The organism is Micromonospora sp. A200, from assembly GCF_029893845.1.
GTDB lineage: Bacteria > Actinomycetota > Actinomycetes > Mycobacteriales > Micromonosporaceae > Micromonospora > Micromonospora purpureochromogenes.
The window spans coordinates 55,754-112,621 of sequence record NZ_JARXXY010000010.1 but is presented as its reverse complement, the minus strand read 5'-3'; the positions used below and the strand labels follow the sequence as shown (position 1 = coordinate 112,621).

Genomic DNA, 56,868 nt, shown 5'->3' with positions numbered 1-56,868 from the left:
TGCGGGTCGGCTTCGAGCCGGAGCCGGGCTGCGTGGTCGAGCGCACCGGGCAGGCGGTCACCGCGCTGGCCGGCGTGGACACCGACCGGCTCGGCGTCTGCCTGGACCTGGCGCACCTCGCCTGCGCCTGGGAGGAGCCCGCCGAGGCGCTGGCCGGGCTGCGCGCCGCCGGGCTCCCGGTGGTGAAGGTGCAGGTCTCCGCCGCCCTGGAGGCCGCCCACCCGCCGACCGCCGCCGACGCGCTGGCGCGCTGGGTGGAGCCCCGCTTCCTGCACCAGACCCGGGCCGCCGGCACCGCCCACGCCGCCGACCCGGCTGACCCGGCGTACGCCGCCGACGACCTGGACGGCGCGCTGGCCGGGCGGCCGCCGGGACCGTGGCGGGTGCACTACCACGTGCCGCTGCACGCCCCGCCCGAACCACCGCTGACCTCGACCGTGCCGGTGCTGCGTACCGCGCTGGCCGAGCTCTTCGCCGGTCCCGCCGCCGGCTGCGACCACCTCGACGTCGAGACGTACACGTGGGGGGTGCTGCCGGCGGCGCGCCGGCCGCGCACCGACGCGGAGCTGGCCGCCGGCATCGCCGCCGAGCTGGCCTTCGCCCGCGACGAGCTGGTCGCGCTCGGCCTGACACCGGCGGGGGAGTCCCGTCCCGACGACCGGAGGGGTACGACGATGAGCGAACGAGTGGCTGACCGACATTCCGAGGTGCCGGCATGAGCCGTCGACTGGTGGTGCTGGACGTGGTCGGGTTGACCCCGCGGCTGCTGGCGCACATGCCCCGGCTGCGCGCGGTCGCCGACGAGGGGTTCGCCGCCGGCCTGGGCACGGTGCTGCCCGCGGTGACCTGCTCGGCGCAGGCGACCCTGCTCACCGGGGAGCTCCCGGCCGGGCACGGGATCGTGGGCAACGGCTGGTACTTCCGCGACCTCGGCGAGGTGCTGCTGTGGCGGCAGCACCACGCGCTGGTCGGCGGGGAGAAGCTCTGGCAGGCCGCCCGCCGGGCCGAACCGGGCTACACGGTGGCCAACGTCTGCTGGTGGTACGCGATGGGCGCGGACGTGAACTGGACGGTCACCCCCCGCCCGGTCTACCACGCTGACGGTCGCAAGGAGCCGGACTGCTGGACGGACCCGCCGGAGCTGCACGACGCGCTCACCGACGCGCTGGGCACCTTTCCGCTCTTCACCTACTGGGGGCCCGGCGCCGGGCTGCCCTCCTCGGCGTGGATCTGCCGGGCCGCCGAGCGGATCCTCGCCGACCACGCCCCGGACCTCACCCTGGTCTACGTCCCGCACCTCGACTACGACCTGCAACGCTTCGGCCCGTCCTCGCCCCGGGCCGCCGCCGCGGCGGCGGAGCTGGACGCGGTGCTGGGCCCGCTGCTGGACGCCGCCCGCGCGCGGGACGCGACCGTGGTGGCGCTGTCGGAGTACGGCATCACCGACGTCTCCCGGCCGGTGGACGTCAACCGGCTGCTGCGCGCCGAGGGGCTGCTGCGGGTCTACACCCAGGCCGGGATGGAGTACCTGGACCCGTGGACGTCGCGGGCCTTCGCCGTCGCCGACCACCAGGTGGCCCACGTCTACGTCCGCGACCCGGCCGACGTGCCGGCGGTGGCGAAGCTCTGCGCCGGCCTGCCCGGGGTGGCCGAGGTGCTCGACGCCGACGGCAAGGCGGCGGCCGGGCTGGACCATCCGCGCGCCGGCGAGCTGGTGCTGGTGGCCGAGCCGGACGCCTGGTTCACGTACTACTACTGGCTGGACGACGCCCGCGCCCCGGACTTCGCCCGGCTCGTCGAGATCCACCGCAAACCCGGGTACGACCCGGCGGAGCTCTTCTTCGACCCGGCCGCGCCCGGGGCGGCGAAGCGCCGGGCGGCGGTCGCGCTGGCCCGCAAGAAGCTGGGCATGCGGTACCTGATGAGCGTGGTCGGCCTCGACGCCGGGGCGCGGGCGGTCCGGGGCTCGCACGGTCGGCTGCCCGCCGACCCGGCGGACGCCCCGGTGCTGCTCTGCTCCGACCCGGCCGCCGCCCGGGACCGGCTCGCGGCCACCGAGGTGAAGGCACTGCTGCTGGAGCTGGCCGGGCTGGCCCCGCCGTCCGCCCCGGCCGGTGGGGCGCCGGTGCCGTCCCGGCCCGCCGTGGCGTCGTCGGGTGTTTCCGGGCGACCGCCCGGTCCGGCCGGACCGCCAACGGGGCCGGGGGAGCGGCGGTGACCGTCACCGCGCCCCCGACCGACACCAGCGGGCTGCGGGCGCGCTTCGACGCCGAACTGATGGCCTTCCTGGACCGGCAGGGGCCGGACTGGCCGGACGGCGCGCCGCGCGGCATCTTCGCCGCCCTGCACCGCTTCGTGCTGGCCGGCGGCAAGCGGTTGCGCCCGCTGTTCTGCTACTGGGGCTGGCGCGGCGCCGGCGGCGGGGACGACCGGCCGATCGTGGTCGCCGCGGCGGCGCTGGAGTTGTTCCACGCGTTCGCCCTGATCCACGACGACATCCTCGACGGCAGCGACCGCCGCCGGGGTGCGCCGTCGGTGCACCGGCTCTTCGCCGACCTGCACACCCGGTCCGCCTGGCGCGGCGACCCGGAGGCGTACGGGCGCAACACCGCGCTGCTCTGCGGGGACCTCTGCGCCGCCTGGTCGGACCAGATGTTCCACGAGTGCGGGTTGAGCACCGCGCAGGTCTGCCGGGGGTACGCGGTCTTCGCCCGGATGCGGACCGAGGTGATCGCGGGGGAGTACCTGGACCTGGTCTCCGGTGTCGGGGACGGCTCGGTGGCCAGCGCGCTCACCGTGATCCGGATGAAGGCCGCCCGGTACACGGTCACCCGCCCGTTGCAGATCGGCGCGGCGCTGGCCGGCGCGGAGCCGGAGCTGGTGGCCGCGCTCACCGACTTCGGCGACCCGCTCGGCGACGCGTTCCAGCTCCGTGACGACGTGCTCGGCGTCTTCGGTGACCCGGCGGTGACCGGCAAGTCCGTCCTGGACGACCTGCGCGAGGGAAAGCCGACGGTGATGATGGCGCTGGCCCGCGACGCCGCCGACCGGGTGCAGAGCGCCCGGCTGCGCGACCTGTTCGGCAATCCCGGCCTGGACGCCGACGGCGCGGCCGAGCTGCGCGCGATCATCGAGGCGACCGGGGCCCGGGAGCAGATCGAGCGGCTGATCGTGCTGCGGGCGGACGCCGCCCGGGCGGCGCTGGACCGGCTGCCGCTGGCGGAGCCGGCCCTGGCGGCGCTGGCCGCGCTGGGCGACCAGGCGGTGCACCGCCGGAGCTGACGTCGGCGCGCCGGGGCCCGCCGGGGCCTTTCCTCGCCATGCCCGCGAGCTTTCAGCCGATTGAACGAAAGTTCGCTTCCATGGGGCAGAAGGTATGGACAGACAAATTCACAAGCCTTAATGTTCGTGGCATCACGAACATGTTTCGTCGAGGTGAACCGGCGGCGCGGTAACCCATCGACTGGTGGCCCCCGGGCGCGCGGTCCCCCGCCCCGACCGGTGGTCACGGCCGGTCCGGCGCCGCCCGGACGGCCCTGCCGCATCCCCGTACCCGGCACCGGCGCGACGGCGCGCGCCCCACCCTGGCAGTCACTCGTCAGGAAGGGACAGCACAGAATGTCCATGAAGGACGCACCCACCCACCGCTCCCCACGATGGTCCTCCGCCGCGTCCGCCCTGCTCCTGGTGGCGGCCGTCGGCACCGTCGGCGTCACGGCCGGCCCGACCGCCCTCGGCGGCCCCGCCCCGGCCGCCGCCCACGTCATCACCGCCACCGACTTCCAGCAGGTCGAGCTGGCCCGCGGCGTCGCCGAGACGGGCGAGCCGATGTCCCTGGCCGTGCTGCCGGACCGCTCGGTCCTGCACACCGCCCGCAACGGCACCCTGCGGCGCACCGACGCCAACGGCACCACCTCGGTGATCGGCACCCTGTCGGTCTACACCCACGACGAGGAGGGGTTGCAGGGCGTCGGCGTCGACCCGAACTTCGCCACCAACCGGCACATCTACCTCTACTACGCCCCGCCGCTGTCCACCCCCGCCGGCGACGCGCCGGCCACCGGCAGCGACTTCTCCGCCTGGCAGGGCGTCAACCGGCTGTCCCGGTTCGCCCTCAACGCCGACTTCACCGTGAACCAGGCCAGCAAGGTCGACGTGCTGGACGTACCCGCCGACCGGGGGCTGTGCTGCCACGTCGGCGGCGACATCGACTTCGACCCCGCCGGCAACCTCTACCTGTCCACCGGGGACGACACCAACCCGTTCGACTCCGCCGGCTACGCCCCGCTGGACGAACGGACCAACCGCAACCCCGGGTACGACGCGCAGCGCAGCGCCGGCAACACCAACGACCTGCGCGGCAAGATCCTCCGGATCAAGGTGAACGCCAACGGCTCTTACTCGATCCCGTCCGGCAACCTCTTCCCGGTCGGCACCGCGAGGAGCCGGCCCGAGATCTACGCGATGGGCTTCCGCAACCCGTTCCGGATGAGCGTCGACAAGGCCACCGGGATCGTCTACGTCGGCGACTACGGCCCCGACGCCGGCACCACCTCGGCCACCCGGGGCCCCTCCGGCCAGGTCGAGTTCAACCGGGTCACCGCGCCGGGCAACTACGGCTGGCCGTACTGCACCGGCACCAACACCAGCACCGAGACCTACAACGAGTGGGACTTCGCCACCGGCACCGGGGGCGCCAAGTACAACTGCACCGGCGGCCCCACCAACAACTCGTTCCGCAACACCGGCCAGAGCACGCTGCCCGCGGCCAAGCCGGCCTGGATCCGGTACGCCGGCGACGCCGGCAGCCCGCCCGAGTTCGGCGGCGGCTCCGAGTCCCCGATGGCCGGCCCGGTCTACCGCTACAACGCGTCGTCGACGTCGACCACCAAGTTCCCGCAGTCCTTCGACGGGCAGTTCTTCGCCACCGAGTTCGGCCGTGGCTGGATCAAGCCGATCCACGTCAACACCGACGGCTCCCGCGGCACCATCGACAGCTTCCCGTGGACCGGCAAGCAGGTGATGGACTCCGCCTTCGGCCCGGACGGCGCGTACTACGTCCTCGACTACGGCACCGGCTACTTCAACGGCGACGCCAACTCGGCGCTCTACCGCTTCGACCACATCGGCGGCGGCAACCGGGCGCCGACGGCGAAGGCGACCGCCAACAAGACCTCCGGCGCCGCCCCGTTGACCGTCACCTTCTCCTCGGCCGGATCGTCGGACCCGGAGGGCGGGGCGCTGACGTACGCGTGGAACTTCGGCGACGGCACCACCTCCACCGCCGCCAACCCGTCGAAGACCTACACCACCAACGGGACGTACACCGCCACGCTCACGGTGAAGGACCCGCAGAACGCCACCGGCAGCGCCAGCGTGCTGATCAGCGTCGGCAACACCGCCCCGACCGTGACGATCAACAGCCCCGGCAACGGCAAGCTCTTCTCCTACGGCGACACGGTGCCCTTCAGCATCACCGTCACCGACCCCGAGGACGGCACGATCGACTGCACCAAGGTCAAGATGACCTACGTGCTCGGCCACGACCAGCACGGCCACCAGATCACCTCGAAGACCGGCTGCTCCGGTTCGATCGCCATCCCGGTCGACGGTGAGCACGACGACGCGGCGAACATCTTCGCCATCTTCGACGCCGAGTACACCGACGCGGGCGGGCTGACCACGCACACCCAGCACACCCTCCAGCCCCGGCACCGGCAGGCCGAGCACTTCAAGACCTCGTCCGGCATCAACACCTTCGACAAGGCGACCGCCGAGGGCGGCAAGACCGTCGGCGACATCAACAACGGGGACTGGATCGCCTTCCAGCCGTACCAGCTGGGCGGCGTCGCCTCGTTCAGCGCCCGGGTCTCCTCGGCCGGGGCGGGCGGCACCCTCCAGGTCCGGGCCGGGTCGGCCACCGGCACGGTGCTCGGCTCCGCCACGGTGCCGGTCACCGGCGCCTGGGACTCCTTCACCACGGTCACCGGCGCGATCTCCGGGGCGCCGGCGGGCACCACGACGCTCTACCTGACCTTCGCCGGGTCGGGCACCGGGGCGCTCTACGACGTCGACGCGTTCACCTTCACCACGGGCGCGACGGTGCGCACCGGGCCGGTGGTCGGGCTCGCCGGCAAGTGCCTGGACGTCCGCAACGCCGCCACCGCCGACGGCACCCAGATCCAGCTCTACACCTGCAACGGCACCGGGGCGCAGACCTGGACGGTGACGCCGAACTCGACGATCAAGGCGCTGGGCAAGTGCCTGGACGTCTCCGGCGGCGGCTCGGCCGACGGGACCAAGATCCAGCTCTGGACCTGCAACGGCAGCGGCGCGCAGAACTGGTCCGCCCAGGCCGACGGCACGGTGCGCAACCCGCAGTCCGGCAAGTGCCTCGACGTCTCGGGCAACAACTCCGCCGACAGCACCCCGGTGCACCTGTGGACCTGCACCGGCGCCGCCAACCAGAAGTGGACCCTGCCGTAACCGAGTGAACGCGCGGGGCCCCGCCCGGCCCGCCGGCCCGCCCGGGGCCCCCGCCCACCGATAGGAGAGCGACATGCGCAGACTCCTGCGTCCCGTCCTCGGCGCGGCCACCGCCGTCCTCGCCGTCCTCGCCTGCACCACCCCCGCCACCCCGGCGTCCGCCGCCGACGCCCCGTACGACGTGCTGGTCTTCTCCAAGACCGCCGGGTTCCGGCACGACTCCATCGCCGTCGGCACCCAGGCCATCCGCGACCTGGGCGCGGCCAACAGCTTCACCGTCACCGCCACCGAGGACGCCGCCGCGTTCACCACCGGCAACCTGGCCCAGTACGAGGCGGTGGTCTTCCTCAACACCACCGGCGACGTGCTCAACGCCAGCCAGCAGACCGCCTTCGAGTCGTACATCGGCTCCGGCGGCGGGTACGTCGGCGTGCACGCCGCCGCCGACACCGAGTACGGCTGGTCGTTCTACGGAAACCTGGTCGGGGCGTACTTCGCCTCGCACCCGGCCATCCAGCAGGCCAACGTCAAGGTGGAGAACCGGGCGCACCCGGCCAGCGCACACCTGCCGCAGACCTGGACCCGCACCGACGAGTGGTACAACTACCAGACCAACGCCCGCTCCACCGCCCGGGTGCTGGCCACCCTGGACGAGTCGTCGTACTCCGGTGGCGGGATGGGCGCGGACCACCCGCACTCCTGGTGCAAGACCTACAGTGGCGGCCGGGCCTTCTACACCGGCGGTGGCCACACCCAGGCGTCGTACGCCGAACCGGCGTTCCGGGCCCACCTGCTCGGCGGCATCCGCTACGCGGCCGGCCGCGCCAAGGCCGACTGCCGGCCGGAGACCGGCTACACCACCCTCTACAACGGTTCCACCACCGGCTGGTCGCAGGCCGGGCCGGGCAGCTTCACCAATGCCGACGCCACGCTCACCTCGGTCGGCGGGATGGGGCTCTACTGGTACAGCGCGAAGCAGTTCACCAACTACTCGCTCAAGCTGGACTGGCGGCTCGCCGGCGACGACAACTCCGGGGTCTTCATCGGCTTCCCGCCGTCGACCGACCCCTGGTCCGCGGTGAACAACGGCTACGAGATCCAGATCGACGCCACCGACGCGGCCGACCGCACCACCGGCGCGGTCTACACCTTCAAGTCCGCGGACATCGCCGCCCGGGACGCGGCGCTGAACCCGCCGGGCGAGTGGAACACCTACGAGCTGCTGGTCGAGGGCGAGCGGCTCCAGGTCTTCCTCAACGGCGTGAAGATCAACGACTTCACCAACACCAACCCGGTCCGCTCGCTCGCCGGGCACATCGGCCTGCAGAACCACGGCACCGGCGACGACGCCTCGTTCCGCAACATCCGGATCAAGGAACTCGGCTCCACCCCGCCGGGCGGCAACACCACCGTCCAGGCCGAGGCGTTCAGCTCGGCCGGCGGGGTCACCCCGTTCACCAAGGCCGGCGCGAACGGCGGGCAGACCCTCGGCTACATCGACCCGGGTGACTGGTCGGCGTACCACGGGGTGGACCTGACCGGGGTGACGTCGTTCAGGGCGCGGGTCGTCTCCGGCGGGCCCGGCGGCACCATCCAGGTGCGTACCGGCTCCACCACCGGCACCGTCCTCGGCTCGGTCGCGGTGCCCAACACCGGGAGCTGGACGACGTACGCCGACGTCACCACCGCACTGTCCGGGGTGCCGTCCGGTACCCAGAACCTGTACCTGACCTACACCGGCACCGGCACCGGGCTCTTCGACGTCGACGACTTCACCCTGGTCCGGGGCGGTGGCGGCGGCACCGGCGGCACCGGACCGATCAAGGGCCTGGCCGGCAAGTGCCTGGACGTCCGCAGCAGCGGCACGGCCGACGGCACGCAGATCCAGCTCTACACCTGCAACGGCACCGGGGCGCAGACCTGGACGGTGACGCCGAACTCGACGATCAAGGCGCTGGGCAAGTGCCTGGACGTCTCCGGCGGCGGCTCGGCCGACGGGACCAAGATCCAGCTCTGGACCTGCAACGGCAGCGGTGCCCAGAACTGGGCGGCCCAGGCCGACGGGTCGCTGCGTAACCCGCAGTCCGGCAAGTGCCTGCACGTGGCCGGCAACAACTCCGCCGACAGCACCCCGGTCCAGCTCTGGACCTGCAACGGCGCGGCCAGCCAGAAGTGGGTCCTGCCCTGACCCACCCACCGGGTCGTCCACCACGTCGATCCGGTGCACGCGACGCCGCCGGGGTGCCCTCGCACCCCGGCGGTGCCGCGTCCGGGGCCGGGCGGGTGGGCGTACCTTGACCGCATGGGACGGCTCGCGGAGTGGCGCCGGATCGCGCGGGCGCACCCGGCGGTCGTCGACGCGCTGCTGGCCGCCGCGCTCTTCGTGGCCGGCCTGCTGCCGGTGAACCCGCCCGGGGCGCCGCTCAGCCTCGCCGCGGTGCTGCTCGCCGCCATCGGCTCCGGTGCGCTGGCGGTGCGCCGCCGCCACCCGCTGCCGGTGCTCGCCCTGACCACCGTCAGCGTGGTGCTCGCGCAGCTCGCCGGGGTCGCCCGGGGGCCCATGGTGCTCACCGTGGCGATCGCCGCGTACACCGTCGCCACCCGCGCCGACCGGCGGACCGCCGCCGTGGCCGGCCTGGTCGGCGCCCTGGCCGTCGGCGCGGCGGCGATCGCCACGCTCGGCGTGGCCCGGCTCGACCCGGCAGTGGTGGTGCTGCTGCTCTGGTTCGGCGTCGCGGTGGCCGTCGGCGACGCGGTGCGCAGCCGGCGGGCGTACGTGGCGGTGCTGGCGGATCGGGCCCGGCGGGTTGAGCGGACCCTGCGGCCGGAGGGGACCGCCGCGCCCACCGAGCCGGCCCCCAGCCTGAACCGGCTGGACGCCCTGGTGGAGGGGTTCAGCACCGGCCAGCCGGTGCGCTGGACCGTGGCCGGCCAGCCCCGCCCGCTGCCCACCGAGGTCGACGTCGCGGCGTACCGGATCATCCAGGAGTCGCTGACCAACGCGCACCGGCACGCGCCGGGCGCGGCGGTGGCGGTCCGGCTGCGCTACGACCCCGACGGCGTCGCCATCGAGGTACGCGACACCGGCGCCGAGCCGTCCCCGGCGCCGGAACCGAGCGCCGGGCTCGGCCTGCTCGACCTGCGCGAGCGGGCCGAGGCGGTCGGCGGCACCTTCACCGCCGGCCCCCGCCCGGACGGCGGCTGGTCGGTGCGCGCCGAACTGCCCGCCGCCGAGGAGCAGGCCGAGTGACGTCCGCGGGTCCGTGGCGAGCCCTTCCCAGCCGGTCCCGGCGGTCCTAGAGTGAGAGCGGCGACCGCGAGGTGGCCGGTGACCCGGCGGGAGGCGCAACCCGTCGGGCCCAGGTGCGTGCCGCACCCACCGGCGACCCGTGACGCCTCCGCACTGGTGGCCCCTCGCCCCGCCCACGCTGAGGAATCCCCATCACGACAGGGGAGACAACGACGATGGCGCGACCGATCACGCTCTTCACCGGCCAGTGGGCCGATCTTCCGTTCGACGAGGTCTGCCGGCTCGCCTCCGAGTGGGGCTACGACGGGCTGGAGATCGCCTGCTGGGGCGACCACTTCGAGGTCGACAAGGCCCTCGCCGACGACTCGTACGTCGAGCGCAAGCGGGAGACCCTCGCCAAGCACCACCTCAGCGTCCACGCCATCTCCAACCACCTGGTCGGCCAGGCGGTCTGCGACCACCCGATCGACGAGCGGCACCAGGGCATCCTGCCAGCCCGGATCTGGGGCGACGGCGAACCCGAGGGGGTACGCCGGCGCGCCGCCGAGGAGATGAAGGACACCGCCCGCGCGGCGGCGAAGCTCGGGGTGAAGACGGTGGTCGGGTTCACCGGCTCGTCCATCTGGCACACCCTGGCGATGTTCCCGCCGGTGCCGCCGGAGATGATCGAGCGCGGCTACCGGGACTTCGCCGACCGGTGGAACCCGATCCTCGACGTCTTCGACTCCGTCGGGGTCCGCTTCGCCCACGAGGTGCACCCCAGCGAGATCGCCTACGACTACTGGACGACGCGGCGGGCGCTCGCGGCGATCGGCCACCGGCCGGCGTTCGGGCTCAACTGGGATCCGTCGCACTTCGTCTGGCAGGAGCTGGACCCGGTGAACTTCATCCTCGAGTTCGCCGACCGGATCTACCACGTGGACTGCAAGGACGCGAAGGTGCGCACCGGCGACGGGCGGCGCGGCCGGCTCTCGTCCCACCTGCCCTGGGCCGACCTGCGCCGGGGCTGGGACTTCGTCTCCACCGGCCACGGCGACGTGCCGTGGGAGGACTGCTTCCGGGCGCTCAACGCGATCGGCTACGACGGGCCGATCTCCATCGAGTGGGAGGACGCCGGAATGGACCGGCTGGTCGGCGCGCCGGAGGCGTTGCAGTTCGTCCGCCGGCTCGCCTTCGACGCCCCCGCGGCGGCGTTCGACGCCGCGTTCAGCAGCAAGGACTGACGCGCACCGGCCCCGACCGACCCCTACCGGACCTCCCGTGCGGCGGGAGGGCACCTGGGGGCGGTCGGGCCGCCGGGCCGGCTTCGTGGGGGGCCGGTCACTCGGCGGCGAAGGCCCGCTCGCTGATCAACCGGGCCGCGCCCACCACGCCGGCCCGCTCGCCGAGGTCGGACAGGACGATCGGCATCGTGCCGGTGGTCAGCGGCGCCGACCGGCGGTAGACCACGGCCCGGATCTCGGCCAGCAGGGTGTGCCCGAGGCCGTCCGGGGCACCGCCGATGATCACGATGCCGGGGTTGACGAAGCTCACCAGCCCGACCAGCACCTGGCCCAGCCGGCGGGCGGCGTCGCGCACGACGGCCTGCACCGCCGGGTCGCCTCCGGCCGCCGCCCCGGCGACGTCCGCCATGGTCAGGGTGCCGGTGGTGGCCAGCCGGTCGGCCAGGGCGGGGGAGCGGCCCGACCGCGCCGCGTCCAGCGCCGCGGCGACCAGCCCGGCCTCGCCGCAGTACGCCTCCAGGCACCCCGCCTCGCCACAGGCGCAGCCCGGGCCGTCGTCGGCGAGCCGCAGGTGGGCGATGTCGCCGGCACCGCTCGTCGCGCCCCGGTGCGGAGCGCCCCGCAGCACCAGGCCGCAGCCGATCGCGGTGCCGAGCTTGACGTACAGGAAGTCGTCGAAGGTACGGCCGATCCCGGCGTGCTGCTCGCCGAGCGCCATCACGTTGGCGTCGTTGTCGACCAGCGTCGGGCAGCCCAGCTCGGCGCCGAAGGTGTCCCGCACCGGAAACCTGTGCCAGCCGGGCAGGGCGCCGGACGCGATCGGGGTGCCCTCCCGGAAGGCGACCGGCCCCGGCAGGCCGACGCCGACGCCGGTGAGCTGGGCCAGGCCAAGGTCGGCCCGGAGCTTGCCGACGAGTTCCGCGGCCCGGGCGACCACCGGCACCGGACCGGACCGGACGTCTGCCGGCTCGCGGAGCTCGGCCAGCACGTTCAGCTCGCCGTCGGTGACGGCGACGGTGAGCCGGTCCGTGCCGATCACGACGCCGGCGAAGCGGACCGTGCCGGCGACGCGGAGCAGCGACGACCGCCGGCCGCCGCGGGAGGCCGCCGGCCCGGCGGTCTCGACCAGGCCCAGCTCTACGAGGCGGTCCACCTCGGCGATCAGCCTCGACCGGGACAGGCCCACCGCGTCGCCCAGCTCCACCCGCGACCGCGGGCCGTCGTCGCGCAGCATCCGCAGCAGTCGTGCCTGGTACGCGTTCTCCGGTCGGACGGGAACCATCGCCACCACCTCCGGCCGGAGTCTTCCACGGCGGTGTTACGTCTGATGGCGCGAGTGGCCGCACCCGGTACGCCCGGGTGCGGCCACTCGATCGACACCTCGGGTCCGTCAGCCCCGCAGACCCGACATGTGCTGGTAGCTCACCTCGGCGTAGCGCAGCGAGCGGCCCGGGTCGGCGCTGCCGCCCGGCGCGTTGTCCTGCTCCCACATCGGGTTGTGGTAGCCCTTGGCGCCCATGTTGGCGAAGAAGGTGCCGTAGTCGATGTCGCCCTGGCCGAGCGGCACCATCTCGTATCCGCTGGTGGTGTTCGGGTTGAACGCGCCGTCCTTGGCGTGGAACAGCGGGAACCGGATCGGCTGGGCCGCCACCGTGGCCAGCGGGTCGAAGACGTCGGTCTGCGTCACCCCGTCCGGGTCGGTGTAGCTGCGGAACCGGTGCTGGGCCACGTGCGCCCAGTAGATGTCCATCTCGAACCAGACGTACTCCGGGTCGGTGAGCCCGATGAAGTACTCCAGCTTCCGGACGCCGGAGGACCGGGTGGGTCGGCCCAGCGCGTCCAGCGGCCCGCTGTCGAGCAGGAAGTTGTACGCCGCGTCGTGGTTGTGCGTGTAGAGCTTGAGCCCACGGGCGGCGGCCAACTGGCCGAGGGTGTTCCACCGGTCCGCCGCCGCGTCCCAGTCGGCCTTGTAGTTGCTGCCGGTCGGGTCGTTGCCGGTGCCGATGTGGGTCATCCCCAGCGTCTCGGCGATGTCGAGCTGCTGCTCGAACGCGGCGAGGGTGGTCGGGTTGATGGTGCTCGGGATGGAGGCGTGCGAGCCGTTGGCGCGCAGCCCGTTGTCGTCGAGGATCTTGCGGATCTCGGCGGCGGTGATCTGCCGGCCCAGGATCGAGGTGTGCTGGTTGTAGCCGGCGAACTCGACCTCCTTGTAGCCGATCTCGGCGAGTCGGGCGAGCACCCGCTCGAAGCCGTACGGCACGCCGGTGGCGTCCGGTGCGGCGCCGATCCGGTCCCGGACGCTGTAGAGGATGATGCCGCGCTTGCCGGTCGGCACGAGCAGCCCGTTGCCGTCGGCTCCGGCGGCGGGCGCCCAGCCGGCGGCCCCGACGGCGGCCGCGCCGGCGACGCCGGCGAAGGCGCCGAGGATCCGGCGACGGCTCATTCCGTGCTGTCTGTCGTTCATCTGCTGCTGCCTCTCTCGGTGCGATGACGGGTGATGGTGCCCAGGGCCGCGGACCGCCGGGCGGCGGCCCGCGACCACGGCGGCGCTACGGAGCGACGCCGATGCCCTGGCCGGTGAACTCGACCCAGTTGAGGTTGCCGAAACCGCCGGTCGGGCCGCCGGGAACGGTGCGGAACACGAGGTAGAGCCGGTGCGTGCCGCCCGGGTCGGTGATCGGCACGCCTGTGCTGGTGAAGGCGTTGTTGCCGGTGGTCGCGTTGACCGTGGCGGTGGTCAGCAGGGGCCCGGTGGGGGAGTCGAGCCGGAACTCGACGCCGAACCGGGGCTGCCCGGCCGTGGCCGCGCTGCCGCCGGAGGTGCGCAGCGTCACCGACTGCATGTTCTGCAGGTTGACGGTGTTGTTGACCGCGATCCAGTCGCCCGGGTCGAGGCTGCCGCGCTGCTGCCCGCCGCCCGTGTCGGCGCTGGTCCCCACGGTGGTGCCGGACTCGTTCGCGGCGAACTCGACCTCCTGCCGCTTCGCCTGGATGATCTGCTGGTCGACGGTGGTCAGCGCCGGTTGGCCGTTGGCGCCGCCGTCGGTGTACGACGCGCTGACCACGCCGTAGATGTAGCCGCCGTGGGACGCGTCGTCCGGGTCGGTGGGCAGCACCCCGGAGCAGCCGAACTGGTTGGCCTCGCCGTGGCCGTGCTGGTCGTGGCCGAGGACGAAGGTCACCTCGACCTTGGCGCAGTCGACCGGCCCGTCCTCGGGGTCGGTGACGGTCACCGACCAGGGAATGTCGTCGCCCCAGCTGAAGAAGCCGCCTTCGAGCGGGGTGTTGACCGTGACGGTCGGCGCGGTGTTGCCGACGGTGATGGTGGTGTTCGCCGACGCGCTCTTGCCGCTGGAGTCGGTCACCGTCAGCCGGGCGGTGTACACCCCGTTGGCGGTGTAGGTGTGCGACGGGTTCGGGTCGACCGAGTCGGTGGTGCCGTTGCCGTCGAAGTCCCAGGCGAACGAGATCGAGTCCGCCGGGTCGGGGTCCTTGGAGCCCTCGCTGGAGAAGGCGACGGTCAGCGGCGCGATGCCGTTGGTGGGTGTCGCGGTGAGCACCGCGTTCGGTGCCCGCAGCCCCTTGACGTAGCTGAACTTCAGCATCGCCGCGTCCGGGTTGACGTTGAAGAACCCGTCGCCGTACGTCAGCAGGTAGAAGTTGCCGTCGGCGCCCCACTTCATGTCCATCGGGTTGTCGCAGAGGAACGGCTTGGCCGCGGTGGTGGGCGCCTGGCCGCAGTTCAGCACATTGTTGATCTTCAGGATGTCGCCCTTGGCGTCGAGCCGGACCTCCTTGAGGGTGTCCCGGGTGAACTCGCCGAAGAAGACCGCGCCGTCGTAGTACTCGGGGAACTTCGTCTCCGACCTCAGCTCCGGGTCGAAGTCGTAGCGGGCGGCGCCGTGCGGCCCGACGCCGCCGGTGCCGAGTTCCGGGAAGAGCACCGGGCAGGTCTGCGTCGGCGTCGACAGGTACGACTCCGGGCACGGGGTCGGCGCCTGGAACGAGTACCAGAGCTCGGACTTCTCGACCGCCGGCAGGTCGGTCAGGCCGGTGTTGTGCCGCGAGGTGTTCTTCGGCGCCGCGCAGTCGAACGGCGCGACCGGCGAGATCGGGCTGGTGGTCCAGTTCATCTCGATGTACGGCAGGTTCGGCTGCACGCACATCGGCCAGCCGTAGTTCGCCGGCTTGTCGATCACCATCATCCGGCCGGTGCCCGCCGGTCCCCGGCCGACCGCGGCCGTCGAGGAGTCGGGGGAGTAGTCGGTGACGTACGCGACGTCGTTCTTGTCCAGGGTGATCCGGAACGGGTTACGCAGGCCCATCGCGTAGATCTCCGGCCGGGTCTTCTCCGTGCCGGCCGGGAAGAGGTTGCCCGCCGGCACGGTGTACGAGCCGTCCGCCCCCACCGCGATGCGCAGCACCTTGCCGCGCAGGTCGTTGGTGTTGGTCGAGCTGCGCCGGGCGTCCACGAAGGGCGCCTGGTAGACCCCGGTGGCGCTGACCGAGTCGTTGTGTGGCGAGAAGCCGCCGGACCCGCCGCCACCGGCCGGGGTGTCGTCCCCGGTGACCAGCCAGAGGTTGTTCTTCGAGTCGAACGCGATGTCGCCGGCCACGTGGCAGCAGGCACCCCGGTCCACCGGCACCTGGAGGATCTTCTGCTCGGTGCTCAGGTCGAGCGAGGGGGTCTCACCGTCGACGAACTTGTAGCGGGAGAGCTGGAAGTATCCCTTCCACCGGTCCCAGGTGGCCGGATCGGTGCTGGTGGTCGGCGCGCCGCCGGCGGGGGTGTCCAGCGGGGGCGCGTAGTACAGGTAGACCCACTTGTTGGTGGCGAAGTCCCGGTCGATCGCCGGGCCGTACATCCCGTCCTCGCTGTGGGTGTAGACCGGGATCTGGGCCAGCACGGTGGTCTCGTTGCTCTCCGGGTCGTGCAGGCGTACGCCGCCGCGGCGGTCGGTCTGGATCACCCGCCCGTCGGGGAGCGTGTCGAAGCCGATCGGCTCGCTGACGTTCGGCTGGGCCCCGACCACCGTCATCTGGTAGTTGGCCAGCACGGTCGCGCCGCAGTCGCCGTCGGTCACGCCGGCCGCCCACTGGATCGCCCCGCCGAGGTGGGCGCGCAGGTCGGTGCTGCCGTAGCTCTCCGGCGTCGCGCCGAGTCCGGTGTAGAAGGAGCGGCCGCCCTGGTAGTCCTTGCACCAGGTGACCGGGTGGTCGAAGCCCATCGACCCGCCGGCGTACGTCTTCTCGTCCACGGTGGCCAGCACGTGCGACACGCCCCGGACGTTGTCGGCGAAGTTGTACCAGCGGTCGGTGTGCGTCCACCGTTCCGGCAGCCGTTCGGAGGCGGGGTGCACCCGGTCGGCGACGGTGACGGTGGCCGGGCTCGCCGACGTGGCGGCGCCGGTCGCCCGGGTGCCCAGGACCTTGTCCAGGAAGGACCAGCCGGGTTCGGCCTCGATGGCCGAGTGGACGCCGACGAAGCCGCCGCCGTCGCGGTAGTACTGCTCGAACGCGGCCTGCTGGCCGTCGGTGAGGACGTCGCCGGAGGTGTTCAGGAACACCACGGCGCGGAACTGCTTGAGATGCGGCTCGTCGAACTTGCGGGCGTCGTCGGTCACCTCGACGGTGAACCGCCGGTCGTTGCCGAGCTGCCGAATCGCGTCCACTCCGGCGGCGGTGGCGGCGTGGCTGCCTCCGGCGGACCGGGTGAACACGAGGACCTTGTAGTCCATGCCGTTGCTGGCGGGCACCGGGGCGGCGAGCGCCGGCGTCGGCTGCGGTGGTGCGGTCGCGACGAGTGTCGCGCCGACGAGGGTGAGAAGGCTGAGGTAGGCGGTGGCCCTTCGGCCGGTGGGTCTGCGCATCGAACCTCGCTCTGGTCGGGGCGGGTCCGCCTCAGCGCCGTCGCTGAGGAGGGTCGCTACGAGTACCAAGAGCCTGGCCAGGTTCTACGCAGGACGATATTTGCGCGCGGGACCAAAGAGAAGAGGTTGACGGCAGAAGTTTTCGATGTTTGGTGCGAACTTTTGCTTCAAATCGGCGAAAGTGGCATCGGCGGGGGTGGGGACGGGTCTGACCTGCCGTGTTTCCGGGCCCACACGCCAGCGGGCCGGTCGTCGACGACGACCGGCCCGCGTGGAAGGTGCGGTTAGAGGGTGCTGGCGTTGGTGCCCGTGCCCGACGGCTTGGGCCGCGCGGTGGTGGACGACGACGAGCTGGGGGAGCTCGACGAGCTGCCCGACTTCGCGCCGATGGTGGCAGGCGTGCCCGCGAACGCGTCGTCCGCCGCGGTCAGCTCCTGCTTGTTGCCGTTGCCGGTGCCCAGCTTCTCGCCGAGCTTGGACTGGCCGAGCTTGTCCTTGCCCTCGCTGTAGAGCCGGGTCGCCTGGGCCTGTGCGACACCCGCCGCCTCCTGGACGGTCGGGTGGTCGAGCACCTTACGGCCCCGGACGACCAGCTCCTCGTACTTCTCCCGGCCGGCACGGGCGCCCAGGACGAAGCCCGCAGCCAGCCCGCCAAGGAACATGATCTTTCCGCGCATGGCGGCTCCTTTCGTACCTGACGCTCCGCCGTTCCCGCCCGGAGATCCGGGGGGACCGACCATGTCGCGCCCTAGTCCTCTGTCGGCAGCTAACTACCCATCCTGCTCCGCGCTCATGCCTGGTTGTGCCGTGATGACGATTTGTCCGGTTTTATTCCTGCCGTGTCGCGGCCCTCCTAGGCGAGGGCTGGTGGAGGTAACCCCCTGGACCAGACCCCCCGGGAATCCTGTACTCTTGTGCCGTCGCCGAGCGCCGGGGAGATCCGGAGCGCGGTGACAAGCAGTCCCCCGTAGCTCAATTGGCAGAGCAGCCGGCTGTTAACCGGCAGGTTTTTGGTTCGAGTCCAAACGGGGGAGCTCACGCTCCACCCGCGCCCGTCGGCCCCGCCGACGGGCGTTTCTCGTTCCCACCGCTTGCCCCGCCCGCCCGGCCGCGACCTCCCCGGTGATCAAGAAGTTTGCGTCACCGACGGCCCGTCCGCAGACGCAAATTTCTTGATCACCGATGGGCACGGACCGTGGAGCGGGTGTGGGCCCCGCGTCCGGTTTCGGCCCGCTGGGGCGTGCTTGAGCGGCAGGATGGGCGATGTCGACTTAGACTCCCGCTGCGTCGATTGGTGCGTCGATTCAGGGACGGGTGGAGATGGCCGGAAGACGGGGACCTGGCGCGGCGACGCTGATCGCGGTGCTGGTGGTGCTCGGCTGGCTGGTGGTCGGCGGGATCGCCGGGCCGTACTCCGGGAAGCTGGGCGAGGTCGCCACCAACGACAACGCCTCGTTCCTGCCCGCCGACGCCGAAGCGACCCGGGCGCAGAACCTCGCCGGCGGCTTCGTGGAGCGGGAGAGCACCCCGGCGCTGGTGGTCTACGAGCGCGGCTCCGGCATCACCGACGCCGACAGGCAACGGGCGGCCGCCGACACCGCGCGGTTCGCCCAGGTCTCGGGCGTGCTCGGGCCGCTGCCGCCGCCGATCCCCAGTCAGGACGGTCAGGCGCTCCAGGTCGTCGTACCGATCGACGAGTCGGAGGGCGAGGCGATCGGCCGGGTGGTCGAGGAGCTGCGCGGGATCGCCGGCGGCGACCGGGACGGGCTGACCGTCGACGTCGCCGGACCGGCCGGGCTGCTGGCCGACCTGATCGAGGTGTTCGGCGCCATCGACGGGCCGCTGCTGCTGGTCACCCTGGTCGTGGTGCTGGCCATCCTGCTGATCGTCTACCGCAGCCCGGTGCTCTGGCTCTTTCCGCTGCTCGCGGCGGGGATGTCGTACGCGCTGGCGTCGGTGTTCGTCTACCACCTGGCGAAGAACGACGTGATCAAACTGAACGGGCAGGCGCAGGGCATCCTGACCGTGCTGGTCTTCGGCGCCGGCACCGACTACGCGCTGCTGCTGATCGCCCGCTACCGCGAGGAACTGCACCGGCACGAGCGGCCCTGGGACGCGATGAAGACCGCCTGGCGGGGCGCCGCCCCGGCGATCATCGCCTCCGGGGCCACCGTGATCGTCAGCCTGCTCTGCCTGCTGCTGTCCAGCCTCAACTCCAACCGGGCGCTCGGCCCGGTCGCCGCCGTCGGCATCGCCGCCACGCTGGTCGTGATGCTCACCTTCCTGCCGGCGCTGCTGGTGCTGGGCGGCCGGCGGGCGTTCTGGCCCCGCCGGCCCCGCGCCGACCAGGCCGACCTGCGGGCCGAGCACGGCATCTGGAGCCGGGTCGCCGGCTTCGTCGCCCGGCGCGCCCGCCCGGTCTGGTTGGTGACCGCCGCGGCGCTGGCCCTGCTCACCCTCGGCCTGGCCCAGCTCGGCGTCACCACCCTGGGCCAGTCCGACCTGTTCACCAACCGGACCGACTCGGTCGCCGGCCAGGAGGTCATCGCCCGGCACTACCCGGCCGGCACCGGCAGCCCGGCGACCATCTTCACCAACCAGGAGGCCGCCCAGGAGGTCGCCCGGGTGGCGCAGGGCGTGCGGGGCGTCGCCGCCGTACGGCCGGTGACCGGTGAGCGGGCCGGCCCGCCCGAGGAGAACGCGCCGCCCAAGGTGGTCGACGGCAAGGTGCAGCTGGAGGCGACCCTCTCCGACCCGCCGGACAGCGACGGCGCGGAACGGGCCATCCGTGACCTGCGCGCCGCCGTACACCGGGTCGCCGGCGCCGACGCCGTGGTCGGCGGCTTCACCGCGATCAACGTGGACACCTCCGCCGCCTCCACCCGCGACCGCAACGTGATCATCCCGGTGGTGCTGGTCGTCATCGCGGTGATCCTGGCCCTGCTGCTGCGCGCCCTGCTCGCCCCGGTGCTGCTGATCGCCACCGTGGTGCTGTCGTTCCTGGCCACCCTCGGCCTCTGCGCGCTGATCTTCCGGTACGTCCTCGACTTCCCCGGGGTCGACGCGTCCTTCCCGCTCTTCGCGTTCGTCTTCCTGGTCGCCCTCGGCATCGACTACAACATCTTCCTGATGAGCCGGGTCCGCGAGGAGTCGCTCAAGCGGGGCACCCGGGGCGGGGTGCTGGCCGGCCTCGCCGTGACCGGCGGGGTGATCACCTCCGCCGGCATCGTGCTCGCCGCGACCTTCTCCGCGCTGGCCGTCCTCCCGCTGGTGGTGCTGGTGGAGCTCGGCGTGGCGGTGGCGGTGGGCGTACTGCTGGACACCATCGTGGTCCGCTCGCTGCTGGTGCCCGCGCTGTCGTACGACATCGGGCCGAAAATCTGGTGGCCGAGCCGGCTGGCCCGGACGGCCCGGACCGGGACGGAGGCCAGGCATGCTGGCTGAGACGGATGTCGTCATCGTCGGCGGCGGCCTCGCCGGGCTGGCCGCCGCCCGCCGGCTGCACCGCGCCGGCGTGCCTTGGCGGCTGCTGGAGGCCGGTGGCCGGCTCGGCGGCCGGGTCGCCACCGACGTGGCCGACGGCTACCTGCTCGACCGCGGCTTCCAGGTGTTGAACACCGCCTACCCGAGGCTGGGCACCCTGCTCGACGTCGACAGCCTGGAGCTGGGTTGGTTCACCTCCGGGGTGCTGGTGCGCCGCGGCGACCGGCTCGACCGGCTGGTCAACCCGCTGCGCGAGCCCGGCGGCGCGCCCGGCACGGCCCTGGCCGGCATCGGCTCGCTACTCGACCGGATCCGCTTCGCCGCGCTCGCCACCGGCTGCGCCACCCTGCCGAAGAGCCGGCTGCTCACCGCACCGGAGACCACCACCGAGGCGGCGCTGCGCCGGGCCGGGCTCTCCGACGCGATCATCGAGGAGCTGCTGCGGCCGTTCCTGTCCGGTGTCCTCATCGACCGGGAGCTGGAGACCTCCAGCCACGTGCTGGCGATGATCCTGCGCTCCTTCGCGCGCGGCCGGATCGGCCTGCCCGCCCGGGGGATGGCCGCGCTACCCCGGGCCGTCGCCGAACCGCTGCCCGCCGACCTGATCGAGCTGGACACCCCGGTCGCCGAGGTGGCGCCCGGGCGGGTCCGCACCCAGGCCGGCGACATCGGCTGCCGCGCCGTCGTGGTCGCCGTCGACCCGCCCGCGGCGGGAATGCTGCTGCCCACCCTGGCCCGGGTACGCATGCACAGCTACACGACCTACTACCACAGCACGCCGCAGGCGCCGCTCGACGAGCCGATCCTGCTCATCGACGGGGACCGGCGGGAGCTGGTCGCCAACACCGTCGTGGTCAGCAACGCCGCCCCGACGTACGCGCCGGCCGGGTGGCACCTGGTGGCCACCTCGGTGGTCGGCCCGAGCGCCCCGCCCGAGCCGGCGATCCGGCGCGAGCTGGACCGGCTCTACGGACGCTCCACGGCGGACTGGACCCACCTGACGACCGTCGAGGTCTCCGACGCGCTGCCCGCCGCGCCGCCGCCGCAGGGGCGACTGCGCAAGCCGGTGGCGCTCGGCGACGGGCTGTTCGTGGCCGGCGACCACCGGGACAGCCCGTCGATCCAGGGGGCGCTGGCCAGCGGCTGGCGGACGGCCGGGGCGGTGCTGGCGGAGCTGCGCGCGGCGGGGTGATTCCAGGCCTTCTCCGGCGGCTGCTGACTGTTATCCTCACGTAGCCCATCGTGCTGGCGCGGGTGTCGGTTGTGCCGGTTCGGTGGTGGCCGGTGATCCGTCGAGCGGGTTACGATCCGGCGCGGTATCGGGGCGGTAGCTCAGCCGGTTAGAGCAGGGGACTCATAATCCCTCGGTCGCGGGTTCGAGTCCCGCCCGCCCCACTTCGATCCCTCATGCAAACGCCATGGAGCCGCGCCCCGGGTCGCCGAGCTGATGGCAGTCACCTGGCGCCGCCCACATCGATGTCACGCTTTCGCAGCATCGGACCCATTTCAGGCTCTGGTCCCGGGCCGGCCGAACTGACGAGGAGTCCATGGCGTACCGTGGCACCCCGCATGATCGCCTGTACAGAAGTTTCTGTACGGAAGGAGGAGACGGACGAGCTGGTGGTGCGCCCAACCCTGTGTCGCTCGGCGTGCCCGTCAGAACTTCCCCGCTGATTTCTCCAACCCACTCCACGTCCCACACGGAGGGCCTTTGCCGGACGCCTACGCCCGAAATGTGATGGCCAACCGGCCATGGCAGGTCCAGCACCGTCGCGGCCATCTCTGGCCGGGGGCCTGCCAGCCGCCGAGAGGACGTGTCAGATGACCTTTTTCGAATATCTGGAAAGCCGCCGTGACCTGCTGGTCGCCCAGACCATCGAGCACGCCACGATCGTGCTGATGGCGATAGCGCTGGCGACGCTCATCGGCATGTCCATCGCCGTCCTCACCTACCGCCACCGCCGCGCCCGGGGGATCGCCGTCGCGGTCGCCGCAACTGTGCTGACCATTCCCTCCTTCGCGTTGCTCGGCCTGCTGATCACGCCGCTGGGCCTGGGGTACCTCCCCGCGTTGGTCGCGCTGACCCTTTATGCCCTGTTGCCGATCATCCGTAACACGGTGGTGGGACTGACCGAGATCGACCCCGCGCTGACCGAGGCCGCCCGCGGCATCGGGATGAGCTGGGTACGGTCGCTGTGCACGGTCGAGATACCGCTGGCCTGGCCGGTCATCCTGACCGGTATCCGGGTCTCCACCCAGATGACGATGGGCATCGCGGCGATCGCCGCGTACGTCGGCGGGCCGGGCCTGGGCAACCAGATCTTCTCCGGCCTGGCCAACCTCGGCGGCGTCAATTCGCTGAACCAGGCCTTGATCGGCACGCTCGGCGTGGTCGTCCTCGCCCTCGTCGTGGACCTCTGCCTGGGCCTGCTCGGTGTGCTGACCCGGGGCAACCGGGGCAACCGGCGGGCCCGCTCGCGGTCAACCGCGCCGTTAACCGCCGGGCAACCGGACTCCGCCACGGCGCTCGCCGGCACGCCGTCCCTCGCGGCCCCGTCCACCCCTCAGGGAGGCCAACGATGACCGCTGACGTGATGATCGAACTGCAACAGGTCAGCAAGCTCTACCGGGGACAGAAGACCCCTGCGGTCGAGGACGTCTCGATGACCATCCGGCGCGGCGAGATCGTCGTGCTGGTCGGCCCTTCCGGCTGCGGCAAGACCACCACCATGAAGATGATCAATCGATTGATTGAACCCAGCTCCGGGCGGATCATGGTGGACGGATCCGACGTCACCTCGCTCAACCCGACCGAGCTGCGCCGGCGCATCGGGTACGTCATCCAGCAGGTCGGGCTCTTCCCGCACATGAGCGTGGCGACCAACGTCGGGTTGGTGCCGAAGATGCTCGGTTGGGACCGCAAGCGAATCGACGCCCGGGTGGACGAGCTGCTGCACCTGGTCGGGCTGGAGCCCGGCCAGTACCGGCACCGCCTGCCCCGCCAGCTTTCGGGCGGCCAGCAACAGCGCGTCGGGGTTGTCCGGGCGCTGGCTGCCGATCCGCCGGTGATGCTGATGGACGAGCCGTTCGGCGCCACCGATCCGTTGACCCGGGACCGGCTGCAGAACGAGTTCCTCCGGCTGCAGGAGAAGCTGCAGAAGACCATCGTCTTCGTCACCCACGACTTCGACGAGGCGATCAAGATGGGCAGCCGCATCGCGGTGCTCGGCGACCGGTCGAGCATCCGCCAGTTCGACACCCCCGAGCGGCTGCTGAGCAATCCCGTGGACAAGACGGTGGCCCAGTTCATCGGTGCCGGCGCCTCACTCAAGCAGCTCAACCTGCGGCGGGTCGACGCGGTCGACTGGGACGAGGCAGAGTTGGTCCGGCTGGATGACTCGCCGACATCGGCGCTGCGCCGGTTGGACGAGACCGGTGAGTGGGCCGTACTGAGCGTCGACAGCGAGCGACGTCCCGTGCATTGGATCACCGCTCGGGACCTGGATCCGCATCAGGACAACCTGCGCGGGATCGGCGGACCGGCCACCGTGGTGGAACCCCGTGCCACGCTGCACGACGCGCTCGACGCGATGCTCAGCAGCAGCAGTGGTGCTGCAGTGGTGGTCGACGACGCCGGCCGGTACCGCGGCACCGTGACCATCGACCGGCTGATGCGGGCGATCGGTGAGATGCGCGAGACCGAGCGGCGCCGCGATCAGCCGGTGTCGGAGGCGCCGGAGACAGCGGACGGGCCGAGAGCCGATGCGGTGCCCGGGCAGCGCCGTGGCGCCCGGTCGGCGGCGGATCGGCAGACGCCATGAGTGTGGGTACCGTCGGCTCCGGTCAGCTCGCGGACGCCCCGCCATCGCGGTGGCGGCCTCTGCTGCGCCGGCATGCGACCATGCCGCTGGTGCTCGCGGCGGCGCTGCTCGCCACGTACCTCTGGGTGGGCTCGCTTGCCCTCGACGACATCGAGCGACGCTCGCTCAACGCCGGGCACCTGTTCCGGGTGACCGGCCAGCACGTCTCGATCTCCGCGATGACCGCCCTGCTGGTGGTGGTGATCGCGGTCAGCGCCGGCGTCCTGCTCACCCGCCCGGCGCTGCGCTGGCTGGCACCGTTCGTCACCGCTCTGGCCAACATCGGCCAGGCGACGCCGGCCATCGGGCTGCTGGTGCTGCTCAGTATCTGGCTGGGCATCGGCGCCGGCACCGCGTTGATCGGGCTGGTGGCCTATGCCGTGTTGCCCGTGCTGCGTAACACGATCGCCGGGATCAACCAGGTCGACCGGCATCTGATCGAGGCGGGTCGGGGCATCGGCATGTCCCCGCTCGCGGTGCTGCTCCGGGTCGAGTTGCCGCTGGCGGTACCGGTGATTTTCGCCGGCGTACGCACCGCGCTCGTGCTCGCGGTCGGGGTCGCCACGCTCGCCACCTTCATCGACGCGGGCGGACTCGGCGGATTGATCGTGACCGGGATCAAGCTTCAGCGTGATCCCGTCCTGATCACCGGTGCGGTACTCACCGCCGCTCTCGCCCTGACGCTGGACTGGCTCGGCGGTGTGATCGCCGATCTGCTCCGGCCGCCCGGGCTCGACTGATCCGCAGATCATCCACATCCCCTTTCCCCAACCGACGCCCCGTGCGTCGTGGAGGCCGTCAATGCGTACCCAAACACCCCTTTGCCGGCTGGCCGCCGGCACCGCACTCGTCGCGCTGGCACTGACCGGTTGCTCGGTCACCACGCAGGACTCCGGCGGGGAGGTGGCGGTCGGAGCGGGGTCGATCAAGAAGGACGACGCGCTCGCCGGCCAGACGCTCGTGGTCGGCTCCAAGGACTTCACCGAGAACATCGTTTTCGGTCACATCACCATGCTGGCGCTGAAGGCGGCGGGCGCGAACGTGACCGACAAGACCAACATCAAGGGGTCGGTCAACGTCCGCAAGGGACTGCTCGCCGGCGAGGTCGATGTGTACTGGGAGTACACCGGCACCGCCTGGATCACCTACCTGAACCACACCGATCCGATCCCGGACTCCCGTCAGCAGTACGACGCGGTGGTCAAGGAGGACAAGGAGAAGAACCAGGTCGTCTGGGGTGGCATCGCGCCGGCCAACAACACCTACGCGTTGGCGGTGCGTGCGGAGAAGGCCAAGGAGTGGAACCTGCGGACCCTGTCCGACCTCGCGGCGTTCGCCAAGAGCAAGCCGGCCGACGCGACTTTCTGCCTGGAGAGCGAGTTCGCCGGACGGAACGACGGGTGGCCCGGCCTGACGAAGATGTACGACATGAACCTGCCGAAGTCCAACATCAGGACCGTCGACACCGGAGTCGTCTACACCGAGACGAAGAAGGGCGAGTCCTGCAACTTCGGTGAGGTGTTCACCACCGACGGCCGGATCAGCAACCTCGACCTGGTGGTGCTGGAGGACGACAAGAGCTTCTTCCCGATCTACAACCCGGCGCTGACGGTCAACGGCGCGACGGCCGCCAAGTACCCGAGCCTGACCAAGATCCTTGAACCGATCACGGCCAAGCTCGACGACGACACCATCCGCAAGCTCAACGAGCGCGTCGACGTCAAGGGCGAGCCGGTGGCGCAGGTCGCCGCAGACTGGTTGAAGGAAGAGGGCTTCATCGCCTGATCTTCCGTGCGACCGCGAGCGGCTCCCCGGGCCCGGAGAGCCGCTCGTGGTCGTACCTCATCGGCCTTGACCTGGTCCGATCCAGCGGAAGTGGAGTTCCGGCGATCGTGGCGGGGTGGTTCGCATGGTGGTACCTCCGGCCCACCACGCAAAGACCCAGCTCAGCCATGCTGTCGGCGACCTGGGCGAGCCCGCGTCAAGATCCGGACCAACGCCGTCGGTCCGCACTGAGTCCGCAGCAGCGCGAGCCGCCGCACGGGCATCGGGTTTACCGACGAAGTTCGGATCCGCCACGTCGACCTGATCGATGGATCGTGGCCTAGGCTGGGTCGTCATGAACGAGCCGCGCGGGTCAGGAGTCCTCCGTCATCAGCCGTTGCATGACGGGTTCGTACCGGCGCAAGGGCAGCAGCAGGGCTTCGCCGACGCCATCGACCGGCACATCGAGGAACACTTCGGGCCTGTCGAGTTCGTCTACCACGAGGTTGCGTCGCACCTGGTCGGCGTGCACGTCTATGTCGTGGCACCGACCGAGGAACGCCCCTATCGGACGCTGATCACGTCTGGGATGAGTGAGCTGCCGATGACGGTCCCCGAGGGCCATGGCATCAGCCCGTACGCCGAACTGATGCTCTGCCTGCCGGCCGACTGGCCGCTGACTCGGCTGACCGGGCTGGATGACGACCCGGCCGGCTGGCCGGTGCGAGTCCTCAAGCAGGTGGCCCGGCTGCCGCACGAGTATGGGACCTGGATCGGCGAATGGCATTCCGTGCCGAACGGCGATCCCGCGCAGCCGTACGCTACGGACTCCCCGTTCGCCGGAGTCGTTGTCACGCCGATGCTGCGTGTGCTGCCCGAGGCTCGCACGATTGCGGGCCCCGGTGGCATTCAGATCGCGTTGCTCGCGCTGATTCCGCTGCACCCGGAGGAGATAGCAGTCAAGGTCGAACGCGGCACAGACGCACTCATCGAAGTGCTCGACCGTGGCCGCGTCACCGAACTGCTGGAGCCGCGCCGGCCCTCGTACGCCTGACGGTTGGATCCTGCACGTACCGGTCTAAAGATCACCGTACGGGCTGCTGCCGCGATCGCGGGCCGAGGTGCCTGCTGACGACCTCCGGCCGGCATCGGCCGGCTGACCGGCCACGCTTGGGACGACCAAAGCCCTTGAAGACCTCGGGGCTCCGCCCCGAACCCCGGCCCTCGTCAGAGATCGGCTGAGCGGCGGACGCCGCTGGACGACTGTCTGCGTACCATGATGGTTCGCTCAACTCCGACGGAGCGATTCCACCGACTGGCCAGGACGCCAGTTACCTGCGGGCTCTGGTCGATGGTTCGTTGCTGGCTCGCTCGGTAACGAGCCGTCTCCCGTTCGCGACGGGCCAAGCAGGGCGACGACTGCTGCCACGATCGTCTCGATGGCCGGAGCTTCATGGTCTGAGGTGTCGATCTCAACGACGGCGTCGACGCCCTCCGGCGGTTCGAAGATCGACCGTTTCATCTCACCCCGCTGGAACAGGGATAGGAGCTGATGGTCAATGGTCCCGCCATCGGCCGCCCGAGCGCCAAGTCGCCGGCCGATGACCGCCTCCTTGGCGACGACGTGAACAGCCAGCACTCGGGTGCCACATGCGAGCAGCACGCCCAGCAACTCGCGGGACAACACCGAGGACTCCACGACGAAGCTCACCCCTGAGGCCGCGAGCAGCCGGATTGCGTCGACCATCACGGCCTCAGCCCGGCGGCTGACGGGACCACCGGCAACGTGGAAGTCCCGGTCGAGCCGGACCCGCCCGTCCTCGGCGACGGAGGCGGATGACAGCCCAAGGCCTGTCTTGATCTCATCGCGGGTCAGGAACGGGATACCGAATCGGCCGGCCGTTGCAGAGGCAATGGTGGTCTTCCCAGCCCCCGGACACCCGCAGACAGCGATCACCACCGGCCGTTCCGTCACCAGCATTCGCCGATCCTGGCAGACCCGCAGACCCGCACCGTTCCCGCACCGGCGCAGTGTGACCGGGGGCGTGGTACGCCGGCCGCGGCCGCATGCCTAATCTTCAGCAGCCCGCCACAGCGGCACGCTTCAGACCGGCGCAAGCAAGGTGTCGAATACGGAGAAGAAAGTGTCGAAGGCGGCGGGGGAGCGGTCGGTACGCGCCCGGATGAGCGTGCCTTCCCAGGCGTTGACGAGGAAGCCGGCGGTGACCTCGGGGTCGACGTCGGCGCGGATCGTCCCGGCACGCTGCGCCTCGACAAGGGTTGTCGCGATGAGGCCGGCCCACGTGTCGAGGCTGTGCCGTACGGCGTCCCGGATGGCGTCCCGGTGGTCGACGATCTCGGTGCCGAAGTTGCCGTACAGGCAGCCGCGGTTGTACCCGTATCGGACGACCTCGTCGCGGAGGAACTCGAAGTGCGCCCGGAGCCGCTGCACCGGCGGGACCGAGCTGTCGGTGAGGTCCTCGAGCCGGCGTCCGGCGCCGTACCGCTCCAGCGCCACGATGGCGAGGGCTTCCTTGCTCTCGAAGTGGTTGTAGAACGACCCCTTCGGTACGCCGGCCGCCTGGGTGATGTCGTTGACGCCGGCGGCGTTGTACCCGCGGGCGTGGAACCGGTCGAGCGCGGCCGTGACGATCTCTTCGCGCGTGCTCTTCCTGGCCAAGACGGACCACCTCCCGGGGCAAATATGACCGGTCGTCTTGTCCGCGTCAAGCCCGCGATCATGTGATCCAGCGCTCGTTGCCGCTTCTAAGACGACCGGTCATATTCAACCCCGGGCCGGGTAACCAGCGCCTGGTCAACCGGGTGTCTACCCCGGGACGACGGATCTACATCACCGAGGAGAATTGATCGTGAGCGACCTTACGAACGCCGTCATCGAGGCCCACGGCGGCCTCGACCGCTATCAGCAGTTCAGCTCGGCCACTGCCCACTTCCGCTCCGGCGGAGCGCTGTGGGCCATCAAGGGCCAGGAGGGAATTTTCGACCAGGCCGCCGTACGGGTCGACCTGCGCCGACAGCACGCCAGTCACTTCCCGTTCAAGGCGCCTGACCTGCACACCTCGTTCACCGCCCAGCGAGTGGCCGTGGAGAGCGACACTGGCGAGGTGAAGGCTGAGCGCCTCAACCCCCGTGCCTCCTTCGCCGGCCACGTCCTCGAAACCCCCTGGGACGACCTGGACGTCGCCTACTTCGCCGGCTACGCCATGTGGACGTACCTGACGTCCCCGTTCACCTTCGCGAGGCCCGACTTCCAGGCCCAGGAGCTGTCTCCCGTGACCGAGGAGGGGGAGACCTGGAACCGTCTCAAGGTCGTCTTCCCCGAGGGCATCGCCACCCACTCCCGGGAGCAGACGTTCTACTTCGACCAGGACGGGCTGCTGCGCCGGCACGACTACACGGCCGAGGTCCTCAACGCGGGGCCGGCCGCGCACTACTGCTCGGACCACAAGGAGTTCGGCGGCATTATGGTCCCGACCCGGCGGCGCGTCTACCCGCTGTCTGAGGACGGAACCGTGGTGCGCGACATCGAGCTCGTCACCATCGACATCGACGATGTCGTGTTCGCCTGACGCCGGATAGCCGCTGATGTCCCCCTGCCGCGCGTTCTCGGTCAGGGGGACCATCCGGCTCGACGCGCCCGTCGGAGGGCAGTGCGAGGACGAGCGCTGGGTCGCGTTCGGCTAGGAGATCAACGCCGCCGGTACCTGATGGCGTCGGTCAACGCGCTCAACCGGTAGCGCAGCACCCGGGCGTGCCCGATCGACAACACCACCCGGTGAGCGGTGGTGGACACTGTCGCCGTCAACGCCACGACCGGTTCGGCCGCCGGGTGGGTCGTCTGCACCAACCCCACGGTCAGGATCGACGCCTCGGATCGGTTGGTGTCGACATCAGTCACCCGCGACCGGTGTTCCCCGCGCTGGTGGCACCCGGCCCGGTCGCACCAGCGGGGGCGCAACGGCCAGTCGGCCGCCAGCGTCCCGGTGGCGAATACGTGGACGTCTCCGCATTTCCGTTCGACGCCGGGCACCGAGGCCGCGGCCGCTGCCGTGAACCCGGCCGCCGTTATGGCGTCGGCCGCCGGCTCGGGATGGTCAGGGCAGGCATAGGCGACGGCGTCCAACGACCCGCCGTCCGATGAACCGCTGTAGACCTCGATGCGGACGGCCGCTGGTTCCCCGCAACCGTCGATAACGAACGGTAGATTCGCCATGGGTCGCACCTCCGATGTGCGATCAAGTCCCCCGGTCAGCGTGCGCGCGCGAGCCGGGGGGCGTCGGTCAACAGTGCCAACTTCGAACCGTACCCATGTTGGCCTCTGCTGTGAACGCCTTCGGTTGGCCAATCTGTAACCCCGATACGTTTGGCCTATCTCGATGCCAGCGAAGATGGCCAAGTGGATCTCGACCGGGCTATGCGCGCACTGAGGGTCGCCGAAGAGGCGCTACCGCAGGCGGAGGAACGCGCCGCACAGGCCGCCCGGCAGATCAAGGCCGACGCCCGTGCCCGGGTTGAACAGGCCCGGGCCGAGCTGCACCGCGCGATGGTGGCGGAGTACCGGGCTGGCACGCGGCAGGTGGATCTGGTGAAGAGGACGGGCTACTCCCGCGAACGGGTCCGGCAGATCCTGCGGGCCGGCGGCATTGAAGCGGACTGACCCTCAGGGTGATCGTCGGCCCCTGGTCGGCCGGAATGACGCTGACCTGGACAAACCACATCGGCACCCGGACCGGCCTGCTCGGTCCGACCGTAGTTCGCCCAGCTGGCATCGACCCAACGCAGACCGGGTCGACCGGGGACGTGAGGACCTAGTTCACCCGGTTCTTCTCTTGCTCGGCGCTCACGCCGTCGCCGCGTAGGTCGAACGTGACGGTGGCCTGCCCGTGGTGTCGTCCTGCGAAATTTACGAATTCGACGACGGTCAGTTCGCGGCCATCACCTCCCGACTTGTGGAGCTGTGGCGGGTGCCACCGAGGCAGGCGCGCGGTCACCGGCAGCAGTTTGCCCCTGCCGGTGGCCGGGTCGGTGCCCGGCATCGGCAATCCAGTGCTGGTTGGCTGCCGACACGCGTTTCAAAAGCGGCAATCCGTGACGCGCAGGCAGGACGAGGCTGCCGCTTCTTCTTGAGCAGGAACCCATATTCCAAGCGATGGTGGACAGCGTCCTTCCCGAGTCGCGGCGCGGGCTTTGTAGCCGGTGGATGAACAGGTGAGAATCTCCACAAAGGATCCTCCGCTCGGCATCGATTCGACTTACGCCGATACGCTCATGGTCCGCTTGGAATCCGCCGCGAGGGGAGAATTGATTGTCTACGATCGCTGTCCGGAGGTCTGTGGGCCGGGAACGTTCAGTGGTGACAACTGTCATCACCGCGGCCGTTCTTTCGCTTACGCCAGCAGTTGCAGTTGCCGCTCCGGCCGATGAGCCGGCGCCGCCCACCGATGCACAGCTGGCGTTCTTGACGCCGGAGCAGTACGAGGCGCGCTGGGGTGCATCGGCCGCTGGCGAGGTGTCGGCGTCGATGCCGTCGGACGCGGCTGATGCTGCCGTCCCTGCGGGTGTCGTTGATTCGACAGCAGTCACCAGCGAAGACAGGGCTTCGGCTCCAGCCTTGGATCCGGGCGGTGGCCAGGACGCTAAGTGGTGGACCATCATCTGGGACTACAAGGATCTGCGTGGGACCACGACTCCGATTCGGCTCGGCGACAGCAAGCTCGGCTACAGTCACTACGCCCAGCGCCACAACCTGACCTCAAGCAAGCCGATCAAGGCGGCATTCCAGACACACAAGCCGGACAAGGCCAGCGGTGCTCGTCTCGAATACATCTCGTGGGCGACGGACATGTCCAATGGGTCGGTCCGGCTCCAGGTTCGGGTGATCGTCCAAGCGGCCACGCGGACCGACGACGGAAAGTACCGCACGCCTGATGGCAAAAACGTCGGTGTCATCACCGCGTACTGTCAGGGCTACAACAAGTGCCCCGCTTGGGTGAACAAGATCTGACGAGGGCCGGAGGCGATGACGACGGTGGCGACGGACGCGGCGGACATGGCTTTCAGCTATCTGGCCCGGAACCTGATTCCCCTGGTGGTCGCACCGCCGGGTCCGTTGCCGCGCAACCGTCCTCGATTGCGTGGTCTGGTCCGGGTCGGTGACGAACGTGTCCGGGTGGCCCTAACTGTCGATCCCTCGACCGCTGACGGTGTGGCGATCGAATTCCCTCTCATCGAGGGCGAGGAGCCGCTGGCCGCCGAGGCGGTGGTCGACTTCATCCGTACCGTCGATGTGGAAGATTTGGTCCGGGCCGTCGGACATCGGCCCCAGTACGACAGCCACCGTAATGCCGTCGTCGATGCCGGGTCCGTCGGCTTCGATGCCCCACGCGGTGAGTCGGTGACGGACCTCAACCTGTTCGCCCTCTTCAGCCTGTTGGTGCACGGTGGCGGCTTCCCCTGGTTCGAAGACGTCTACACGTTCGCCGGGTTCATGCTGACCGGCGATGGCTCCTGCCGCTGCTACGTCCGGGTGACCGGGACCGGAGCCGTCTACGGGCTGGACATCCCACTGCGCGACACCGCTGGACGGCCGGTGTCCGGTTACACCAGCCTTCCCCAGGAGTTGACGCCGCTCATCCGTGAGAAGGACCTGTTCCGCCAACCGCAGGTCGACGACGAGGACGACTACTGCGAGGCGGTGCACGACCTGGCCCAGTGGGTCTGAGTACGACGCGGGCGTCGAGCGCTGACCCGGCGCATGGAAGCCGGCGGGCCACCGGCGAAGGAACCCTCGCCGGTGGCCCGCCGTCACCGCTCAGCCGTTGACCACCCAGTGCTGGTGGGCGCCCCCGGCGTACGTCCCGATCTGGGCCTGGGTGCCGTCGGCGGTGCCGGCGCCGGCCGTCTCCAGGACCTTGCCGGACTGCGGGTTGAGCAGCGATCCGTTGCTCTGCGGTTGCCAGACCTGCGCGGCGGTGCCGTTGCAGGTCCAGAGCTGCACCTTGGTGCCGTTGGCGGTGCCGCCGTTGTCGACGTCCAGGCACTTGCCCAGCGCCCGGTAGGTGTCACCGACCGGGCTCCACTTCTGGGCGGTGGTGCCGTTGCAGGTCCAGAGCTGGATCTTCGTGCCGTCGGCGGTGCCCGCGTTGCTGACGTCAAGGCACTTGCCGGCGATGCCGGTGATGGTGCCGGATCCGCTCGGGCCGTAGACCTCGAACTCGTAGACGCGGGCCGCCGGGTCGGTGGTGCTGGTCGGTGCGGTGATGTTCAGGCGTACGTAGCGGGCGGTCACCGCGGCGAGGTCGTGCGTGGTGGTGCTGGCGGTGTTGCCGGTCACCGTGGTCCGGGTGGTCCAGTTCGATCCGTCGGTGCTGGTGGCGATGGTGAAGTCCTTCGTGTTCCAGGCGGTGTTGTCGCCGCCGGCGCCGGCGTGCTTGACCACGAACCGGTTCACGTTCGTGCTGGCCCCGAGGTCTACCTGGAGATACTTCGTGGTGCCCTTCGAGCACCACTTGTCGGTGTTGCCGCCGGCGACGGAGCCGTTGACCGCCTTGTCGGGGCCCTCCGTGGTGGTGCAGGAACTGTCGGCGGTGGCCGGTGTGTTCAGGGCCAGGTTGCTCCCGCCGGTCGGCGGCGGGGTGCTGCCGGGGATGGCGTTGAGGGTGTACCAAACCTCGGTGCTCCACAGTGACTGGCCGCTCTCGGAGGTGAACGGGCGGGGCGAGCGGACGTGGACCACGTGCCCGGCCTTGCGCCCGGCGACGGCCAGGCTGACCTTCTTGCGGTCCGTCGACAGGGTGGCCGAGGTGACGGTGAGCATCTCCTCGTCGATCTTCGGGCCGCCGTAGCTGGCCGTCGGCTGGTAGCGCCACTGCTTGACCTTGTAGTGCCCGGCCAGGTTCGCCGCCGTGTCGACGGAGAGCGGCTGGGTGTACTCCAACTCGAACCCGCCGGTGGTGGCCCGCATGGCGAGGATGTCGAACGCGGTGGTGCCGTTCGGGGTCAGCTTCTGCAGGCCGTACGCGAGCTTGCCGCTCTGACCCCAGTTGCCGCCGGCGCCCAGGCCACCGACGTAGATCGCGCCGTCCGGACCGAGGTTGACCTCCGAGACGCCCGCCTCCAGGCCCTGGGTGAGCCGGAACAGGGCGCCCTGGTACTCGCCGTTGACCTTCTCCACGTACGCGCGCTGGAGGCCGCCGTAGGTGACGTCGCCGATGACGAACTGCCCGGAAAAGGGGCCGGACTTCAGGTACAGCGGGGTGCTCGGGGAGTTGGCGATTTCGTTCTGCGGCATCCAGAGCACCGGCGGGGTCACCGGGTTGGTGTCGAACGGGCCGGCCGGGTTCATGTAGTGGTTGAAGAACCGGCCCTGCTTGACGTGCAGCAGTTTGGACGACGGCAGCCATCCGCCCTGGTTGTCGGTGACGAAGATGCCGTCCTCCGGGCCCCAGCCGATGCCGTGCGGCGTGCGCAGGCCACCGGCGACGTAGGAGACGGCGCCGGTGTCCCTGTTCACCTTGATGGTGGTGCCGCGGTTGGGGGCCGGCTGCGGGTTGGTCGTCGCGCCGCCGTAGTTGATCGACACTGACAGGTTCAGGTAGAAGTAGCCGGCGTCGTAGAGCAGGCCGAAGGCGAACTCGTGGAAGTTGCCGCCGTACGGCCAGGTGGCGACCGTGTCGAGGCGGTCGGCGATTTCGTCGCCGCTCGTGTCGACCAGTTTCGTCAGCCGTTGCTTCTCCGACACGTAGACCACGCCGTCGACGACCTTCAGCCCCATCGGCTCCTTGAGGCCGCCGGCGATCTTCTTGGTGGTTACGCTGCCGGGGCCGGTCGACCCGCCGGTGTTGCCCAGGATGTACACCTCACCGTTCTGAGAGGTGCCGGACTGGTCGCTGCCGCCCCAGGTGGAGATCACCAGGCGGCCGTCGGCCAGCCAGTCCATCCCGGTCACCTTCGGCTGGAAGCCGCTGGGCCGCAGGTTGGTCAGGGTGTAGCCGAGATACACGCCGGTCAGCGGCAGGCCGTCGCCGGGGGAGTCGGTGACGCCCTCGCACTCCTTCTTGCCCGGGGCGGTCACCCGCACCACCCCGGCGTCGGTGCTCAGCGCCGAGTTGGGCACCACGGCGAAGGTCGACGAGCCCGGGGTCTTCCACTCCAGGGTGATCTGCTGCCCACCCTCGCGCTCGAAGTGGTCGATGCGCAGCGGGTGCAGTCCGGCGGTGAGGGTGACAATGCCCTCCTTGGCCGGCGTCGGTCCGTGCAGCCCGTCGTGGTTGATGACGACCTTGTCGTCGATCGACAACCGGGAGCCGTCGTCGCTGGTCAGCCGGAACGTGTAGCTGCCGGCCGTGGTGATGTTCACGTTGCCGAGCACCTGGGAGACGAAGTACTGGTCGAAGCCGAAGTCGCTGGTCGACGTCCAGTTGATGGTGGGCATCAGCTTGTCGACGTTCGGCGTCTGCCCCGGCTTGAGGGTGCAGATCTCGTTCAGCGGCACCTGCACGTCGAAGACGCGCAGTGTGACGCCCGGTTCCTGGGCGGGGCGGCCTGGGCGGGGACGGCCCAGACGCCGGTGGCCATGACGAGTGCGGCGATGGTGGTCAGGACAGGACTGCGGAATCGGCGCGGCAGCCGTGTGCCCATTGTTCCTCCTGGGAGGTCGGGGTGGTCCGGCGGCGAGCCGTGGGATGCGGTGGGGGAGCGGTAGCCGCCGGGCGAGCCCGGACGAGTCATCGACGCCGACGAATGGCGCGTCCGGAGCTGCGGTGATGGGCAACATTAACAAACTTCTATCTTGAGGCCCATACCTTTCGTTCATAGATGCAAAAGTTCGATAACACCCTGCGGAAGTTCGCGGGATGCCTCCGCTTCTGCGCGGAAGGTCCACGGTGGACGTCCGCAGATCGCTCGCCGAGCCGGACCGGGCCGAGCTGCGGGAGCTGCTGCGCGCCCGTTTACCGACCGGACCGGACGGCGCCATCCGACTGACCGCCCGCGCCTGGGCGGTCCGGGGGACCGCACCGACACCCCGATCGTGAGTACGAATGCTCAAGCGCGACGCGGTCCGTACCGCGAGGATCGGGGCGTGAACAGCATGACGCGCGCCCTCCTCGCCGCTCTCGCCCTCGCCGCGGCAGCGGTCGCCACCTGGTGGGCCTGGCTCGGGTGGGACACCGGCTACACCACCGACCCCGAGACGGGCGCCGTCAGCGGGCCCTACCAGCCGTGGCAGGTGGCCGGCTGCGTGCTCACCCTCGCCCTGGTCGCCGCCCTCGCCGGCTGGCGGCTCCGGCCGTGGCTGGTCGCCCCGGCGCTGACGGTCGCCTTCACCGCCGCCTGGACGGTGCACGCGGCCTCGACCGACGACAGCGGGCTCTGGGCGGTGGGGGCCGCGCTGGTGCTGGTCGGCACGGGGCTCGGGACGACGGTGGTGAGCGGGGTCGCCCACCTGCTGCGGCGCCGGCGGGGCTGAAGGACGGAATCCCGCAGGCGCCGCCCGTCGTGGCTGAGTGTCGCGCTGACCGGGTCGGCGTCGCTCGTCGCCTAGGATGGGACTCATGAGCGCTGAGGCCGTCGGCATGCACATGCCCGCTGTCGTCACGCTCGACGACGTCGCGGCGATGAACGCCGCCGACCCCAACGGTCATCGCTACGAGACGAGCCCCGAGGGGGTCCTGTCGGTCATGCCGCCGCCCGACTCGGAACACGCGATGATCGCCAGTCGCCTCTCGCCTGGTTGATCATGGCCGGATGGCCCGCCGAGCAGGTGCTCCAGGCTGCCGGCGTGCGGATTCCCGGGCCGGACGGCGACGGCGGCCGGATCCCCGACCTGACCGTGTGGCGCAAGCCCCCACCTCGCGGAGTCTGGTCGGCGGTGGCCGACGTTGCCCTGGTGATCGAGATCGTCTCGCCCGGTTCGGAGGCCATGGACTCCGTGACGAAGGTCCGGGAGTACGCCACGGCGGGCATCCCCCAGTACTGGGTGGTGGACCGGGACGGCGGACAGACCGTCACGCTGCACCGGCTCACCGGGCAGGGCGGGTACGAGGAGCGGGCGAGAATGCCGCTGGCCTGGCTGCTGCAGACGTCGCCCGCCGACCACCTCGACTGAGCCGGCACCCGCACGCCCCCGCCGGGGTCGCAATCGGTCACCCGGCCAACCCCGGCGACGGATAGCCGACAGGACGCCGTACCCCCTTCCGACGCATTGTTTATGCAGGTGGAGAGGCTGCGGATGGCCGGCCACATCCCATCCCTCACCCCGACGGCGACAGCACCGTCGCCGTCGGACGCCGCCATCGCCGGGCCCGGCCCGGCCGTCCCGGCGGACACGGCCGCGCCGGTCCGACCGCGCTCACGGCCACGTCGCGTCCCGGTGGACCCCGTCCCGGGCGCCAGGGCCGGGGTCAGCTCCCACAGGACAAGGACGTCACCACCTCCGGTCGACGCCGCCGCGCCTCCGCTCCGCCCTGACCGGCGGCAGTCCCGCGCCTCGACCGGGCGCACCGGCGACAGCCGGGCGTACGAGCAAGGAAGGAGGGGGCGGACATGGCCGCTCCCACCGTCACCGCGAGCCTGAACGCCGCGACCTATTCCCCCGGCGACCAGATGACCCTCACGGTCACCTACGGCGACCCGGACACCAGGCCCCTCACCGTCACCGTGGTGGTGACCGACGCGCAGGGCAACAGCAGCGCCCCGGTCAAGGTCACCGCCGTCATCGACCCGCTCACCCTCACCGTCACCGACGACTCCGGGCGTACCTGGACCCGGGCGTCGGACAACGGGTCGGTGGCCGTCTACCGGGCGGTGGCGTGATGCCCCGAGTCACCGTGACCGTCCGCGACAACGGCGGACGCACCGCCACCGCGACCGCCGACTACGCCCTCGCCCCACCGGTCCTCGGCGGCTACTACCTCGCGGGCAACGCCGACCCGACGGCCGACATGGCCGGCGGCAACTTCCGCTCGCTGACCCAGTACCGCAGCTTCGCCGACGGCTACACGTTCCCGGGCTACAACAAGCCCTGGCTGCTCAGCCTGGGCCGCAGCGGGTTCGCGATCAACATGGTGCTGGAGCTGAAGCACTACGGCGTGGCCAGCACGGCGGCGCAGACCTTCGCCGTGGACGGCGTCAGCTACACCGTCCCGGCGCCCGCGATGACCATCCAGCAGCGTCCCGGGACGACCTGGCCGAAGGCCTACGGGTACGGGCAGGTGCTCGCCGGGCTCTGCGACGGCCTCTTCGCCCGGGCGCTGTCGCAGTACCGGACGATGGGCTTCGGGGTGAACATCCAGCTCGCCTCCGAGCTGGACACCGACCACGAGTTCGGCACCACCGAGTCGGGGGTGTCGTACGGCTGGGCGGAGTCGGACGCCCGCGCGGTGCAGGCGATGACCTACATCGTGAACTGGTTCCGGGCCCGCGCGCTGCCGGCCGGCACCACCTTCTCCGTCGGGTCGGGCGGCTTCGACCGGGCCTGCTTCCAGCGCACCCACCCCGAGTCGCTGGTGGCCAAGCTGGACTTCCTCCAGTGGAACGCCTACGCCACCGACCCGAGCCACACCGCGCTCGCCCGGTTCCGCCGGGCGAAGGACTGGGCGGTCGCCGACCTGGGGCCGGTGGCGCTCTCCCGTCCCGTGATCATCGCCGAGTGGGGGGTACGGGCCGCCGAGATCCCCGACCAGGCGGCCTGGATCGCCACCGTGCCGGCGGCCGTCGCCCGGCTCAACAGCGAGCGCGGCCCGCGCATCGTCCGGACCAACTACTTCAACTCCAGCTGGGGCACCCTGGCACCCCGCACCGACGGGCTCGCGGCGCTGCGAGCGGCATACGAGACCAGGCCGTACGTCTGAGGGGAGCCGGCGGCGTCGGCACCCGGCGCCGCCGGCGTGACCACCGGGACGTGCGGGTTCCGGCGGGACGGGTACGGCGGGTCAGGGGCGGTCCGGTTGCCCGCCGAGTCGGTCGGCGTACGTGTCGCGCAGCTCCGCCCAGCCGAAGTCCTTCGCCTCCGCGCCCCGGATCGGGCCCACCGGGTCGCCGGCCAGCAGGTGGTCGGCGACGTCGAGGCAGAGGTGCCAGCCGGCGGCCACCATCGACAGCATCCCCCGCTCGGCGAGGGTGTGTCGCAGCAGCAACCGGGTGCCGGTGCCGGACGGGGTCAACTCCCACCGGAGCAGATCGTCACCCCAGGTGTACTCGAGCAGGTGGGGTGGTTCGGCCCGGCGTACCGTCGCGGGTTGCGCCACGGCCGTGTCGCCGTCGACCACAGTGAGCGTCGCGGCGCCCGGGGCGCCGAGGTCGCGGTCGGCCAGGAACGGCGCCCACTCGGCCAGCCGGGCCGGGTCGGTCAGCGCCGCCCACACCTTCGCCGGCGCGTGCCGCAGCTCGCGGACGAACAGCAGGGTCCACCGGTCGCCGGCGGGCTCGGCCTCGATGTCGGCCGGCGGGCCGGGGCGGAACGAGTCGCGGTCCATGGTCACTCCTTGTCGAGGTGGCGCTCCAGGGCGTCCAGGTGCGCGGTCCACATCTCGCGGTACGGCGCGAGCCAGCCGTCCACGGCGCGGAACGGGCGTACGTCGATGCGGTAGATGCGCTGCTGGGCGGCCGTGCGGCAGGAGACGAAGCCGGCCTCGCGCAGCACCTTGAGGTGCTTGGAGACGGCCGGCTGGCTCATGCCCAGCACGTCGACCAGCTCGCCGACGCTGCACTCCGAGCGCCGCAGCGCGTCGAGGATCCGGCGTCGGGTCGGCTCGGCCAGCACGGCGAAGGCGTCGACGGACACCGCCACAATATGCCGCATCGCTCATATGCCTGTCAAGGAATGAAGGCTCGTCCAGGACCGGCGGCGACGGTGCCGCCGCCTCCATATGCTCGGGACATGGAACTGCGGATCTTCACCGAACCCCAGCAGGGCGCCGGCTACGACCAGCTGCTCGCCGTGGCCCGCGCCGTCGAGGACGCCGGCTACGGCGCCTTCTTCCGCTCCGACCACTACCTGAAGATGGGCTCGGTGAGCGGGGAACCCGGACCGACCGACGCCTGGACCACACTGGCCGGTCTGGCCCGCGACACCTCCCGCATCCGGCTCGGCACGCTGATGACCGCGGCCACCTTCCGGCTGCCCGGCCCGCTCGCCATCACCGTGGCGCAGGTCGACCAGATGAGCGGCGGCCGGGTCGAGCTGGGCATCGGCACCGGCTGGTACGCCGAGGAGCACACCGCGTACGGCATCCCGTTCCCGCCGCTCGGGGAGCGGTTCGCGCGGCTGGAGGAGCAGCTGGCGGTCATCACCGGGCTCTGGGAGACGCCGGTCGGCAAGACCTTCGACCATCCCGGGACGTACTACCCGGTCACCGACTCGCCGGCGCTGCCCAAGCCGGTGCAGCAGCCGCGCCCGCCGATCCTGCTCGGCGGGATGGGGCCGAGGCGCACCCCGCGCCTGGCCGCCCGCTACGCCGACGAGTTCAACCTGCCCTTCGCCTCGATCGAGGACACCGTCGCGCAGATCGCCCGGGTCCGCGCGGCGTGCGCGGAGATCGGCCGTGACCCGGCCACCATGCGCTGGTCCAACGCCCTGGTGCTCTGCTGCGGACGCGACGAGGCCGAGGTCGCCCGCCGGGCCGAGGCGATCGGTCGGGAGCCCGCCGAGCTGCGCGAGAACGGCCTCGCCGGCACCCCGGCCGAACTGGTCGACAAGATCGGCCGGTACGCCGAGACCGGCAGCGAGCGGATCTACCTCCAGCTGCTGGACCTCACCGACCTGGACCACCTGGAGCTGGTCGCCGCAGAGGTGATGCCGCAGCTCTGAGCGCCCGGCCGGTCAGCGCGCCCGCAGGCCGCCCGGCTCGCGCAGCACGGTGTCCAGCCGGCCGTCCCGGTCGCTGTCCAGATAGGTGATGTCCGGGACGCCGTCACCGTCCAGGTCGAACTGCACCACGTCGGCGATCCCGTCGCCGTCCAGGTCGGTGACCACCTGGGTCGACCCGTCCACGTGGTGGGTGACGATCGAGACCGAACCCGGCCCGGCCGTGCGCGGCGGCGGGCCGGGGGTCGGCGGGGTGGGCTCCGGCTCGGGCGTGGGCGGCGGCCCTGGCTCGGTCCGATCCGGGTACGCCGCCGGCGGCGTGCTCGTCGGTTCCAGGCCCATGCCGGTCGGGTCGATCTCCTCCTCGGACGGGTAGACGTCGCCGTGCAGAGTGGGGTCGCGGTAGCTGCTCATCCACCCATTGTTCCCATGGACGCCGCCGACAAGCGTGCCGGATGATGCACTCCGACACGATCGCGGACGGGGGTACGACGTGGAACTGCACCGCAGGCCGGGCCGGCTGCTGCTGCCGGCGATCTGCATCCTGGCCGGGATCGTCCTGCTGACGTTCGGTGACGGCGGTGGGCTGCTGCGGACCCTGGTGGCCCTCGGCGGGATCGCGCTCGGCGTGGTGGTGCTCGTCGGCGCGCTCCGGCCGTTCCGGTTCGTCGTCGACGCCGACGGCCTGACCGTCCGGCGGCCGGGCCTGCGCCGGACGATCCGCTGGCCGGAGCTGGCCGCGGTGGTGCTCGACCAGCCGGCGCCCCGCTCCGGCGTACCGGCCGCGCCGCGCCTGCTCGCCGTGCCGGCCACCGGCGCCGGAATCGGTCCGCTGGACGCCCGGCACCCGCTCGACGAGCGTCCGGCGGTCGTGCTGCTCGACCTCGCCGGGATCCGGGAGTCGCCGGGGGAGATCGCGGCGACCCTCGCCCGGTACGCCGGCGAGCGCTTCCTCGACGCCCGCGCGCTGCGCCGGGCCGCCTTCGCCGACCCCGACTTCGCCGTCGGCCTGCGCGGCTACCGGGTCGACGTGGTCGACGCGCTGATCCGGGGCGGGCAGGACGCCCTCGCCTCGGGCGACCCGACCCGGCGCCGCACGGCCCGGGCCGAGATCGACCAGGCCCGGCGGGCCGGCCTGCCGGTCGACCTGCGCGGCTACAGCACCCTCCAGGTGGACGAGGCGCTGGACGCCCTCGGCGCGGCGCTGGCCGACGAACCCGCCGAACGGGAGCCCTCGTGACCGACGTCGCGCGCCGCCGCAACTGGGCCGGCAACGTCGCGTACGCCGCCCGCCGCTTCCACCGGCCGTCCACCGTGGACGAGCTGCGTCGGCTGGTGGCCAGCAGCGACCGGATCCGGGCGGCCGGCACCGGGCACTCCTTCAACCGGCTCGGTGACACCACCGGGGACCTGGTCTCCCTCGCCGGGCTGCCCCCGACCGTCGAGGTCGACCGGGAACGCGGCACGGTCACCGTCGCCGCCGCCCTGCGGTACGGGGACCTGGCGACCCGGCTGCACGCCGAGGGGCTGGCGGTGGCCAACCTCGCCTCCCTGCCGCACATCTCGGTGGCCGGGTCGGTGGCGACCGGCACCCACGGCTCCGGCGACGGGAACCGCAACCTGGCCGCCGCCGTGGCCGCGCTGGACCTGGTCACCGCCGACGGTGACCTGCTCACCGTGAGCCGGGCCGACGGCGACCGGTTCACCGGCATGGTGGTGTCGCTCGGCGCGCTCGGCGTCGTCACCCGGGTCACCCTGGACGTGGTGCCGACCTTCGCGATCCGCCAGTACGTCCGCCGTGACCTGCCCGCCGACCGGCTCGACGCGGCGTTCGCCTCGGCGTACAGCGTCAGCGGGTTCACCACCTGGCGGTCGTCGACCATCGACCAGGTCTGGCGCAAGCAGCTCGCCGACCAGCCGCCGCCCCCGGCGGACTGGCTCGGCACCACCGTCGCCGAGGCCCCGCTGCACCCGGTGCCCGGCCTGGACCCGGTGCACTGCACGGCCCAGCTGGGCGAGCCCGGCCCGTGGCACGAGCGGCTGCCGCATTTCCGGCTCGGCTTCACCCCGAGCAGCGGCGACGAACTCCAGTCCGAGTACCACCTGCCCCGCGCCGCGGCGGCCGGCGCGCTGGCCGCGCTGGACGGGATGCGGGACCGGATCGCCGCCGTGCTCCAGATCTCCGAACTGCGCACGATCGCCGCCGACGACCTCTGGCTCAGCCCCAACCAGGGGCGCGACAGCCTGGCCGTCCACTTCACCTGGGTCGACGACGCGGCGGCGGTGCTGCCGGTGGTGGCCGAGGTGGAACAGCGGCTGGCACCCTTCGCGCCCCGTCCGCACTGGGGCAAGGTCTTCACGCTGGACCGGTCCTCGGTGGCCGCCGCCTTCGGCCGGTACGCCGACTTCGCCGCCCTGCTGACCGAGCTGGACCCGACCGGAAAGTTCCGCACCGACCTGCTCGACCGCTACTTCCCGCGCTGACGGGCCTGCGGGGCGACCGGCGTCGACCCGGTGCGGGTGTGCGCTGCCGGGCCGGGACGCCCGGTCGAGGTCGAGCGGACCCGACCGGAGCGGGCACGGGATGTCGGGTCGGGCGCCCATCGGTCGGCCTAGCGTCGAGGCACACGGGAAGGAGACCAGGTGCTGGAGCGGCTGAACGAGGCCATGGCCCACATCGAGCGGCACCTCGACCAGCGGATCGAGGTCGCCGAGCTGGCGCGGATCGCCCTCACGTCGGAGTACCACTTCCGGCGGATGTTCTCCGCGCTGGCCGGGATGCCGCTGTCCGAGTACGTCCGCCGCCGCCGGCTCACGGTGGCCGCGGCCGAGGTGACGGCCGGCGAGCGGACGTTGCTCGACATCGCGGTCCGGCACGGGTACGGCTCGACCGAGGCGTTCACCCGGGCGTTCCGCGCGCTGCACGGGGTTGGGCCCGGCGAGGCCCGGCGAACCGGCGCGGCGCTGCGCTCGCAGCAGCGGTTGTCCTTCCGCCTCGTCGTCGAAGGGAGTGGCAGCATGCGTTATCGGGTCGTGGAGAAGCCGGAGTTCCGGCTGGTGGGTCGGCGGGCCCGGGTGCCCCTGGTGCACCAGGGGATGAACCCGGCGATCGTGGAGTTCATCCGGGGCATCCCGAAGGAGACGGTCGCCCGGATCGCGGCCCTGTCGGATCAGGAGCCGGCCGGGATCGTCAACGTCAGCGACAAGGTGGCCGACGACCGGGCCGAGGGCAGCGAGCTGGACTACTGGCACGGGGTGGTCACCGGCGCGGACGCCCCGGCCGACCTGGACTCGACGACCGTGCCGGCGGGGACGTGGGCGGTCTTCGAGACCGCCGGCGAGTTCCCGGCCGCGGTGCAGGAGCTGTGGCGGGACGTGTTCACCCAGTGGTTCCCGTCCAACGCCTACCGCAGCCGCCCCGGGCCGGAGATCTCCCGGAACCGGATCTCGGCGGACGGCACCCAGGTGGACGCCGAGCTGTGGATCCCGGTGGAGCGGGCCGCGGCGACCACGGCGTCGTAGTCGGACGGGTGTACCCGCACCGCGCTGCCGGCGTGGCCGGCAGCGCGGTGGGTTCTCACCGTGTCGGCCGCACCAGCGGGGTCACCAGGGTGAGCAGCAGGAACGCCACCAGGGGGGAACAAGGGTGCGTACGGCGGGAACCAGCCGCGGGCGGTCGTTCACGACGTCTGCCCGGGCGGGAGGGTCCGGGTGAGCTGGTCGACGCGGCACAGCCGGCCGTCGGGCGCGAGCCGGCCGAAGAGGTGGATGTCGCTCACCACGGGACGACCGCGCGCGACGGCGTGCAGGGTGTAGCGGGCCGCGACCCGGTCACCGCAGGCGAGCGTGTCGTGGATGTCGAGCCGGCACTCAGTCACGGTGCGGCGGGCCGGCCGGGCGTGGTCGATCAGCCGTTGCCGGTCGAGGTGCAGACCGTCGTTGAGCCAGACGACCTCCGGGGTGTGGTAGCGGTCCAGTACGACTCCGGGCTCTTCCTGGCCGAAGGCCATCTCCTGCACATAGGACCGGAGGTAGCCGGCGAGGTCGCTGCCGGGCAGCGCTGTCATGTCGCCCCCTTAGCCTTGACGATGCCGTAAAGGCTAAGGGTTGCGTGTAGCGTTGACAAGCGTGTCAGAGGTGAACGCCGGGGAGCGGTCGCGACGGATGCGGGCCGAAGGGCGGCGCAGCGTCGCCGCGATCCTCGACGCGGCGGTGCGCATCCTCGGCGAACGGCCGCAGGCCAGCATGGACGAGGTGGCGAGCGGGGCCGGGGTCTCCCGGCAGACCGTCTACGCCCATTTCCCGTCCCGCGACGCGCTGCTCCGCGCCGTGGCACGCCGGCTCACCGCGCAGGCCGTGGCGGCGCTGGACGCCGCCCAGCTCGACCAGGGCCCGGCCGCCGAGGCGCTGCTGCGGCTGCTGGACGTCAACTGGCGGACCTTCGCGCATTTTCCGCTGCTGAGCACCGTCCCCGAGGCCGACGCGGCAGAGCTGCACGTGCCGGTGTTCGAACGGCTGGAACGGCTGATCCGGCGAGGGCAGCGCGCCGGAGAGTTCGACCCGGGCGTCACGCCGGCCTGGCTGATCGCGGCCACCGTCGCCCTCGGGCACACCGCAGGGAACGAGGTCGCCGCCGGCCGGATGTCCGCCGCCGACGCCGAGGCCGCGCTGCGGGCGAGCGTCCTGCGGGTGTACGGGGCCACCCCGACCCGCCCGACCCACGGCGGGGAACCGGCGGCCTAGTGCCGGCTGCCGGCCATCTGGTCGCGCAGGCTGCCGCGCTGCACCGCGCGGCTGATGTCGCTGGGCGAGACGATGCCGACGAGCCGCTGGTCGGTGACCACCAGGGCCCGGCCGTCGGCGCACTCGCTGAGCCGGGGGAGCAGGTCGTTGAGCTGCTCCTCCGGCCGGGCGAGCACCAGGTCCTCGGCCCGGCAGGAGACCTCGGCCAGGGTGGTGGTGCTGCGGCGGTCGGCCGGGATGCCGCGTACCCGGTCGAGGGTGACCAGGCCGACCGGTCGGCCCTCCTCGGTCAGCGGCAGCGCGGTGTGCCGGTACGCGAACAGGTAGTGGTCGACGAAGTCGGCCACCGTCATCTCCGCCGACGCGGTCTGCGGCTGCGGGGTCATCACGTCGCCGACCCGTACCCCGTGCAGGGCGCTGCCCATCCGGGCCTGGCGTTCCTCCATGCCGGCCGCGCCGATCAGGAACCAGCCGATCAGCGCCAGCCAGAGCCCGCCCACGCCGAAGCCGGTCAGGAACTGCACCAGCCCCAGACCGATCAGCAGCGCGCCGAGGACCCAGCCGGCCCGGGCGGCCACCACGGAGGCCTTCGTCCGGTCGCCGGTGGCCTTCCACACCGCGGCGCGCAGCAGCCGGCCGCCGTCCAGCGGCGCGGCCGGCAGCACGTTGAAGATCGCCAGCAGCACGTTGATGCCGGCCAGCCAGGCCAGCGAGCCGAGCAGCAGGCCGGTCTGCCCGGCCAGCGCGAGCACCGCGGCGATGGCGCCGAAGAAGAGCCCGAGCAGCAGGCTCACCAGCGGCCCCACCCCGGCGATGCGCAGCTCCGCGCCCGGGTTCTTCGCCTCGCCGCGCAGCTCCGCCACGCCGCCGAAGAGCCACAGCGTGATCCCTTCGACCTGCAGGCCGTTGCGCTTGGCGACGACCGCGTGGGAGATCTCGTGGGCGAGCAGGCCGAGGAAGAAGACGACCGCGGCGGCCAGCCCGGCCAGCACGTACGCGGCCGTGGAGCGGCCCGGGTACGCCTGGGGGAACTGGTTGGCCGACAGCCCCCAGGCGATCAGCAGGAAGATGACCAGGACGCTCCAGTTGACCCCGACGGGTACCCCCGCGATCCGGCCAAGCCGGAAACTCGCCCTCATGCCCGGGTCATACCCGGCGGACGCCGTCCCATGCCAGCGCCCGGCGTCACCACCGGGGCGCCTCGCCGACGATCGCCGGCGAACGGGTGGTGGCCATCTCCACCGCCCAGTCCAGCGCGCGGTCGGCCACCTTCTCCCAGCCCCGCTCGCCCACCGTGAAGTGCGAGCGCCCGGGGAACTCCTGGTAGTCGGTGACCGCCCGGGACCTGCGGTACAGGTTGGCGTTCGACTTGACCAGGGCCGGCGGCGACACGTGGTCCGCGCCGCCGGCGACCAGCAGCAGCGGCGCCCGGTCGTCGCGCCCGTTGTCCACCGTCGCCGCGGAGCGGGCGTCCAGGTTGGCGAACGCCCCCTCGAAGAGCACGTGCCCGGCCGCCGGCACGGCGTACCGCTGCCAGGCCCGGTCGGACTCCTCGCGGGTAAGGGTGTTGCCGAAGGCGTACCGGAACTCGTCGGGCGTGATCGGTACGGCCCGGTGCCGGTTGCCGGGGCTGCGCAGCACCGGGTACGCCGACCGCAGGGTGCTCACCGGCAGCCGGACCACGCCCCTGGGCGCCGCCGGGGCGATGGCCACCGTGGCCGCGCCGAGCCCCTTGTCGAGCAGCACCTGGGCGACCAGCCCGCCGAAGGAGTGCCCCATGATCAGCGGTGGGTTCGGCAGCTCTCGGACGAGCGCCGCGTAATGGTCGACGACCTGCCCCAGGGTCAGCCCGGCGATCGGGGCGGGATCGTCGCGCAGCGCCTGGACCTCCGCGTCCATCCCCGGCCAGGCGGGGGTGAGCACCTGGAAGCCGAAGGCCCGGTAGCGCCGCGCCCAGTGCTCCCAACTTCGTGGCGTCATCCACAGACCGTGGATCAGCACGATCGTGTCGACCCGTCCGGTCGGCGCGGTGCCCATTGGCGTACCTCCCCGGTGTGCGCGGACCCGGCGGCATACCCACCGGACGGCACCGGAACCGGCGGGGGCCGACATTTGTCCTGTCCGGGTCGCGACGTTGGTTCTGGCCGTCGAGGGGCGGCGGGACTTCTGGCAGGTCCGGGCGGGTCGGACGCGGGCCGTCGGGCGGTGGTTCCGTCGCCCCGGGGCGGGGTCAGGCGGTGGGGGGTGAGGTGGCGAGTCGCTCGACCACCACCAGCGGTGTCCCGGGACGCACCTCGGCGAGCAGTTGCCGCTGGGCGCTGCGGGTCAGCCGGATGCAGCCGTTGGTGACGTTCTTGCCGAGCGTGTCGTCGTTGTGCCAGCTGTGCAGGCCGATGTGCGCGCCCCGCAGGCCGGTCGGCACCGCCTCCGGGTCGTCGGGTATCGCGCCGAGGGCGAAGATGTCGACGCCGCCGTAGACAGCCTCGGGGGGCGGGGTGCGGCCGAGGACGAAGGTCCGACCGAGCGGGGTGGACTGGCCCGGCATCCCGAGACTGACCGGCCAGGAGTGGGTGGCCCGGCCGTCCCGGTACCAGGTCAGCCGGTGCGACCGGCGCTCCACCACGAGCTGGTCGCGCAGCGCGACAGTGCTCCAGCCGCCCGCCGGCAGCCAGGCGATCCGCCGGTTCGCCGACGGCAGCAGCACCGCCGTCCAGCCCGTGCGGTGCTCCACCACCGGCATCGTCACCTCCACGCCGCTGATGGTCGGGGCGAGCAGGGCCAGCGGGCGGCCGCCCGGGGCGTCGTACGCGGCGATCCGCCGGGTCGGCCACAGCCCCTCGGTCAGTGGGGTGGTGTCCTGCGGGCGGGGGTCGGAGGGGAAGCCGGTGGGCGCCGGGTCGTAGTCGACCACCGGCAGACCGGCCGGGGCGGGCGCCGCCGCCGGCACCGACTCCTCGGGGGTCGGCTCTACCGTCGGCTCGGGGGTCGGCTCGGCGGTCGGTTCGGCTGGTGCGACCCGGGTCGGCGGCGGGGACGTCTGGTCGTGGCGCAGCGCCGAGTTGACCAGCAGCGCGAGTGCGAGCACCGCCGGTACGCCGAACGCGGCGGTCAGCCAGGCGATGCCGAAGCGGGACGTCAATCGCTCAAAGAACACAGAACTACTCTAAAGGACAGAAAACCGACAGGGCTCCCGCCCGGCGGAACTGCGCCGGACGGGAGCCCTGTCGGAACGGGTCAGGACAGCCTGGCGCCGACGTGGATGGCGACCGCGTCGTGGGCCGGGATGTTCGCCGCGAACCAGCCGTTGGCGTCCACCGTGATCACCGGCCCGGAGCAGGAGCCGTTGGCGTAGTCACCGTGGATCACGTCGCAGTACCGGCCGGCGGGCAGCCCGGCGTAGTAGGACCGGCCGGTGATCGCCGAGCCCTCGTCGTTGATGGTCAGGTAGCCCTTGCCGGCGCGGCTGAAGGCGATGTGCTGGTAGCCGTTGTCGTACCAGTTGGCGACCGCGGCGCCCTGGGTGGCGTTGTGGAAGCCGACCATGTTGGCGACGACCCGCCAGCGGTGCTCGCACTCCCAGCCGGAGTAGCAGGTGGTGTTCACGGTCTTGTTGTTGGCGTCCGAGGGCGGACCCTGGTCGCGGGAGCTGAAGGTGTAGCTGGACATCACGGTCGGCGCCCCGTACGGCCAGGCCAGCATGAACGCGTTGGCCAGGGCGTAGGCGGCCCCGTTGCGGTAGGTCAGCACGTTGCCGTCGCGCTGGGTGTCGTGGTTGTCGACGAACACCTCCGCCGAGCCGCTAGGCAGGTAGCCCCACGCCTCGCCGAAGTTGCGCAGGTACGCCAGCCGCTCGTTGTTGAACATCCGGGCGAGGTCCTTGCCGTACCGGAACTCGTGCACGTCGCCGTTGCCGGTGTACTCACCCGGGCCGATCGGCTCGCCGGCGCCGTAGATGACCTCCTGCACGAGGTACGCCGAGCGGGACAGCTTGCCCTTGATGGCGGCGATGTCGGCGGCCGGCATGTGCTTGCTGGCGTCCAGCCGGAAGCCGTCCACCCCGAGGGCGAGCAGGTCGTTCAGGTACGCCGCGATCTTCGACCGGACGTAGTCGGACTCGGTCTTCAGGTCGGAGAGGTTGACCAGCTCGCAGTTCTGCACCTCGTACCGGTCGTTGTAGTTGGCGATGTCGTCGCCGCCGTTGCGGCCGCAGTGGTGGAAGTCCTGCGTCTGGTAGCTGCCCGGGTAGTCGTAGTGGCTGTAGGACGAGCCGGCCCAGCCGGTGCCGGGGGTGTCCTGGCCGGACATGTGGTTGATCACCGCGTCGACGATGACCTTCACGCCGGCGGCGTGGCAGGTGTTCACCATCGACTGGAACTGCGCCCGGGTGCCCTTGCGCGACTCGATCCGGTAGCTGACCGGCTGGTAGGCCAGCCACCACTGGTTGCCGCGGACGTGTTCCTGGGGCGGCGAGACCTGGACGTAGCCGTAGCCCTTGGGGCCCAGCACGTTCGTGCACTCGCTGGCCACCGACGGCCAGTTCCACTCGAAGAGCTGGACGATGACGTTCCTGGCGCCGGAGGGCGCCGCGGCGGCCGGGGGAGCCGCCACGGTGGTGGGGACGAGCAGGCTGGCGAGCACGCCGAGGGCGAGGATCGCCGAGCGGCATCGGCGTCGATGCATCGGTACTCCCTGGGGGTCGGGGGTGGTGGCGACGCGGGGGAGAGGTTCGCCTGACGGCTTCTTGCAGACAGGCTGAAAATTTTCGGAAAGGTTACAAGCGTGTTGCAACAACTGTCAATGGATGGACGTGCGTCGTTGCGCTGGGCGCTACACGCGCCGCGGGCCGGGACGGTTCGACGGATCGCCCGAGAAATTCGCCACCCGCACTGATCCGTACGGGCCGGACGTCCGTACTGGATGAAGGAGCAGGTCGGCCGGTGGTGGTGCCGCCGTGAGTCGCGATCGAGGAGCAGATGGGCCGGGCAAAGCAGAACGAGAAGGCGACGACCGTCCGGACCACCACCAGCAGCCGTGGGGTCCGGACCACGTCGAAGCCCGCGATGGCACTGCTGATCGGATCCGCGCTCGCCCTGATGTGGGCCGGTGTGGAGCTCAGCGGCGTCGGCGGGTCCATGTACTCGTACGGCTTCTTCTTCACCGAGTTCTTCGCCGGGGTGGTCGCCCTGGTCGCGCTGAGCCTCACCGTGATGCTGGGGCTGCTCGCCACGGACCGGCTGGTGCTGAAGATCCCGCACCGGGTGCTGCTGCAGTCCGCGCACCGGGCCACCGGCGTGCTCGGCGTGGCCGGGCTGGTCTTCCACGTCATCACCAAGGTCGCCATCGGCCGGGCCGGGCCGACCGACGCGGTGGTGCCGTTCGTGGGCGGGCGGGGCCTCTACGTCGGGCTCGGCACGGTCGCCGCGTTCCTGATGGTGAGCGTGCTCTGGACCGGCATCATCCGGGTCCGCTTCGCCGGCGTCGGTCCGAAGTGGTTCTGGCGCGCGCTGCACTCCATGGCGTACGTCGCCTGGCCGTTCGCCCTGCTGCACGGCCTCAACGCCGGCCGGGCTGCGGCGTCCTGGGTGACGCTGAGCTACCTCGCCTGCGTGCTGCTGGTGGTCGCGGCGCTGATGGTGCGGCTCTCCGTCCACCTCGGCAAGCGCAGCCGGGAGCAGCATCAGGCTGCCGCGATCAACAAGGCGATGGCCGGCAGGGCGACCGACGAGGGCAAGGGCCGGACCCTGCTCGCCGGGCTCGGCCGCCGCAAGGCCGGGGCCGAGGAGAAGGACGTCCGGGGCGGCTGGGCCGAGACCACCGTCGCCGCCTCGTGGACCGCGCCCACCGGCACCGCCCGGCGCCGCGACCCCGACCGGTTCACCGTGCCGGTGGTGCCCGAGCCCGGCACGCTGCGTGAGCCCGTCCGGGGCGGCCGGTCCCGGCGCGACGTCGAGGACGTGCCGACCCCGCGCCGGGAGCGTGACCTGGAGCCGGCCGCCCGCCGCCGGGACTCCGCGCCCGTCGAGCGCCGCCGGGACTCCGAGCCCGTCGAGCGCCGCCGGGACGCCGAACGCCCGCGCCGCCGCGACGAGGACGTCGCCCCGGTCTCCGGGGGCCGCCGCGCCCGGTACGACGAGGAGACCGCCCCGGTCTCGGGCGGTCGCCGCGCCCGCTACGACGAGGACGTCGCGCCGGTCTCCGGGGGCCGACGGGCCCGCCGGGACGAGGACGTCGCCCCGGTCTCCACCGGGCGTCGGGCCCGCCGCGATGCCGAGGACGTCGCGCCGGTCTCGGCCGGCCGGCGGGCCCGCCGCGATGCCGAGGACGTCGCGCCGGTCTCGGCCGGCCGGCGGGCCCGCCGCGACGACGAGGACCTGGCCGCGAGCTACTCCGCTCCGCCCCGGCGCCGCGAGGAGCCCGAGGAGCCGTGGGACAGCCCGCGCCGCTGGGAGGACTCGCTGCCGGTGTCGGCCGAGCCCATCTCCGCCATGCCGCGCAGCGGCGCCGGCCGGCACAGCGTCGACGAGGTGCCGGAGGAGCCGGACTACTGGCGGCCGCCGGCCCGGTACGTCGCGGACGAGGTGCCCGTCGACGACACCCCCACGCTGGTCGACCTGGCCTCCCGGCGCGCCCTGAAGGCCACCGGCGACAGCCGCCGGCGCCGTCGGCGGGCCGACGCGGACGCGGTGGACGGGGCGTACTGGGCCGGGCTGCGGGGTGAGGCGAAGTGATGCGGACCAAGGTGCCGCCGGTGGCGTGCGTCGGCGAGCCCCGGCTCACCGCCGGGTTCGCCGAGTTCGGCCGGCTCGACCTGGTCGCGCACGAGCAGGTGCACGGCCCGATCGGCCCGATGGAGCCGGCGAACCTGCTCCGGCTGGCCGAGAGCATGCAGCTCAAGGGCAAGGGGGGTGCGGGTTTCCCGTTCGCCCGCAAGCTCACGGCGGTGCTGGAGTCCTGCGAGCGGCAGGATCTGCCCGCCGTGGTGGTGGTCAACGCCAGCGAGGGCGAGCCGGCGAGCTGGAAGGACAAGGTCCTGCTCACCCGGGCGCCGCACCTGATCCTCGACGGGGCCGCGCTGGCCGCGTACGCGCTGGACGCCGAGGAGATCGTGCTCGGGGTGGCTGACGACGGGGTGGGTCGGGACTCGATCACCCAGGCCCTGCAGGAGCGCCGGATGCCGGTGCCGACCAGCATCGTCACCGTGCCGCACCGGTTCATCTCCGGCGAGGGCGGTGCGCTGGTCAACGGGATCAACGGGCTGCCGCACATCCCGCCCGGCACCAAGAAGCGCTCCAGCGACTCCGGGGTGAACAACCTGCCCACCCTGCTCTCCAACGCCGAGACGTACGCGCAGCTCGCGGTCGCCGCCCGGCTCGGCCCGTACGAGTACGCGGCGCTCGGCACCGACGACGAGCCCGGCACGGTGCTGCTCACCGTGACCGGCGCGGCGAAGCGCCCGGCCGTGGTCGAGTGCGCCGCCGGCACCCCGCTGCGGGAGATCCTCGACCTGTGCGAGGTGCCGGACTCACCGGGCATCCTGATGGGCGGCTACCACGGCAAGTGGATCACCCAGGAGGCCGCGGACCGGGCGGAGGTGTCCGGCAGGGGGCTCACCAGGGTCGGTGGCACCCTCGGCGCCGGCATCGTCGTGCCGCTGGGCAGCGACACCTGCCCGCTCGGCGAGGCCGCTCAGGTGGTCCGCTACCTCGCCGGCGAGTCCGCCGGCCAGTGCGGACCGTGCAAGATGGGGCTGCCCGACCTGGCCCGCGCCGTCGACCTGGCGGTCTCCGGCAGCGCGCCGGTGGAGGTCGTCCGGGCCGCCGCCGGCGACGTCAAGGGCCGCGGGGCGTGCAGCCACCCCGACGGTACGGCCCGGTTCGCGCTCTCGGCGATGGAGGTCTTCGCCGAGGATCTGCGCCTGCACACCACCGGGGACGGCTGCGGCCGGCGGGTCAAGGGCGTGATGGGGCTGCCCGGCGCGCCCGACGCCAACCCGCAGAAGCTGACCCTCGACTGGTCCCGCTGCGACGGGCACGGGCTCTGCGCGCACGTCGTGCCCGACTTCATCCGGCTGGACGCCAACGGATACCCCGCCTTCCCGTCCACCCCCGTGCCGACCTGGCTCCGGGAGGGCGCCCTGAAGGCGGTCAAGGTCTGCCCCGAGCTCGCACTGCGCCTCGCCAGGGCCGAATAGCAGCACCACCGAGAGGAGACGCGCCATGCGGTCGTACCCCAGGAGCGGGCCGGGTGGACGACCGCCCGCCGCGGGCCGGCTCGCCGCCGTCGGCGTCGTGCTGGTCGGCGCGCTGCTCGCCGCCGGCGGCTGCGCGGTCGGCCCGGACCCGGCCGGACCGCCCGCCGAGGTCGCCGTGCCGGCGGCCACCGCGTCGCCGCTGCCCGTCGGCTCCGGCCCGGCGAGCCCGTCGGCCCCGGCCCGGGTGCCGGACACGCTGCGTTTCACCGCGAAGACCCTCGACGGTACGGCGTTCTCGGCGGCCGAGCTGGCCGGCCGGCCGGTGGTGCTCTGGTTCTGGGCGCCGTGGTGCGCCACCTGCGCCAGCCAGGCGTGGACGGTGGCCGAGATCGCCCCGAAGTACCGGGACACCGTGCCGATCGTCGGGGTGGCCGGCCTGGGCGAGCAGCGGGCGATGAAGGACTTCGTCACCGAGTTCGACCTGGCCGGCACGCCGCAGCTCGACGACCGGGCCGGGGCGCTGTGGCGCCGCTTCGAGGTGGTCGAGCAGAGCACCTTCCTGGTGATCGACCGGGACGGGAAGGTCGTGCACCAGGGCTTCCTGGACGGTGAGGACCTGACCCGCCGGGTCGCCGCGCTGGCCGGCTGATGGAGACGCCGCTGCTGCTCGCGCTGACCGCCGGCATGCTCGGTGCGGTCAACCCGTGCGGCTTCGCGATGCTGCCGGCGTACCTGTCGCTGCTGGTCGCCGGCGCGGGCGACGGGCGCGGTCCGATCCGCCGCGCGCTCACCGCCGCCACCGGCCTGACCTGCGGGTACGTCGTGGTGTTCGGCGCGTTCGGGCTGGCCGTGGCGCCGCTGGCGGGTTGGCTGCGCCCCCGGCTGCCCTGGCTCACGGTGACCCTCGGGCTGGGGCTGCTGGCCCTCGGCTGCTGGCTGCTCGCCGGCCGTCGGCTGCCCGCCCCGGGCGCGGGCGTCGGCCGGGCGCCCCGGCTCACCCGCTCCTGGGCGTCCATGGCGCTGTTCGGGATGGCGTACGCGCTGGCCTCGCTGACCTGCACCATCGCCCCGTTCCTGGCGATCGTGGTGACCAGCCTCCAGGCCGGCTCCACGCTGCACGGGCTGGCGCTCTTCGTCGCGTACGCGGTCGGGATGGGGCTGGTGGCCACGGTGGCCGCGCTCGGCGTGGCGCTGCTGCGCGGCGCGGTGGTGGCCCGGCTGCGCGCCGCCGGCGCCTGGGTGCCCCGGCTCAGCGGGGTGGTGCTGCTCCTCGCCGGGAGCTACGTCGCCTGGTACGGCTGGTACGAGGTCCGGCTGGCGCAGGGCCGGCGCGACGCGTTCGGTGACCCGGTGGTGGTGGGCGCGGCGCGGGTCCAGCGGGCGCTGGTCGCCGCGCTGGACGCGGTCGGCCCGGCGCTGCTCGCGGCGCTGCTGGTCGGTCTGCTGGCGGCGGCGGTGCTGTCCCGCCGCCGCGCCCGCCCCGGGGTGGCGTCGTCGGTGCCCGCCGCCGCGCCGGTGGCGGAGGACGGACGGCGGGGACCGGGAGACCCGATCCCCGCCGACGCTCAGGCGGTCAGCGGACCGGCGTGAGCCGGTCGGTGCCGAGCCGGTCGCGGAGCACCTCGGGCAGCAGCACCGAGCCGTCGGGCTGCTGGAACTGCTCCAGGATGGCCGGGAAGAGCCGGCTGGTGGCCAGCGCCGACCCGTTGAGGGTGTGCACGAAGCGGGTCTGCTTGCCGCCCGGCTCCCGGTAGCGGATGGCCGCCCGGCGGGCCTGATAGTCGCCGGCCCAGGAGACCGACGACACCTCCTTGTACTTGCCGGTGCTCGGCATCCAGACCTCGATGTCGAGGGTCTTCTTCATCGCCGCGCTGGCGTCACCGGCCGAGAGCAGGCTGCGCTGGTAGTGCAGGCCCAGCTTCTCGACCAGGCGCTCGGCGTGGGTGAGCATCTCCTCCAGCGCCGTGTCGGCCTGCTCCGGCAGGCAGAACTGGAAGATCTCCACCTTGTTGAACTGGTGGCCCCGCACGGTGCCGCGCTCGTCGGAGTGCGAGCCGGCGGCCTCGCGCCGGTAGCACGGGGTGTAGGCGAACGCCTTCAACGGCAGCTTCCCGGTGTCCAGGATCTCGTCCTGGTACGCCCCGAGGATCGCCGTCTCCGAGGTGGGCAGCAGGAACTGCCCGCGCGGGGCCGACTCCCGGTCCAGGTGGTAGACGTCGTCGTAGAACTTGGGGAACTGGCCGGCGGCGAAGCCGGCGGTGTCCAGCAGCAGGTGCGGCGGGAGCAGGAACTCGTAGCCGGCCTTGACGTGCTCGTCGATGAACCAGCTGATCAGCGCCCACTCGAGGCGGGCGCCGATGCCGGTGTACATCCAGAAGCCGGAACCGCCGAGCTTGACCCCGCGCTCGTGGTCGACCAGGCCCAGCATCCGGCTCAGCTCGATGTGGTCGCGGACCTTCTCGATGGCCGGCGGCGCGCCGTAGGTCTTCACCACCCGGTTGGCTTCCTTGCCGCCGGGCAGCACGTCGTCGGCGGGCAGGTTGGGCAGCTCGCTCATCGTGCCGCGCAGCCGGGCCTGCACCTCGTCCAGCTCGGACTCCAGCTCCGCGAGCTGCTTGCGCCCGGACTCCGGCGCGGAGACCTCCGGCTCGGCGCCGGCACGCTTCGCCGCCGCGTACGCCCGCGCCTCCGCCTTGCGGCGCTGCCGCTCGCCGTCGATCTCGCTGATCAGCGCGCGACGTTCCTGGTCGAGCCGCTGGATCTCGTCCAGGACCCGGTTGACTTCGGCGGGATCCAGTCGCTTCGCCAGCGCGGTCGCCACCGCCTCGCGATCCTTCCGGATCAACTCCATGTCGAGCATGCTGCTCCGTACGCCTCCGTCCGGGATGTCAGGTGAGACCCCCAGATGCTACCGTCGCGCCTTCCCGCCCCCGGTACGGCCCGACGAGCCGCCGCCCGACGGGTGGTGCGGCCGGAGTTTCGGTCAGAGGCGGATCGGCATCAGGATCGAGAAGGCGTCCTCGTCGTCGAGGCGGCGGATGGCCAGCGGGGCGATCGGGCCGTCCAGCTCCAGCACCAGCTGCGGACCGCCCGCGGCGTCCAGCGCGTCGAGCAGGTAGTCGCCGTTCACGCCGACCCGCAGCTCCCCGGAGTCCGCGGCGAGGTCGTCCG

52 protein-coding genes and 2 tRNA genes (2 of these 54 only partly in view) are annotated in these 56,868 nt (G+C 72.0%); 35 read left to right on the top strand and 19 right to left on the bottom strand.

Annotated features, from left to right (window positions below; translation table 11 throughout):
• The 7 genes from eboE to M2302_RS12270 all read left to right on the top strand — a co-directional run.
• Nucleotides 1–719, top strand: partial view of a metabolite traffic protein EboE gene (gene eboE, locus M2302_RS12300; protein WP_280838046.1) — the 3' portion only. The gene continues 532 nt to the left of window position 1, outside the view; only the last 719 of its 1,251 coding nucleotides appear in the window; its start codon lies off the left edge, out of view; its stop codon occupies nt 717–719.
• Entirely contained in the window at nt 716–2,218 is a 1,503-nt protein-coding gene (locus M2302_RS12295; RefSeq protein WP_280838045.1) for an alkaline phosphatase family protein, read from the top strand. Before eboE ends, M2302_RS12295 begins: the two co-directional genes overlap by 4 nt.
• Nucleotides 2,215–3,282 carry a polyprenyl synthetase family protein gene (locus M2302_RS12290; protein ID WP_280838044.1) on the top strand — a complete coding sequence of 356 codons (1,068 nt, stop codon included), beginning with the start codon at nt 2,215–2,217 and terminating at the stop codon, nt 3,280–3,282. Before M2302_RS12295 ends, M2302_RS12290 begins: the two co-directional genes overlap by 4 nt.
• 336 nt (nt 3,283–3,618) lie before the next feature.
• Nucleotides 3,619–6,486, top strand: coding sequence for a PQQ-dependent sugar dehydrogenase (locus M2302_RS12285; protein ID WP_280838043.1), 2,868 nt, complete (start codon nt 3,619–3,621; stop codon nt 6,484–6,486).
• Between the two features lie 73 nt (nt 6,487–6,559).
• On the top strand, nt 6,560–8,674 hold the full coding sequence (locus M2302_RS12280; RefSeq protein WP_280838042.1) for a ThuA domain-containing protein: 2,115 nt from the start codon (nt 6,560–6,562) through the stop codon (nt 8,672–8,674).
• Nucleotides 8,675–8,788: 114 nt separating this feature from the next.
• Nucleotides 8,789–9,736: an ATP-binding protein gene (locus tag M2302_RS12275; RefSeq protein WP_280838041.1), complete on the top strand. Its 948-nt coding sequence runs from the start codon at nt 8,789–8,791 to the stop codon at nt 9,734–9,736.
• A gap of 215 nt (nt 9,737–9,951) precedes the next feature.
• Nucleotides 9,952–10,959, top strand: coding sequence for a sugar phosphate isomerase/epimerase family protein (locus M2302_RS12270; protein WP_154942563.1), 1,008 nt, complete (start codon nt 9,952–9,954; stop codon nt 10,957–10,959).
• Nucleotides 10,960–11,056: 97 nt separating this feature from the next.
• On the opposite strand, the gene M2302_RS12265 is transcribed toward M2302_RS12270, so the two are convergent.
• The 4 genes from M2302_RS12265 to M2302_RS12250 form a co-directional block, all read right to left on the bottom strand.
• Nucleotides 11,057–12,241 carry an ROK family transcriptional regulator gene (locus M2302_RS12265; protein ID WP_280838040.1) on the bottom strand — a complete coding sequence of 395 codons (1,185 nt, stop codon included), beginning with the start codon at nt 12,239–12,241 and terminating at the stop codon, nt 11,057–11,059.
• A gap of 108 nt (nt 12,242–12,349) precedes the next feature.
• Complete coding sequence (locus M2302_RS12260) at nt 12,350–13,423, bottom strand: sugar phosphate isomerase/epimerase family protein (RefSeq protein ID WP_280838039.1); 1,074 nt, start codon at nt 13,421–13,423, stop codon at nt 12,350–12,352.
• An 85-nt stretch (nt 13,424–13,508) separates the two neighbouring features.
• Complete coding sequence (locus M2302_RS12255; RefSeq protein WP_280838038.1) at nt 13,509–16,829, bottom strand: ThuA domain-containing protein; 3,321 nt, start codon at nt 16,827–16,829, stop codon at nt 13,509–13,511.
• 284 nt (nt 16,830–17,113) lie between these two features.
• Nucleotides 17,114–17,506 carry a hypothetical protein gene (locus M2302_RS12250; RefSeq protein WP_280838037.1) on the bottom strand — a complete coding sequence of 131 codons (393 nt, stop codon included), beginning with the start codon at nt 17,504–17,506 and terminating at the stop codon, nt 17,114–17,116.
• Between the two features lie 284 nt (nt 17,507–17,790).
• Here M2302_RS12250 and M2302_RS12245 point away from each other — a divergent pair.
• The 9 genes from M2302_RS12245 (at nt 17,791) to M2302_RS12205 (ending at nt 26,990) form a co-directional block, all read left to right on the top strand.
• Nucleotides 17,791–17,863, top strand: a tRNA-Asn gene (locus tag M2302_RS12245).
• A 286-nt stretch (nt 17,864–18,149) separates the two neighbouring features.
• Nucleotides 18,150–20,273 carry an MMPL family transporter gene (locus M2302_RS12240; protein ID WP_280838036.1) on the top strand — a complete coding sequence of 708 codons (2,124 nt, stop codon included), beginning with the start codon at nt 18,150–18,152 and terminating at the stop codon, nt 20,271–20,273.
• Complete coding sequence (locus M2302_RS12235) at nt 20,263–21,504, top strand: NAD(P)/FAD-dependent oxidoreductase (protein ID WP_280838035.1); 1,242 nt, start codon at nt 20,263–20,265, stop codon at nt 21,502–21,504. Before M2302_RS12240 ends, M2302_RS12235 begins: the two co-directional genes overlap by 11 nt.
• Before the next feature lie 129 nt (nt 21,505–21,633).
• Nucleotides 21,634–21,707 (top strand) — tRNA-Ile (locus tag M2302_RS12230).
• Nucleotides 21,708–22,133: 426 nt separating this feature from the next.
• Entirely contained in the window at nt 22,134–22,895 is a 762-nt protein-coding gene (locus tag M2302_RS12225) for an ABC transporter permease (protein WP_280838034.1), read from the top strand.
• The gene (locus tag M2302_RS12220) at nt 22,892–24,133 is read left to right on the top strand and encodes a betaine/proline/choline family ABC transporter ATP-binding protein (RefSeq protein WP_308220894.1); all 1,242 of its coding nucleotides are present in this window, start codon (nt 22,892–22,894) and stop codon (nt 24,131–24,133) included. Before M2302_RS12225 ends, M2302_RS12220 begins: the two co-directional genes overlap by 4 nt.
• Nucleotides 24,130–24,912, top strand: coding sequence for an ABC transporter permease (locus M2302_RS12215; protein WP_210776324.1), 783 nt, complete (start codon nt 24,130–24,132; stop codon nt 24,910–24,912). Before M2302_RS12220 ends, M2302_RS12215 begins: the two co-directional genes overlap by 4 nt.
• Before the next feature lie 61 nt (nt 24,913–24,973).
• Complete coding sequence (locus tag M2302_RS12210) at nt 24,974–25,957, top strand: glycine betaine ABC transporter substrate-binding protein (RefSeq protein ID WP_280838033.1); 984 nt, start codon at nt 24,974–24,976, stop codon at nt 25,955–25,957.
• 334 nt (nt 25,958–26,291) lie between these two features.
• Entirely contained in the window at nt 26,292–26,990 is a 699-nt protein-coding gene (locus tag M2302_RS12205) for a suppressor of fused domain protein (protein WP_280838032.1), read from the top strand.
• Between the two features lie 234 nt (nt 26,991–27,224).
• On the opposite strand, the gene M2302_RS12200 is transcribed toward M2302_RS12205, so the two are convergent.
• Both M2302_RS12200 and M2302_RS12195 read right to left on the bottom strand, forming a co-directional pair.
• Nucleotides 27,225–27,917 carry an AAA family ATPase gene (locus tag M2302_RS12200; RefSeq protein WP_280838031.1) on the bottom strand — a complete coding sequence of 231 codons (693 nt, stop codon included), beginning with the start codon at nt 27,915–27,917 and terminating at the stop codon, nt 27,225–27,227.
• 123 nt (nt 27,918–28,040) lie between these two features.
• Entirely contained in the window at nt 28,041–28,616 is a 576-nt protein-coding gene (locus M2302_RS12195; RefSeq protein WP_280838030.1) for a TetR/AcrR family transcriptional regulator, read from the bottom strand.
• Between the two features lie 190 nt (nt 28,617–28,806).
• Between M2302_RS12195 and M2302_RS12190 the strand changes: the two genes are divergently transcribed.
• On the top strand, nt 28,807–29,526 hold the full coding sequence (locus M2302_RS12190) for a hypothetical protein (protein WP_280838029.1): 720 nt from the start codon (nt 28,807–28,809) through the stop codon (nt 29,524–29,526).
• A 119-nt stretch (nt 29,527–29,645) separates the two neighbouring features.
• Here M2302_RS12190 and M2302_RS12185 read toward each other — a convergent pair whose 3' ends face one another.
• Nucleotides 29,646–29,855 (bottom strand): hypothetical protein, encoded by a 210-nt coding sequence (locus M2302_RS12185; RefSeq protein ID WP_280838028.1) that lies wholly within the window; start codon nt 29,853–29,855, stop codon nt 29,646–29,648.
• Nucleotides 29,856–30,353: 498 nt separating this feature from the next.
• Between M2302_RS12185 and M2302_RS12180 the strand changes: the two genes are divergently transcribed.
• Nucleotides 30,354–30,614, top strand: a complete 261-nt coding sequence (locus M2302_RS12180) for a hypothetical protein (protein ID WP_280838027.1) — start codon at nt 30,354–30,356, stop codon at nt 30,612–30,614.
• A gap of 151 nt (nt 30,615–30,765) precedes the next feature.
• On the opposite strand, the gene M2302_RS12175 is transcribed toward M2302_RS12180, so the two are convergent.
• A complete protein-coding gene (locus M2302_RS12175) occupies nt 30,766–30,993 on the bottom strand; it encodes a hypothetical protein (protein ID WP_280838026.1) in 228 nt (75 codons plus the stop codon).
• Between the two features lie 317 nt (nt 30,994–31,310).
• On the opposite strand from M2302_RS12175, the gene M2302_RS12170 reads away from it, so the two are divergent.
• Entirely contained in the window at nt 31,311–31,961 is a 651-nt protein-coding gene (locus tag M2302_RS12170) for a hypothetical protein (RefSeq protein ID WP_280838025.1), read from the top strand.
• 15 nt (nt 31,962–31,976) lie between these two features.
• Entirely contained in the window at nt 31,977–32,678 is a 702-nt protein-coding gene (locus M2302_RS12165; RefSeq protein ID WP_280838024.1) for a hypothetical protein, read from the top strand.
• A 90-nt stretch (nt 32,679–32,768) separates the two neighbouring features.
• Here the strand turns inward: M2302_RS12165 and M2302_RS12160 are convergent, their stop codons facing one another.
• Complete coding sequence (locus M2302_RS12160) at nt 32,769–35,456, bottom strand: ricin-type beta-trefoil lectin domain protein (protein WP_348529418.1); 2,688 nt, start codon at nt 35,454–35,456, stop codon at nt 32,769–32,771.
• Between the two features lie 385 nt (nt 35,457–35,841).
• Here M2302_RS12160 and M2302_RS12155 point away from each other — a divergent pair, with 385 nt between their 5' ends.
• From M2302_RS12155 to M2302_RS12130, 6 genes are all read left to right on the top strand, one after another.
• The gene (locus M2302_RS12155) at nt 35,842–35,991 is read left to right on the top strand and encodes a hypothetical protein (protein ID WP_280838023.1); all 150 of its coding nucleotides are present in this window, start codon (nt 35,842–35,844) and stop codon (nt 35,989–35,991) included.
• Between the two features lie 56 nt (nt 35,992–36,047).
• Entirely contained in the window at nt 36,048–36,425 is a 378-nt protein-coding gene (locus M2302_RS12150) for a hypothetical protein (RefSeq protein ID WP_280838117.1), read from the top strand.
• Between the two features lie 85 nt (nt 36,426–36,510).
• Nucleotides 36,511–36,693 (top strand): hypothetical protein, encoded by a 183-nt coding sequence (locus M2302_RS12145; protein ID WP_280838022.1) that lies wholly within the window; start codon nt 36,511–36,513, stop codon nt 36,691–36,693.
• 2 nt (nt 36,694–36,695) lie between these two features.
• The gene (locus tag M2302_RS12140; protein ID WP_280838021.1) at nt 36,696–37,064 is read left to right on the top strand and encodes a Uma2 family endonuclease; all 369 of its coding nucleotides are present in this window, start codon (nt 36,696–36,698) and stop codon (nt 37,062–37,064) included.
• 437 nt (nt 37,065–37,501) lie between these two features.
• A complete protein-coding gene (locus M2302_RS12135) occupies nt 37,502–37,771 on the top strand; it encodes a hypothetical protein (RefSeq protein ID WP_210776334.1) in 270 nt (89 codons plus the stop codon).
• On the top strand, nt 37,771–38,808 hold the full coding sequence (locus M2302_RS12130; RefSeq protein ID WP_280838020.1) for a hypothetical protein: 1,038 nt from the start codon (nt 37,771–37,773) through the stop codon (nt 38,806–38,808). The genes M2302_RS12135 and M2302_RS12130 overlap by 1 nt, the downstream gene beginning before the upstream one ends.
• Before the next feature lie 81 nt (nt 38,809–38,889).
• On the opposite strand, the gene M2302_RS12125 is transcribed toward M2302_RS12130, so the two are convergent.
• Together M2302_RS12125 and M2302_RS12120 are read right to left on the bottom strand one after the other, a co-directional pair.
• Nucleotides 38,890–39,432, bottom strand: a complete 543-nt coding sequence (locus M2302_RS12125; protein WP_280838019.1) for an SRPBCC family protein — start codon at nt 39,430–39,432, stop codon at nt 38,890–38,892.
• A gap of 2 nt (nt 39,433–39,434) precedes the next feature.
• Nucleotides 39,435–39,740: a metalloregulator ArsR/SmtB family transcription factor gene (locus tag M2302_RS12120; protein ID WP_280838018.1), complete on the bottom strand. Its 306-nt coding sequence runs from the start codon at nt 39,738–39,740 to the stop codon at nt 39,435–39,437.
• 96 nt (nt 39,741–39,836) lie between these two features.
• On the opposite strand from M2302_RS12120, the gene M2302_RS12115 reads away from it, so the two are divergent.
• The gene (locus tag M2302_RS12115) at nt 39,837–40,766 is read left to right on the top strand and encodes an LLM class F420-dependent oxidoreductase (protein WP_280838017.1); all 930 of its coding nucleotides are present in this window, start codon (nt 39,837–39,839) and stop codon (nt 40,764–40,766) included.
• Between the two features lie 12 nt (nt 40,767–40,778).
• On the opposite strand, the gene M2302_RS12110 is transcribed toward M2302_RS12115, so the two are convergent.
• Complete coding sequence (locus tag M2302_RS12110; protein ID WP_280838016.1) at nt 40,779–41,177, bottom strand: hypothetical protein; 399 nt, start codon at nt 41,175–41,177, stop codon at nt 40,779–40,781.
• A gap of 79 nt (nt 41,178–41,256) precedes the next feature.
• Here M2302_RS12110 and M2302_RS12105 point away from each other — a divergent pair, with 79 nt between their 5' ends.
• The 3 genes from M2302_RS12105 (at nt 41,257) to M2302_RS12095 (ending at nt 44,285) form a co-directional block, all read left to right on the top strand.
• The gene (locus M2302_RS12105) at nt 41,257–42,003 is read left to right on the top strand and encodes a hypothetical protein (protein WP_280838015.1); all 747 of its coding nucleotides are present in this window, start codon (nt 41,257–41,259) and stop codon (nt 42,001–42,003) included.
• On the top strand, nt 42,000–43,247 hold the full coding sequence (locus M2302_RS12100; RefSeq protein ID WP_280838014.1) for an FAD-binding protein: 1,248 nt from the start codon (nt 42,000–42,002) through the stop codon (nt 43,245–43,247). The genes M2302_RS12105 and M2302_RS12100 overlap by 4 nt, the downstream gene beginning before the upstream one ends.
• Before the next feature lie 159 nt (nt 43,248–43,406).
• The gene (locus M2302_RS12095) at nt 43,407–44,285 is read left to right on the top strand and encodes an AraC family transcriptional regulator (RefSeq protein ID WP_280838013.1); all 879 of its coding nucleotides are present in this window, start codon (nt 43,407–43,409) and stop codon (nt 44,283–44,285) included.
• A 158-nt stretch (nt 44,286–44,443) separates the two neighbouring features.
• Here the strand turns inward: M2302_RS12095 and M2302_RS12090 are convergent, their stop codons facing one another.
• Nucleotides 44,444–44,830 (bottom strand): nuclear transport factor 2 family protein, encoded by a 387-nt coding sequence (locus M2302_RS12090; RefSeq protein WP_280838012.1) that lies wholly within the window; start codon nt 44,828–44,830, stop codon nt 44,444–44,446.
• 61 nt (nt 44,831–44,891) lie between these two features.
• Here M2302_RS12090 and M2302_RS12085 point away from each other — a divergent pair, with 61 nt between their 5' ends.
• Nucleotides 44,892–45,506, top strand: coding sequence for a TetR/AcrR family transcriptional regulator (locus tag M2302_RS12085; protein WP_280838011.1), 615 nt, complete (start codon nt 44,892–44,894; stop codon nt 45,504–45,506).
• On the opposite strand, the gene M2302_RS12080 is transcribed toward M2302_RS12085, so the two are convergent.
• From M2302_RS12080 to M2302_RS12065, 4 genes are all read right to left on the bottom strand, one after another.
• Nucleotides 45,503–46,645 carry a site-2 protease family protein gene (locus M2302_RS12080; protein WP_280838010.1) on the bottom strand — a complete coding sequence of 381 codons (1,143 nt, stop codon included), beginning with the start codon at nt 46,643–46,645 and terminating at the stop codon, nt 45,503–45,505. The two genes, M2302_RS12085 and M2302_RS12080, sit on opposite strands and share 4 nt — an antisense overlap.
• 46 nt (nt 46,646–46,691) lie before the next feature.
• Nucleotides 46,692–47,543, bottom strand: a complete 852-nt coding sequence (locus M2302_RS12075) for an alpha/beta fold hydrolase (protein WP_280838009.1) — start codon at nt 47,541–47,543, stop codon at nt 46,692–46,694.
• Between the two features lie 193 nt (nt 47,544–47,736).
• A complete protein-coding gene (locus M2302_RS12070) occupies nt 47,737–48,660 on the bottom strand; it encodes a L,D-transpeptidase (protein WP_280838008.1) in 924 nt (307 codons plus the stop codon).
• A gap of 80 nt (nt 48,661–48,740) precedes the next feature.
• Nucleotides 48,741–50,186 carry an alpha-amylase family protein gene (locus tag M2302_RS12065; RefSeq protein ID WP_280838007.1) on the bottom strand — a complete coding sequence of 482 codons (1,446 nt, stop codon included), beginning with the start codon at nt 50,184–50,186 and terminating at the stop codon, nt 48,741–48,743.
• Between the two features lie 293 nt (nt 50,187–50,479).
• Here M2302_RS12065 and M2302_RS12060 point away from each other — a divergent pair, with 293 nt between their 5' ends.
• Genes M2302_RS12060 through M2302_RS12045 form a run of 4 tightly spaced genes read left to right on the top strand, consistent with a single transcriptional unit; the run spans nt 50,480 to nt 55,287 of the window.
• Entirely contained in the window at nt 50,480–52,234 is a 1,755-nt protein-coding gene (locus M2302_RS12060; protein ID WP_280838006.1) for a hypothetical protein, read from the top strand.
• On the top strand, nt 52,231–53,697 hold the full coding sequence (locus M2302_RS12055; protein ID WP_280838005.1) for an NADH-quinone oxidoreductase subunit NuoF family protein: 1,467 nt from the start codon (nt 52,231–52,233) through the stop codon (nt 53,695–53,697). Before M2302_RS12060 ends, M2302_RS12055 begins: the two co-directional genes overlap by 4 nt.
• Nucleotides 53,698–53,722: 25 nt before the next feature.
• Nucleotides 53,723–54,346 carry a redoxin domain-containing protein gene (locus tag M2302_RS12050; protein WP_280838004.1) on the top strand — a complete coding sequence of 208 codons (624 nt, stop codon included), beginning with the start codon at nt 53,723–53,725 and terminating at the stop codon, nt 54,344–54,346.
• Complete coding sequence (locus M2302_RS12045) at nt 54,346–55,287, top strand: cytochrome c biogenesis protein CcdA (protein WP_280838003.1); 942 nt, start codon at nt 54,346–54,348, stop codon at nt 55,285–55,287. The genes M2302_RS12050 and M2302_RS12045 overlap by 1 nt, the downstream gene beginning before the upstream one ends.
• On the opposite strand, the gene serS is transcribed toward M2302_RS12045, so the two are convergent.
• Both serS and M2302_RS12035 read right to left on the bottom strand, forming a co-directional pair.
• Complete coding sequence (gene serS / locus M2302_RS12040) at nt 55,271–56,557, bottom strand: serine--tRNA ligase (RefSeq protein ID WP_280838002.1); 1,287 nt, start codon at nt 56,555–56,557, stop codon at nt 55,271–55,273. The genes M2302_RS12045 and serS overlap by 17 nt on opposite strands.
• Before the next feature lie 123 nt (nt 56,558–56,680).
• On the bottom strand, nt 56,681–56,868 hold the 3' portion of the coding sequence (locus M2302_RS12035) for a MerR family transcriptional regulator (RefSeq protein WP_280838116.1). 895 nt of this gene lie beyond the right edge of the window; only the last 188 of its 1,083 coding nucleotides appear in the window; its start codon lies off the right edge, out of view; it ends in the stop codon at nt 56,681–56,683.

Excerpts from the sequence above, each read along its gene's own strand:
- M2302_RS12295 (WP_280838045.1), top strand. The coding sequence starts at position 716 with ATGAGCCGTCGACTGGTGGTGCTGGACGTGGTCGGGTTGACCCCGCGG.
- M2302_RS12285 (WP_280838043.1), top strand. The coding sequence starts at position 3,619 with ATGTCCATGAAGGACGCACCCACCCACCGCTCCCCACGATGGTCCTCC.
- M2302_RS12280 (WP_280838042.1), top strand. The coding sequence starts at position 6,560 with ATGCGCAGACTCCTGCGTCCCGTCCTCGGCGCGGCCACCGCCGTCCTC.
- M2302_RS12275 (WP_280838041.1), top strand. The coding sequence starts at position 8,789 with ATGGGACGGCTCGCGGAGTGGCGCCGGATCGCGCGGGCGCACCCGGCG.
- M2302_RS12270 (WP_154942563.1), top strand. The coding sequence starts at position 9,952 with ATGGCGCGACCGATCACGCTCTTCACCGGCCAGTGGGCCGATCTTCCG.
- M2302_RS12265 (WP_280838040.1), bottom strand. The coding sequence starts at position 12,241 with ATGGTTCCCGTCCGACCGGAGAACGCGTACCAGGCACGACTGCTGCGG.
- M2302_RS12260 (WP_280838039.1), bottom strand. The coding sequence starts at position 13,423 with ATGAACGACAGACAGCACGGAATGAGCCGTCGCCGGATCCTCGGCGCC.
- M2302_RS12255 (WP_280838038.1), bottom strand. The coding sequence starts at position 16,829 with ATGCGCAGACCCACCGGCCGAAGGGCCACCGCCTACCTCAGCCTTCTC.
- M2302_RS12250 (WP_280838037.1), bottom strand. The coding sequence starts at position 17,506 with ATGCGCGGAAAGATCATGTTCCTTGGCGGGCTGGCTGCGGGCTTCGTC.
- M2302_RS12240 (WP_280838036.1), top strand. The coding sequence starts at position 18,150 with ATGGCCGGAAGACGGGGACCTGGCGCGGCGACGCTGATCGCGGTGCTG.
- M2302_RS12235 (WP_280838035.1), top strand. The coding sequence starts at position 20,263 with ATGCTGGCTGAGACGGATGTCGTCATCGTCGGCGGCGGCCTCGCCGGG.
- M2302_RS12225 (WP_280838034.1), top strand. The coding sequence starts at position 22,134 with ATGACCTTTTTCGAATATCTGGAAAGCCGCCGTGACCTGCTGGTCGCC.
- M2302_RS12220 (WP_308220894.1), top strand. The coding sequence starts at position 22,892 with ATGACCGCTGACGTGATGATCGAACTGCAACAGGTCAGCAAGCTCTAC.
- M2302_RS12215 (WP_210776324.1), top strand. The coding sequence starts at position 24,130 with ATGAGTGTGGGTACCGTCGGCTCCGGTCAGCTCGCGGACGCCCCGCCA.
- M2302_RS12210 (WP_280838033.1), top strand. The coding sequence starts at position 24,974 with ATGCGTACCCAAACACCCCTTTGCCGGCTGGCCGCCGGCACCGCACTC.
- M2302_RS12205 (WP_280838032.1), top strand. The coding sequence starts at position 26,292 with ATGAACGAGCCGCGCGGGTCAGGAGTCCTCCGTCATCAGCCGTTGCAT.
- M2302_RS12200 (WP_280838031.1), bottom strand. The coding sequence starts at position 27,917 with ATGCTGGTGACGGAACGGCCGGTGGTGATCGCTGTCTGCGGGTGTCCG.
- M2302_RS12175 (WP_280838026.1), bottom strand. The coding sequence starts at position 30,993 with ATGCCGGGCACCGACCCGGCCACCGGCAGGGGCAAACTGCTGCCGGTG.
- M2302_RS12165 (WP_280838024.1), top strand. The coding sequence starts at position 31,977 with ATGACGACGGTGGCGACGGACGCGGCGGACATGGCTTTCAGCTATCTG.
- M2302_RS12150 (WP_280838117.1), top strand. The coding sequence starts at position 36,048 with ATGACGCGCGCCCTCCTCGCCGCTCTCGCCCTCGCCGCGGCAGCGGTC.
- M2302_RS12145 (WP_280838022.1), top strand. The coding sequence starts at position 36,511 with ATGAGCGCTGAGGCCGTCGGCATGCACATGCCCGCTGTCGTCACGCTC.
- M2302_RS12140 (WP_280838021.1), top strand. The coding sequence starts at position 36,696 with ATGGCCGGATGGCCCGCCGAGCAGGTGCTCCAGGCTGCCGGCGTGCGG.
- M2302_RS12135 (WP_210776334.1), top strand. The coding sequence starts at position 37,502 with ATGGCCGCTCCCACCGTCACCGCGAGCCTGAACGCCGCGACCTATTCC.
- M2302_RS12130 (WP_280838020.1), top strand. The coding sequence starts at position 37,771 with ATGCCCCGAGTCACCGTGACCGTCCGCGACAACGGCGGACGCACCGCC.
- M2302_RS12125 (WP_280838019.1), bottom strand. The coding sequence starts at position 39,432 with ATGGACCGCGACTCGTTCCGCCCCGGCCCGCCGGCCGACATCGAGGCC.
- M2302_RS12115 (WP_280838017.1), top strand. The coding sequence starts at position 39,837 with ATGGAACTGCGGATCTTCACCGAACCCCAGCAGGGCGCCGGCTACGAC.
- M2302_RS12110 (WP_280838016.1), bottom strand. The coding sequence starts at position 41,177 with ATGAGCAGCTACCGCGACCCCACTCTGCACGGCGACGTCTACCCGTCC.
- M2302_RS12090 (WP_280838012.1), bottom strand. The coding sequence starts at position 44,830 with ATGACAGCGCTGCCCGGCAGCGACCTCGCCGGCTACCTCCGGTCCTAT.
- M2302_RS12080 (WP_280838010.1), bottom strand. The coding sequence starts at position 46,645 with ATGAGGGCGAGTTTCCGGCTTGGCCGGATCGCGGGGGTACCCGTCGGG.
- M2302_RS12075 (WP_280838009.1), bottom strand. The coding sequence starts at position 47,543 with ATGGGCACCGCGCCGACCGGACGGGTCGACACGATCGTGCTGATCCAC.
- M2302_RS12065 (WP_280838007.1), bottom strand. The coding sequence starts at position 50,186 with ATGCATCGACGCCGATGCCGCTCGGCGATCCTCGCCCTCGGCGTGCTC.
- M2302_RS12060 (WP_280838006.1), top strand. The coding sequence starts at position 50,480 with ATGGGCCGGGCAAAGCAGAACGAGAAGGCGACGACCGTCCGGACCACC.
- M2302_RS12050 (WP_280838004.1), top strand. The coding sequence starts at position 53,723 with ATGCGGTCGTACCCCAGGAGCGGGCCGGGTGGACGACCGCCCGCCGCG.
- M2302_RS12045 (WP_280838003.1), top strand. The coding sequence starts at position 54,346 with ATGGAGACGCCGCTGCTGCTCGCGCTGACCGCCGGCATGCTCGGTGCG.
- serS (WP_280838002.1), bottom strand. The coding sequence starts at position 56,557 with ATGCTCGACATGGAGTTGATCCGGAAGGATCGCGAGGCGGTGGCGACC.